Annotated in this window: 36 protein-coding genes and 1 pseudogene; 10 read left to right on the forward strand and 27 right to left on the reverse strand. The window is 52.5% G+C overall.

Annotated features, from left to right (window positions below; genetic code table 11):
* Positions 1-95 precede the first annotated feature (95 nt).
* From mhpE to HEN33_RS16815, 6 genes are read right to left on the reverse strand one after another with little or no spacing between them, the layout of a single operon-like run.
* A complete protein-coding gene (mhpE, locus tag HEN33_RS16790; RefSeq protein ID WP_001013506.1) occupies positions 96-1,115 on the reverse strand; it encodes a 4-hydroxy-2-oxovalerate aldolase in 1,020 nt (339 codons plus the stop codon).
* Positions 1,112-2,062 (reverse strand): acetaldehyde dehydrogenase, encoded by a 951-nt coding sequence (mhpF, locus tag HEN33_RS16795; RefSeq protein ID WP_000044306.1) that lies wholly within the window; start codon positions 2,060-2,062, stop codon positions 1,112-1,114. Before mhpF ends, mhpE begins: the two co-directional genes overlap by 4 nt.
* Entirely contained in the window at positions 2,059-2,868 is an 810-nt protein-coding gene (mhpD, locus tag HEN33_RS16800) for a 2-keto-4-pentenoate hydratase (protein ID WP_176263234.1), read from the reverse strand. Before mhpD ends, mhpF begins: the two co-directional genes overlap by 4 nt.
* 9 nt (positions 2,869-2,877) lie before the next feature.
* Positions 2,878-3,744 carry a 2-hydroxy-6-oxonona-2,4-dienedioate hydrolase gene (gene mhpC / locus HEN33_RS16805; RefSeq protein ID WP_001320577.1) on the reverse strand — a complete coding sequence of 289 codons (867 nt, stop codon included), beginning with the start codon at positions 3,742-3,744 and terminating at the stop codon, positions 2,878-2,880.
* Between the two features lie 17 nt (positions 3,745-3,761).
* Positions 3,762-4,706, reverse strand: a complete 945-nt coding sequence (mhpB, locus tag HEN33_RS16810; protein WP_176263235.1) for a 2,3-dihydroxyphenylpropionate/2,3-dihydroxicinnamic acid 1,2-dioxygenase — start codon at positions 4,704-4,706, stop codon at positions 3,762-3,764.
* A 1-nt stretch (position 4,707) separates the two neighbouring features.
* Positions 4,708-6,372 carry a bifunctional 3-(3-hydroxy-phenyl)propionate/3-hydroxycinnamic acid hydroxylase gene (locus tag HEN33_RS16815; RefSeq protein WP_176263236.1) on the reverse strand — a complete coding sequence of 555 codons (1,665 nt, stop codon included), beginning with the start codon at positions 6,370-6,372 and terminating at the stop codon, positions 4,708-4,710.
* Positions 6,373-6,562: 190 nt separating this feature from the next.
* Here HEN33_RS16815 and HEN33_RS16820 point away from each other — a divergent pair, with 190 nt between their 5' ends.
* From HEN33_RS16820 to lacA, 7 genes are all read left to right on the forward strand, one after another.
* Entirely contained in the window at positions 6,563-7,396 is an 834-nt protein-coding gene (locus HEN33_RS16820) for a DNA-binding transcriptional regulator (RefSeq protein ID WP_032183403.1), read from the forward strand.
* Positions 7,397-7,510: 114 nt separating this feature from the next.
* The gene (locus HEN33_RS16825) at positions 7,511-8,287 is read left to right on the forward strand and encodes an MBL fold metallo-hydrolase (protein WP_039021956.1); all 777 of its coding nucleotides are present in this window, start codon (positions 7,511-7,513) and stop codon (positions 8,285-8,287) included.
* 19 nt (positions 8,288-8,306) lie between these two features.
* On the forward strand, positions 8,307-9,260 hold the full coding sequence (locus tag HEN33_RS16830) for a GlxA family transcriptional regulator (protein WP_088541912.1): 954 nt from the start codon (positions 8,307-8,309) through the stop codon (positions 9,258-9,260).
* 36 nt (positions 9,261-9,296) lie between these two features.
* Positions 9,297-10,379, forward strand: coding sequence for a DNA-binding transcriptional repressor LacI (lacI, locus tag HEN33_RS16835; RefSeq protein ID WP_176263237.1), 1,083 nt, complete (start codon positions 9,297-9,299; stop codon positions 10,377-10,379).
* A gap of 122 nt (positions 10,380-10,501) precedes the next feature.
* Positions 10,502-13,576 (forward strand): beta-galactosidase, encoded by a 3,075-nt coding sequence (gene lacZ, locus HEN33_RS16840; protein ID WP_176263238.1) that lies wholly within the window; start codon positions 10,502-10,504, stop codon positions 13,574-13,576.
* Positions 13,577-13,627: 51 nt separating this feature from the next.
* The gene (lacY, locus tag HEN33_RS16845) at positions 13,628-14,881 is read left to right on the forward strand and encodes a lactose permease (RefSeq protein WP_000291532.1); all 1,254 of its coding nucleotides are present in this window, start codon (positions 13,628-13,630) and stop codon (positions 14,879-14,881) included.
* Between the two features lie 65 nt (positions 14,882-14,946).
* Entirely contained in the window at positions 14,947-15,558 is a 612-nt protein-coding gene (gene lacA / locus HEN33_RS16850; protein WP_176263239.1) for a galactoside O-acetyltransferase, read from the forward strand.
* A 102-nt stretch (positions 15,559-15,660) separates the two neighbouring features.
* Here the strand turns inward: lacA and cynX are convergent, their stop codons facing one another.
* Genes cynX through cynT form a run of 3 tightly spaced genes read right to left on the reverse strand, consistent with a single transcriptional unit; the run spans position 15,661 to position 18,008 of the window.
* Positions 15,661-16,842, reverse strand: a complete 1,182-nt coding sequence (gene cynX / locus HEN33_RS16855) for a cyanate transporter CynX (protein ID WP_176263240.1) — start codon at positions 16,840-16,842, stop codon at positions 15,661-15,663.
* Positions 16,843-16,847: 5 nt separating this feature from the next.
* Positions 16,848-17,318, reverse strand: coding sequence for a cyanase (gene cynS, locus HEN33_RS16860; RefSeq protein ID WP_176263241.1), 471 nt, complete (start codon positions 17,316-17,318; stop codon positions 16,848-16,850).
* A 30-nt stretch (positions 17,319-17,348) separates the two neighbouring features.
* On the reverse strand, positions 17,349-18,008 hold the full coding sequence (gene cynT / locus HEN33_RS16865) for a carbonic anhydrase CynT (protein WP_176263242.1): 660 nt from the start codon (positions 18,006-18,008) through the stop codon (positions 17,349-17,351).
* A gap of 109 nt (positions 18,009-18,117) precedes the next feature.
* Between cynT and cynR the strand changes: the two genes are divergently transcribed.
* Positions 18,118-19,017: a transcriptional regulator CynR gene (gene cynR, locus HEN33_RS16870; protein WP_032183396.1), complete on the forward strand. Its 900-nt coding sequence runs from the start codon at positions 18,118-18,120 to the stop codon at positions 19,015-19,017.
* Positions 19,018-19,137: 120 nt separating this feature from the next.
* Here cynR and codA read toward each other — a convergent pair whose 3' ends face one another.
* The 6 genes from codA to prpB all read right to left on the reverse strand — a co-directional run bounded on the left by codA (position 19,138) and on the right by prpB (position 27,910).
* Positions 19,138-20,421 (reverse strand): cytosine/isoguanine deaminase, encoded by a 1,284-nt coding sequence (gene codA / locus HEN33_RS16875; protein WP_176263243.1) that lies wholly within the window; start codon positions 20,419-20,421, stop codon positions 19,138-19,140.
* Positions 20,411-21,670, reverse strand: a complete 1,260-nt coding sequence (codB, locus tag HEN33_RS16880) for a cytosine permease (protein ID WP_000076243.1) — start codon at positions 21,668-21,670, stop codon at positions 20,411-20,413. Before codB ends, codA begins: the two co-directional genes overlap by 11 nt.
* A gap of 515 nt (positions 21,671-22,185) precedes the next feature.
* On the reverse strand, positions 22,186-24,072 hold the full coding sequence (gene prpE / locus HEN33_RS16885) for a propionate--CoA ligase (RefSeq protein ID WP_176263244.1): 1,887 nt from the start codon (positions 24,070-24,072) through the stop codon (positions 22,186-22,188).
* A gap of 39 nt (positions 24,073-24,111) precedes the next feature.
* Positions 24,112-25,563 carry a 2-methylcitrate dehydratase gene (prpD, locus tag HEN33_RS16890; protein WP_176263245.1) on the reverse strand — a complete coding sequence of 484 codons (1,452 nt, stop codon included), beginning with the start codon at positions 25,561-25,563 and terminating at the stop codon, positions 24,112-24,114.
* A 33-nt stretch (positions 25,564-25,596) separates the two neighbouring features.
* Positions 25,597-26,766 carry a bifunctional 2-methylcitrate synthase/citrate synthase gene (gene prpC, locus HEN33_RS16895; RefSeq protein WP_176263246.1) on the reverse strand — a complete coding sequence of 390 codons (1,170 nt, stop codon included), beginning with the start codon at positions 26,764-26,766 and terminating at the stop codon, positions 25,597-25,599.
* Between the two features lie 253 nt (positions 26,767-27,019).
* A complete protein-coding gene (prpB, locus tag HEN33_RS16900) occupies positions 27,020-27,910 on the reverse strand; it encodes a methylisocitrate lyase (protein WP_000052178.1) in 891 nt (296 codons plus the stop codon).
* 238 nt (positions 27,911-28,148) lie between these two features.
* Here prpB and prpR point away from each other — a divergent pair, with 238 nt between their 5' ends.
* Positions 28,149-29,735: a propionate catabolism operon regulatory protein PrpR gene (gene prpR, locus HEN33_RS16905; RefSeq protein WP_000941086.1), complete on the forward strand. Its 1,587-nt coding sequence runs from the start codon at positions 28,149-28,151 to the stop codon at positions 29,733-29,735.
* A 97-nt stretch (positions 29,736-29,832) separates the two neighbouring features.
* On the opposite strand, the gene yahO is transcribed toward prpR, so the two are convergent.
* Positions 29,833-30,108, reverse strand: a complete 276-nt coding sequence (gene yahO, locus HEN33_RS16910) for a DUF1471 family periplasmic protein YahO (RefSeq protein WP_000691948.1) — start codon at positions 30,106-30,108, stop codon at positions 29,833-29,835.
* Between the two features lie 184 nt (positions 30,109-30,292).
* Between yahO and HEN33_RS16915 the strand changes: the two genes are divergently transcribed.
* Complete coding sequence (locus tag HEN33_RS16915) at positions 30,293-30,925, forward strand: LysE family transporter (protein WP_000371335.1); 633 nt, start codon at positions 30,293-30,295, stop codon at positions 30,923-30,925.
* Positions 30,926-30,941: 16 nt separating this feature from the next.
* Here the strand turns inward: HEN33_RS16915 and HEN33_RS16920 are convergent.
* The 11 genes and pseudogenes from HEN33_RS16920 to HEN33_RS16965 form a co-directional block, all read right to left on the reverse strand.
* Positions 30,942-31,182 (reverse strand): annotated as a pseudogene (locus tag HEN33_RS16920) (hypothetical protein).
* Positions 31,152-31,334 (reverse strand): hypothetical protein, encoded by a 183-nt coding sequence (locus HEN33_RS27115; protein WP_439218385.1) that lies wholly within the window; start codon positions 31,332-31,334, stop codon positions 31,152-31,154. Before HEN33_RS27115 ends, HEN33_RS16920 begins: the two are co-directional and overlap by 31 nt.
* Positions 31,335-31,554: 220 nt before the next feature.
* A complete protein-coding gene (locus HEN33_RS16925) occupies positions 31,555-32,370 on the reverse strand; it encodes a hypothetical protein (protein WP_001353421.1) in 816 nt (271 codons plus the stop codon).
* 242 nt (positions 32,371-32,612) lie between these two features.
* The gene (gene yahK / locus HEN33_RS16930) at positions 32,613-33,662 is read right to left on the reverse strand and encodes an NADPH-dependent aldehyde reductase YahK (protein WP_032183383.1); all 1,050 of its coding nucleotides are present in this window, start codon (positions 33,660-33,662) and stop codon (positions 32,613-32,615) included.
* Positions 33,663-33,748: 86 nt separating this feature from the next.
* Positions 33,749-34,705, reverse strand: a complete 957-nt coding sequence (locus HEN33_RS16935) for an ABC transporter permease (RefSeq protein WP_000750346.1) — start codon at positions 34,703-34,705, stop codon at positions 33,749-33,751.
* On the reverse strand, positions 34,702-35,673 hold the full coding sequence (locus HEN33_RS16940; RefSeq protein WP_000818890.1) for an ABC transporter permease: 972 nt from the start codon (positions 35,671-35,673) through the stop codon (positions 34,702-34,704). The genes HEN33_RS16935 and HEN33_RS16940 overlap by 4 nt, the downstream gene beginning before the upstream one ends.
* Positions 35,666-37,150 carry a sugar ABC transporter ATP-binding protein gene (locus HEN33_RS16945; RefSeq protein ID WP_000447340.1) on the reverse strand — a complete coding sequence of 495 codons (1,485 nt, stop codon included), beginning with the start codon at positions 37,148-37,150 and terminating at the stop codon, positions 35,666-35,668. Before HEN33_RS16945 ends, HEN33_RS16940 begins: the two co-directional genes overlap by 8 nt.
* Before the next feature lie 48 nt (positions 37,151-37,198).
* The gene (locus HEN33_RS16950; protein WP_001042105.1) at positions 37,199-38,182 is read right to left on the reverse strand and encodes an autoinducer 2 ABC transporter substrate-binding protein; all 984 of its coding nucleotides are present in this window, start codon (positions 38,180-38,182) and stop codon (positions 37,199-37,201) included.
* 253 nt (positions 38,183-38,435) lie between these two features.
* On the reverse strand, positions 38,436-38,846 hold the full coding sequence (locus HEN33_RS16955) for an ASCH domain-containing protein (protein ID WP_176263247.1): 411 nt from the start codon (positions 38,844-38,846) through the stop codon (positions 38,436-38,438).
* 295 nt (positions 38,847-39,141) lie between these two features.
* On the reverse strand, positions 39,142-40,524 hold the full coding sequence (locus HEN33_RS16960) for an amidohydrolase family protein (protein WP_176263248.1): 1,383 nt from the start codon (positions 40,522-40,524) through the stop codon (positions 39,142-39,144).
* A gap of 9 nt (positions 40,525-40,533) precedes the next feature.
* Complete coding sequence (locus HEN33_RS16965) at positions 40,534-41,484, reverse strand: carbamate kinase family protein (RefSeq protein ID WP_176263249.1); 951 nt, start codon at positions 41,482-41,484, stop codon at positions 40,534-40,536.
* Between the last annotated feature and the right edge of the window lie 156 nt (positions 41,485-41,640).

Here is a 41,640-nt window from a genome sequence, read left to right on the forward strand (position 1 = left end):
ACGCCGCATCCGGCAGTCGTGCGCCATTGCCTGATGCGACGCTGACGCGTCTTATTATGCCTGGGATGGGTATACAAAATGCACGTTGTCAGCAGTCAACATGATTTGTTGTTGCACAGATCCAGCGCCACGTCGACGATCATATCCTCCTGGCCGCCGACCATCCGGCGTTTACCCAGCTCAACGAGAATATCCACCGCGCTTAAACCATAACGCGCCGCCGCCGTTTCACAGTGACGCAAAAAGCTTGAGTAAACACCAGCGTATCCCAGCGCCAGCGTTTCGCGGTCGACACGTACCGGACGATCCTGCAACGGACGCACCAGGTCGTCAGCGGCATCCATTAACGCATAGAGATCGGTCCCATGCTGCCAGCCCAGTTTATCCGCGGCGGCAATAAACACTTCCAGCGGTGCGTTACCTGCACCCGCGCCCATCCCCGCGAGGCTAGCGTCGATGCGGTCACAGCCCTCTTCCACCGCCGCGATAGAGTTCGCCACACCAAGACTCAGGTTATGGTGAGCATGCATGCCAGTTTGCGTTTCCGGTTTCAGCACCGCTTTCAGGGCGCGGAAACGGTCACGGATATCGCTCATGTTCATCGCACCGCCAGAATCCACCACATAAATACAGGTCGCACCGTAGCCTTCCATCAGCTTTGCCTGTTTTGCGAGATTCTCTGGCGTGGTCATGTGGCTCATCATCAGAAAGCCAACGGTATCCATTCCGAGTTCGCGGGCATACTGAATATGCTGAGCGGAAACATCAGCTTCGGTGCAGTGCGTAGCCACACGAACCACCCGCGCGCCAGCCTGCCAGGCATTTTTCAGATCGTGAATAGTGCCAATTCCTGGCAGCAATAACGTCGCGATTTTGGCGTGCTTCACCACATCCGCCGCAGCTTCAATCCATTCAAGGTCGCTATGCGCACCGAAACCATAGTTAAAGCTGGAACCCTGCAAACCATCGCCATGGGCCACTTCAATCGAATCCACGCGGGCATCATCCAGTGCTTTGGCAATCTGGCGGACATTTTCAAGTGAATACTGATGACGAATGGCGTGCATACCGTCACGCAACGTGACGTCTGAAATATAAAGTTTTTTACCGTTCATGCCGCTTCTCCTGCCTTGCGCGCCAGTGACTGGGCCATTTTTTCTGCTGTCGCCAGCGCACTGGAAGTCATAATGTCGAGGTTGCCTGCGTAGGCAGGCAGATAATGCGCTGCGCCTTCGACCTCCAGCCAGACCGCCGTTTTCAGCCCAGAGAACTGACCAATGCCCGGTAAATTAACCGGTTTATCCTGCGGGATAACTTCAAACTGCACGCGCTGTTTCAGGCGATATCCCGGTACGTAAGCCTGCACCGCCTCAGCCATTTCATTAATTGAGGCTTCGATATCATCTTGTGAAGCTTCATCACTCAATACATACACCGTGTCGCGCATCATCAACGGCGGCTCTGCCGGATTAAGCACAATAATCGCCTTCCCTTTTGCCGCGCCGCCTACGACTTCAATGGCTCGCGAGGTGGTTTCCGTAAATTCATCGATATTGGCACGCGTGCCAGGGCCAGCAGATTTACTGGCGATAGAAGCGATGATTTCGGCGTAATGAACACGCGCCACGCGTGAAACCGCCGCTACCATCGGAATGGTGGCCTGGCCGCCGCAGGTGACCATGTTGACGTTCAATTGATCGACGTTTGCGTCGAGATTAACGACCGGCACGCAGTAAGGGCCGATGGCAGCAGGCGTCAGGTCGATTAAGCGGATATCCGGTTTCGCTTCGCGCAAAGCGGCATCGTTTTTCACATGCGCGCCCGCGCTGGTCGCATCAAACACTATATCGATATCAGCAAATTCAGGCATGTTCATCAGCCCAATCACCCCTTCATGGGTGGTAGCGACGCCCATACGTCTGGCACGCGCCAGACCGTCGGACTGAGGATCAATGCCGACCATCACCGCCATCTCCAGATGCTGACCGTGACGCAAAATTTTAATCATCAGGTCGGTGCCAATGTTGCCAGAACCGATAATGGCGACTTTACGCTTACTCATGACAGACTTCCTTTTAGGGCTGCGTTTGAAAATGTCGCAGCAACTGAACCTATGCCTTCGATATGGGCTTCAAAACGATCGCCCGCATTTACCGCCACCATCGGACCTAATGCCCCGGTAAGAATGATATCTCCGGCGCGCAGCGGTTCACCCAGGCTGGCCATTTTGCGTGCCAGCCAGACGGCGGCATTAAGTGGATGCCCCAGACATTCGCTGCCGCGCCCGCTGGAAACCTCTTCGTTATTACGCGTCATCGTCATAGTGCAGTTTTTCAGATCTAACCCTGCCGGACGTTGCGCCGGACCACCGATGACATATACCCCACAGGAGGCGTTATCTGCCACGGTATCGACAAACTGAATCGACCAGTCGCGAATGCGGCTCCCCACCACTTCCAGCGCCGGAAGTACCCATTCAATGGCGTTATACAATTCGTCGAAGGTGATATCGGTTGCGGGTAGATCGCGGTTCAACACCAGTGCAATCTCCGCTTCAATGCGGGGTTGCAGAACACGGGAAAAAGGAATGGTTTCGTTATCGCCATAACACATGTCGGCAAATAATGTCCCGAAATCCGGTTGATCAACGCCCAGTTGTTGCTGCACTTTCGGATGCGTCAGTCCCACTTTGCGCCCCACCACGCGACGCCCCTGCGCAACGTCATGTTGCACATTGATGTGCTGAATGCTGTAGGCCGCTTCAGCGTTATCAATACCAATCAGATCGCGCAGCGGCGCAATCGCTTCGCCCTGCTCTGCGGCGCGGCGTAAATCCGCCGCCAGTTGCTCAAGAGTATGCTTCGTCATGACCGTTCCTTAAGGACGTGCGAGGAAATTCAGCACCAGTTGATTGAAAGCGTCGGCATGTTCCCACTGCGCCCAGTGACCACAGTCGCGGAAGATATGCAGCTCAGAACCGGCGATGCCAGAAAGCAGACGCAGCCCTGCGTCCATCGGCACAAAACGGTCGTTACGCCCCCAGACAATCAGAGTTTGCGCTTTGATTTCCGCCAGACGTGGACCAAAATCCGGGAACTGTTTCGGATTGGCTTCCAGGCTCTTAACGAAGTTTTCCAGGTGATCGCGGCGCGACAGCATATTATTCAGGCGCGCTTCAAACAGGGCGTCGGTCAAATCGCTGGTATCGAAAACGAAGATATCCATCATCAGCTTCAGATTTTCGATAGTCGGCTGGCGATAAAGCTGATTCAGTCGCTTAATGCCTTCAGTTGGCATCGGCGTAAACAAACTCATGCCACCTGTACCGCCGCCCATCAGCACCAGTTTGCCGACGCGCTCCGGCCAGTTAAGGGTGAACGCCACAGAACTGTGGCCGCCCATCGAGTTGCCCAGCAGGTGGATTTTGGCGATATCCAGTTGATCCACCACGCTTTTCAGGATGCGCGCATTGAGATCCGATCGCGAACCACTGTTAACGATCGAATCGCTCTTACCCCAACCAGGACAATCCAGCAGGATCACCCGATAGCCAGCTTCTACCAGCGGATCGATATTGCGGCTGAAGTTCGCCCAGCCCGTAGCCCCCGGGCCGGAGCCGTGCAGCAGGACAACGGTTTCGTCGCCTTGACCGCAGTCATTAAAATGGATGCGCAGCGTTTTACCCGCTTCTTCTACATTCAGAAAACGGCTGGTGGCGGCTTCGGTTTGTGACTGATAACTCATCATCTTCTCCTGCATATTCAGTTCTCTGTTCTGGCGCTTAACGAGCCAAATCCGGCAATCCACTCCGGGATCGGGCGGTAATAACGCCCTTCGCTACGCCAGTTGCCAAACGCAGAAATAGCGGCAAAAGCAGCGACCCAGGTTTTGATTTCATGTGTCGACTTTCCTGCAATGGCGGAAAGCTCTTCGTTACTGACGGCATCCAGTTCCTGTATGCGTCCCTGCTCCAGCAAAGACATGAACTGGTTATCCCAAATCGGGTTGAGCGGATGCAGAGTTCTCTGATCCTCAACAAACCTCTCAGCGGCGCTAATCACCCGTTGCTGGCGCATTTCGCGCTCATTGGCGGGCAAATCTTTCCCGCTACCCAACAGACGATCGCGCATATGGGCATCCGCTTTCGCCAGTTCTGGCACCGGCGGCTGATGGGAAAGCCCACCGGAACCCAGGAACAGCACGCGCTTATTCAGCGTGCTGGTGAAACGTCCAATGGCTTCACCCAACATGCGGGTACGCTGAAAACCAGGTAGCGGCGTGGCGACACCGTTGATGAATACAGGCAGGACCGGCACCTTATCCAGCCCACCGAGCAAGAACTCCAGCGGCTGGGCGAACCCATGATCCACCTGCATACAGTAAGAAACGGCAAGATCAATCCCGCTCTTCATGACGGCATGCGCACAAGCCTCCGCCAACTCCACAGGCACAGGAAGCTCTCCTGCCGCACTGCCGAAATCGCCAATTGCCGTCGCCCCAACGCCTAAACAGAAGGGTGGCATCACGTCATAGAAAAAACCGTTGTAATGATCTGGCGCAAACAGCACCACCAGTTCAGGGGAGAAGGCCGCAATACGCTCGCGGGCACTGGCAATCACGCCATTGACCTCATCGAGTACCTCTTGCGCCGGGTCGACATACCCTACCAGCGGCGAGTGGGAAAGACAGTGAAGATAAGCGCGCATATCAGGCTACCTTTTCGACAGAAACGTCGACATCAGGGCGGTTGAGTGTCATCACGGACGCCAGTTTATTCAGCGTATTACCCAGAGTTTGCGGAATGGCGATGGCGGCAACAAAGCGATCCGGGCGCATCACCACTAGCGAAGCATTATGTTGTGCGAACCAGCTACGCAGGCGACCTTGCGTATCGCCCACGCGCAGCACGCCGTCGTGGTTATCCTGCGCGGTATGAATTTGCACATCCGGCACCACCTGAATGAAGCGAGTACCCAGCGCGCGCCATTGCTGGATTTGCTCATCGCTCATCCCCCACAGTGGATTGCATCCCCAGCCAATTACCGCGAAGTTCGCGCCGATCGCGTTATCGAGCAACGTCACGTCGCCGTTTTCCAGCGTAACTTTCGGCTGAATAAACATCTTGCCGACCGGAGAGTGTTTCGCTTCGCCTTCACGCACCAGCGCACCGGCGTAATATTGCGGCATCGGCTTGAAGCGCATTTCGAGAAAGTAGCGTTTTACTGGCGGCAGATAATTCAGCAGCCAGGAAACACCGTCACGTAACGTACCCTGCCAACGTTTCGGCGGAGCCAGTACGTTGCCCGCCGTCACCGACAGATCAATCATCGCTTTGGCGTGATCGCGACGTTCTTGTTGATAGGTATCGAGCAGCGCATCGCAAGCTTTCCCCTGGATAACCAACGCCAGTTTCCAGGCGAGGTTAAAGGCGTCGCGCATACCACTGTTATAGCCCTGCCCCTGCCACACCGGCATGATATGTGCGGCATCGCCCGCCAGCAGTACGCGGTCAATACGAAAACGTTGTGCCAGTCGCGCGTTGTGGGTGTAGACACGCTGACGAATCAATTCGACGTTGTCCGGATTAGGCAGCACTTTGCTTAACAGTTTGCGCATATTTTGCGGCTCGCGGAGCTGTTCTTCGGTTTCGCCCGGCATCACCATAAATTCAAAGCGACGTACCGCATGAGGCAGAGCTGCAGAAACATACGGGCGCACCGGATCGCAACACAAATAGATATGCGGCGTACTTAACGGATCGTTGGCGATATCCACCACAATCCACTGATTTGGTGCGGTTTTACCTTCAAACGGCACATTCAGGGTGCGCCGGACAAAACTTGCTCCACCGTCACAGGCTACCAGCCACTGGGCTTTGACCGTTTCCCGCTGCCCTTCTGCCGTTTTCAGATACAAGGTCACTTCGTCATCTTGCTGGCTGAAGGCCTCCAGCTCGCGGGAAAACAGGCAGCGCACATTCGGAAACCGCGACAACCCTTCCAGCATCACCGCATCGACCTGCGGCTGAATAAAGGCGTTACGACGCGGCCAGCCAAATTCATCGGTCATTGGCTGAATATCAGCAAAACAGCGGCCTTTTGGGGTAAGAAAACGCATCGCATGCCACGGCGTAGTGTGCGGCAGAACATTATCGACAAGGCCAACCGACTGCATGGTGCGCAGCGCCTCGTCATCAATTCCAATCGCGCGTGGATAGTCGATCAACTTATCGAGTTTCTCCACCACCAGCACGTCAATGCCCATCTGGCCGAGATAGTTCGCCATCATCAGCCCGACCGGACCGGCACCAGCGATCGCCACCTGAACGCAATGGTTAACAGCAGGCTGGATGTCAGGGTGTTGTATTGCCATTTCAGTACCTCACGACTCGGACAAAATGCCGTTGCGCGCACAGTTCAACGCAACTTATTTTGTTAAAAACATGTAAATGATTTTTTATTGTGCGCTCAGTATAGGAAGGGTGTTTTCGGCTACAATCAAAACATGCCTGAGTGTGCACCAGGTGCACAACGTTGTTTTAACTATAGAAATGTCAATTAATATGCAGAAAGATGAGCAGACGGAATACAAAACCGTGCGCGGCTTAACCCGCGGTCTAATGTTATTAAATATGTTAAATAAACTCGATGGCGGTGCCAGCGTCGGGCTGCTGGCGGAGCTCAGCGGCCTGCATCGCACCACTGTGCGGCGACTGCTGGAAACGCTGCAGGAAGAGGGATATGTCCGGCGCAGTACCTCCGATGACAGTTTTCGTCTGACCATCAAAGTGCGGCAATTAAGCGAAGGATTTCGTGACGAACAATGGATTTCTGCACTGGCAGCCCCGCTGCTGGGCGATCTGTTGCGCGAAGTGGTATGGCCGACAGATGTGTCCACGCTGGATGTTGATGCAATGGTGGTACGCGAAACCACCCACCGTTTCAGCCGTTTATCTTTTCACCGGGCAATGGTCGGACGGCGTTTACCGCTCCTGAAAACCGCCTCGGGACTGACCTGGCTGGCCTTTTGCCCGGAACAAGAACGCAAGGAGTTAATCGAAATGTTAGCCGCCCGCCCCGGTGATGACTATCAACTGGCACGGGAACCGTTAAAGCTGGAAGCCATTCTGGCGCGCGCGCGCAAAGAGGGTTACGGACAGAACTACCGCGGCTGGGATCAGGAAGAGAAGATCGCCTCCATTGCCGTGCCCCTACGCAGTGAACAACGGGTGATTGGCTGTCTGAATCTGGTGTATATGGCAAGCGCAATGACCATCGAACAGGCAGCGGAAAAGCATCTTCCGGCGCTACAACGGGTAGCAAAACAGATCGAAGAAGGGGTTGAATCGCAGGCTATTCTGGTGGCCGGACGGCGAAGCGGCGTGCATTTACGCTAGTTGCGCCAATGTGTAATTTGGCCCATTCTCATCGTTATTCGCCCATTTGCCCACATGCACAGTACGGGCTGCACGCTACGCTAATGCCATCAATACTGTGATGTGGAGCAAATCATGAAAATTACTCAAATTCGTAATGCCACCCAAATTATCCAATACGCTGGCAAAACATTTCTTATTGACCCGTTACTCGCGCCTAAAGGAAGTTATCCGGGTTTTGCCGGAACGGCACGCGCAGAAATCCGCAATCCAACGGTAGAATTACCGTGCGATTTAACAACGTTACTCAACGTTGACGCCCTAATAGTGACCCATTTGCATGAAGATCACTGGGACGAAACAGCCTCCCGCGTCGTCCCCAAAGATAAACGGATTTATGTGCAAAATGAGCAAGATGCTGAATCACTGCATAAACAAGGATTTACGCATCTTACCGTACTTGCCGACGAGACTAAATTTGGCGATATTACTCTGCATAAAACGACAGGGCAGCACGGCTCCGATCACACCTATGCAGACCCGGCTATGGCGAAGCGTTTAGGCGCAGCCTGCGGCGTTGTTTTCCAGCACCCGACAGAGAAAACGCTCTATCTGGCTGGCGATACCCTCTGGCGTGATGACGTCGAGGCTACAATGCTAACTTTCCAACCAGAAGTGGTGGTGTTGAATGCCGGATTTGCGCATGTTCTGGGGCATGGCGCGATAATTATGGGAGCTGAAGATATTCTCAAAACACATTTTACCCTGCCAGAAGCGCAAATTGTCGCGACACATATGGAGGCCGTAAACCACTGTTTGCTGACGCGTGATGCGCTCAAGGAATACGCCAGAGATAATCAAATTATCGAATTTGTGAACGTACCAGAAGATGGTGAAACGTTGACATTCTAATTCGGAGATAAAGAGTGTTATGCGCCCGCTAACTGTTGCCATTATCGCCGTTGCCGGTTTTAGTCCTTTTCACCTTTCCGTACCGTTTATCGTGTTTAGCGAAAAAATGGCGGAGAAAAAACGCTTTCATGTAATTATCTGCGCTGAAAAGCCGGGAAACGTGGACTCTGCCGATGGGTTTTCCGTAACCGCCACCCATGACTATACGGCAGTCATCCAGGCGGATATTGTGATAATTCCTTACTGGGGAACAATTACACAAAAACCGCCACAAAAACTGCTGGAAGCCTTAACGACCGCACGAGATAACGGGGCACAGATTGTCGGGCTTTGCCTGGGCACGTTTGTGCTCGGCTATGCAGGTTTACTGAACAATAAGCGTGCTGCCACGCACTGGGAGTTCGAGCGTGAATTTCAGGCACGTTTTCCACAAACACATCTGGATATTAACGCGTTGTATGTAGACGATGATGGCATTATTACCTCTGCCGGTACTGCCGCGGCGCTGGATTGCTGTTTGTATATTGTTCGGCAACATTTTGGCAGCGACTATGCTAACCATATTGCCCGACGGATGGTCGTACCGCCATATCGCACCGGCGGTCAAGCGCAGTTTATAGAGCAACCGGTGCCGAAAAATACCCATGATGAACGCATTAACCTCCTGCTGGATTACCTGCGGCAAAACATTACGCAACAGCATGATCTCGACTCGCTGGCTCAGCGAGTAATGATGAGTCGCCGCACACTAACCCGTCATTTTATGAAAGCGACCGGTTCGAGTATCGCCGAATGGCTCATCACTGAACGCTTACGCCGTAGCCAGGAACTATTGGGATCCAGTCAGTTGCCCGTTGAGCGGATAGCGGCTGAGGTGGGTTTTCTCTCACCTGTGACCTGGCGTCAGCATTTTAAATCTCACTTCGGCGTCAGCCCCGCAGAATGGCGCAAAACCTTTCGTGGTATGGCATGATAGCGCCCGGAAGAAAGTCAATTCAGGGTGGTGAATGTGAAACCAGTAACGCTATACGATGTCGCGGAGTATGCCGGTGTCTCTTATCAGACCGTTTCCCGCGTGGTGAATCAGGCCAGCCACGTTTCAGCGAAAACGCGGGAAAAAGTGGAAGCGGCGATGGCGGAGCTAAATTACATTCCCAACCGCGTAGCACAACAGTTAGCGGGCAAACAGTCGTTGCTGATTGGCGTTGCCACCTCCAGTCTGGCCCTGCACGCACCGTCGCAAATTGTCGCGGCGATTAAATCTCGCGCCGATCAACTGGGTGCCAGCGTGGTGGTGTCTATGGTAGAAAGAAGCGGTGTCGAAGCCTGTAAAGCGGCAGTACACAATCTTCTCGCGCAACGCGTAAGTGGTCTGATCATCAACTATCCGCTGGATGACCAGGATGCCATTGCTGTGGAGGCAGCCTGCGCTAATGTTCCGGCGCTATTTCTTGATGTCTCTGACCAGACTCCCATCAACAGTATTATTTTTTCCCATGAAGACGGTACGCGGCTGGGCGTAGAGCATTTGGTCGCATTGGGTCACCAGCAAATCGCGCTGTTAGCGGGCCCATTTAGTTCTGTCTCGGCGCGTCTGCGTCTGGCGGGCTGGCATAAATATCTTAAACACAATCAAATTCAACCGATAGCGGAACGGGAAGGCGACTGGAGCGCCATGTCCGGTTTTCATCAAACCATGCAGATGCTGAATGAGGGCATCATTCCTACCGCGATGCTGGTTGCCAACGATCAGATGGCGCTGGGTGCAATGCGCGCCATTACCGAGTTCGGGCTGCGCGTCGGCGCGGATATCTCGGTAGTGGGATACGACGATACCGAAGACAGCTCGTGTTATATCCCGCCATTAACGACCATCAAACAGGATTTTCGCCTGCTTGGGCAAACCAGCGTGGACCGCTTGCTGCAACTCTCTCAGGGCCAGGCAGTGAAGGGCAATCAGCTGTTGCCCGTCTCACTGGTGAAACGAAAAACCACCCTGCCCCCCAATACGCAAACCGCTTCTCCCCAGGCGTTGGCTGATTCCTTAATGCAGCTGGCGCGACAAATTTCCCGACTGGAAAGCGAGCAGTGAGCGCAACGCAATTAATGTGAGTCAGCTCACTCATTAGGCACCCCAGGCTTTACACCTGATGTGTCCGACTCGTATGTTGTATGAAATTGTGAGCGGATAACAATTTCACACAGGATACAGCTATGACCATGATTACGGATTCACTGGCCGTCGTATTACAACGTCGTGACTGGGAAAACCCTGGCGTTACCCAACTCAACCGCCTTGCGGCGCATCCTCCTTTCGCCAGCTGGCGAAATAGTGAAGAGGCCCGCAATAATCGCCCTTCCCGGCAGTTACGCAGCCTGAATGGTGAGTGGCAATTTGCCTGGTTCCCGTCCCCAGAAGCGGTGCCGGAAAGTTGGCTGGAGCGCGATCTTCCTGAGGCCGATACTGTCGTCGTCCCCTCAAACTGGCAGATGCACGGTTACGACGCGCCCATCTACACCAACGTGACCTATCCCATTACGGTCAATCCACCGTTTGTTCCCACGGAGAATCCGACAGGTTGTTACTCGCTCACATTTAATGTTAATGAAAGCTGGTTACAGGAAGGCCAGACGCGAATTATTTTTGATGGCATTAACTCGGCGTTTCATTTGTGGTGCAACGGGCGCTGGGTCGGTTACGGACAGGACAGCCGTTTGCCGTCTGAATTTGACCTCAGCGCATTTTTACGCGCCGGAGATAACCGCCTCGCGGTGATGGTGCTGCGCTGGAGTGACGGTAGCTATCTGGAAGATCAGGATATGTGGCGAATGAGCGGCATTTTCCGTGACGTCTCGTTGCTGCATAAACCGACCACACAAATCAGCGATTTCCATGTTGCCACTCACTTTAATGATGATTTCAGCCGCGCTGTTCTGGAAACAGAAATTCAGATGTGCGGTGAACTGCGCGATGCGCTGAGGGTGACGGTTTCTTTGTGGCTGGGTGAAACGCAGGTCGCCAGCGGTACCGCGCCTTTCGGCGGCGAAATTATCGATGAACGTGGTGGTTATGCCGATCGCGTCACGCTACGCCTGAACGTTGAAAATCCGGCGCTGTGGAGCGCCGAACTCCCGAATCTCTATCGTGCAGTTATTGAACTGCACACCGCCGACGGCACGCTGATTGAAGCGGAAGCCTGTGATGTCGGTTTCCGCCAGGTGCGGATTGAAAATGGTCTGCTGCTGTTGAACGGCAAGCCGTTGCTGATTCGCGGCGTTAACCGTCACGAGCATCATCCTCTGCATGGTCAGGTCATGGATGAGCAAACGATGGTGCAGGATATCCTGCTGATGAAGCAGAACAACTTTAACGCCGTGCGCTGTTCGCATTATCCGAACCACCCGCTGTGGTACACGCTGTGCGACCGCTACGGCCTGTATGTGGTGGATGAAGCCAATATTGAAACCCACGGCATGGTGCCAATGAATCGTCTGACCGATGATCCACGCTGGCTACCGGCCATGAGTGAACGCGTAACGCGGATGGTGCAGCGCGATCGTAATCACCCGAGCGTAATTATCTGGTCGCTGGGTAATGAATCGGGCCACGGTGCCAATCACGACGCACTCTATCGCTGGATTAAATCTGTCGATTCTTCCCGCCCGGTGCAGTATGAAGGCGGCGGAGCAGACACCACAGCCACCGATATTATTTGCCCAATGTACGCGCGCGTGGATGAAGACCAGCCCTTCCCGGCAGTGCCAAAATGGTCCATCAAAAAATGGCTTTCGCTGCCAGGAGAGACGCGCCCGCTGATCCTTTGCGAATACGCCCACGCAATGGGTAACAGTCTTGGTGGCTTCGCGAAATACTGGCAGGCGTTTCGTCAGTACCCCCGTTTACAGGGTGGATTCGTCTGGGACTGGGTGGATCAGTCGCTGATTAAATATGATGAAAACGGCAACCCATGGTCGGCTTACGGTGGTGACTTTGGCGATACGCCGAACGATCGCCAGTTCTGCATGAACGGTCTGGTCTTTGCCGACCGCACGCCGCATCCGGCAATGACAGAAGCAAAACACCAACAGCAGTTTTTCCAGTTCCGTTTATCCGGGCGAACCATCGAAGTGACCAGCGAATACCTGTTTCGTCATAGCGATAACGAGCTCCTGCACTGGTCGGTGGCGCTGGATGGCAAGCCACTGGCAAGCGGTGAAGTGCCTCTGACTGTCGAGCCACAAGGTAAACAGTTGATTGAACTGCCTGAACTGACGCGGCCGGAGAGCGCCGGACAACTCTGGCTTACAGTACACGTAGTGCAACCTAACGCGACCGCCTGGTCAGAAGCCGGACACATCAGCGCCTGGCAACAATGGCGACTGGCGGAAAACCTCAGTGTGGCACTCCCCTCCACGTCCCACGCCATCCCGCAACTGGCCACCAGCGAAACGGATTTTTGTATCGAACTGGGTAATAAGCGTTGGCAATTTAACCGCCAGTCAGGCTTTCTTTCACAGATGTGGATTGGCGATGAAAAACAACTGCTGACGCCGCTGCGCGATCAGTTCACCCGTGCCCCGCTGGATAACGACATTGGCGTCAGTGAAGCGACCCGCATTGACCCGAATGCCTGGGTAGAACGCTGGAAGGCGGCGGGCCATTACCAGGCCGAAGCCGCGTTGTTGCAGTGCACGGCAGATACGCTTGCCGACGCAGTGCTGATTACCACTGTCCACGTCTGGCAGCATCAGGGGAAAACCTTATTTATCAGCCGGAAAACCTACCGTATCGATGGGCACGGTGAGATGGTCGTCAGTGTGGATGTTGAAGTAGCGAGCGACACACCGCATCCGGCGCGGATTGGCCTGACCTGCGAGCTCGCACATGTCGCAGAGCGGGTAAACTGGCTCGGATTAGGGCCGCAAGAAAACTATCCCGACCGTCTGACTGCGGCCTGTTTTGACCGCTGGGACTTGCCATTGTCAGACATGTATACCCCGTACGTCTTCCCGAGCGAAAACGGTCTGCGCTGCGGGACGCGCGAATTGAATTATGGACCACACCAGTGGCGCGGCGACTTCCAGTTCAACATCAGCCGCTACAGCCAACAACAACTGATGGAAACCAGCCATCGCCATCTGCTGCGCGCGGAAGAAGGCACATGGCTAAATATCGACGGTTTCCATATGGGAATTGGTGGCGACGACTCCTGGAGCCCGTCAGTGTCGGCGGAATTCCAGCTGAGCGCCGGTCGCTACCATTACCAGTTGGTCTGGTGTCAAAAATAATAATAACCGGGCAGGCCATGTCTGCCCGTATTTCGCGTAAGGAAATCCATTATGTACTATTTAAAAAACACAAACTTTTGGATGTTCGGTTTTTTCTTTTTCTTTTATTTTTTTATCATGGGAGCCTACTTCCCGTTTTTCCCCATTTGGCTACATGACATCAACCATATCAGCAAAAGTGATACGGGTATTATTTTTGCCGCTATTTCTCTGTTCTCGCTATTATTCCAACCGCTGTTTGGTCTGCTTTCTGACAAACTCGGGCTGCGCAAATACCTGCTGTGGATGATTACCGGCATGTTAGTAATGTTTGCGCCGTTCTTTATTTTTATCTTCGGGCCACTATTACAATACAACATTCTTGTAGGGTCGATTGTTGGTGGTATTTATCTTGGTTTCTGTTTTAACGCCGGTGCGCCAGCAGTAGAGGCATTTATCGAGAAAGTCAGCCGTCGCAGTAATTTCGAATTTGGTCGCGCGCGGATGTTTGGCTGTGTTGGCTGGGCGCTGTGTGCCTCGATTGTCGGCATCATGTTCACCATCAATAATCAGTTTGTTTTCTGGCTGGGCTCTGGCTGTGCACTCATCCTCGCCGTTTTACTCTTTTTCGCCAAAACGGATGCGCCCTCTTCTGCCACGGTTGCCAATGCGGTAGGTGCCAACCATTCGGCATTTAGCCTTAAGCTGGCGCTGGAACTGTTCAGACAGCCAAAACTGTGGTTTTTGTCACTGTATGTTATTGGCGTTTCCTGCACCTACGATGTTTTTGACCAACAGTTTGCTAATTTCTTTACTTCGTTCTTTGCTACCGGTGAACAGGGTACGCGGGTATTTGGCTACGTAACGACAATGGGCGAATTACTTAACGCCTCGATTATGTTCTTTGCGCCACTGATCATTAATCGCATCGGTGGGAAAAACGCCCTGCTGCTGGCTGGCACTATTATGTCTGTACGTATTATTGGCTCATCATTCGCCACCTCAGCGCTGGAAGTGGTTATTCTGAAAACGCTGCATATGTTTGAAGTACCGTTCCTGCTGGTGGGCTGCTTTAAATATATTACCAGCCAGTTTGAAGTGCGTTTTTCAGCGACGATTTATCTGGTCTGTTTCTGCTTCTTTAAGCAACTGGCGATGATTTTTATGTCTGTACTGGCGGGCAATATGTATGAAAGCATCGGTTTCCAGGGCGCTTATCTGGTGCTGGGTCTGGTGGCGTTGGGCTTCACCTTAATTTCCGTATTCACGCTTAGCGGCCCCGGTCCGCTTTCTCTACTGCGTCGTCAGGTGAATGAAGTCGCTTAAGCAATCAATGTCGGATGCGGCGCGAGCGCCTTATCCGACCAACATATCAGGACGGAATGATCGCAATGAACATGCCAATGACAGAAAGAATAAAAGCAGGAAAGCTATTTACCGATATGTGCGAAGGCTTACCTGAAAAAAGACTTCGTGGGAAAACATTAATGTATGAGTTTAATCACTCGCATCCAGCGGAAGTTGAAAAAAGAGAAAGCCTGATAAAAAAAATGTTTGCCACGGTAGGGGAAAACGCCTGGGTAGAACCGCCTGTCTATTTCTCTTACGGCTCCAACATCCATATAGGCCGCAATTTTTATGCAAATTTCAATTTAACCATTGTCGATGACTACACGGTAACGATCGGTGATAACGTACTGATTGCCCCCAACGTTACCATTTCCGTTACGGGACACCCTGTACACCATGAGTTAAGAAAAAACGGAGAGATGTACTCTTTTGCGATAACGATTGGTAATAACGTCTGGATCGGCAGCCATGTGGTCATTAATCCAGGCGTCACCATCGGGGATAATTCTGTTATTGGCGCGGGAAGTGTCGTCACAAAAGACATTCCACCAAACGTCGTAGCTGCTGGCATTCCTTGTCGGGTTATTCGCGAAATAAACGACCGGGATAAGCAATATTATTTCAAAGATTTTAAAGTTGAATCGTCAGTTTAAATAAGCAAAATTGCCTGATGCGCTCCGCTTATCAGGCCTATAAGTTCAGTGATCTACGTAGGCCGCATCCGGCGTAAACAAAGCGCAGGAACGAGCGTCGCATCATGCCTCTTTGACCCACAGCTGCGGAAAACGTGCTGGTGCAAAACGCAGGGTTATGATCATCAGCCCAACGACGCACAGCGCATGAAACGCCCAGTCCATCAGGTAATTGCCACTGATACTACGCAGCACACCAGAAAACCACGGAGCAAGCCCGGCAATGATAAAACCGATCCCCTGCATAAACGCCACCAGTTTGCCAGCAATAGCGGGTTGCGCAGAGTGATCGAGCGCCAGCAGCAAACAGAGCGGAAATGCGCCCCCCAGACCTAACCCACACACCATTGCCCACAATACCGGCAATTGCAGCGGCAGCCAGATAAAGCCGCAGAAACCCACCAGTTGTAACGCCAGTGCCAGCATTAATAGTTTGCGCCGATCCTGATGGCGAGCCATAGCAGGCATCAGCAATGCCCCTGCGGCTTGACCAAGCGTCATCAACGCCAGCAAGGAACCGCTGTACTGCGTGCTGGCACCGATCTCAATATAGAAGGCGGGTAACCAGGCAATCAGACTGGCGTAACCGCCGTTAATCAGACCGAAGTAAGCACCCAGCGTCCAGGCGCGGGGAGTGAAGACTACGCGAACCGGAGTGATTGTTGTCTTGTGGGAAGATACGACCTCGCGGGAGCTTTGCCACCACCAGGCAAAGAGCGCAATAATGGCAGGCAGCGCCCACCAGGCGAGAGTCTGGAACCAAATCTCGCTGTGTTGAACTAACCAGGGCGTCAGGGCGGCACCAAGTCCACCGCCGCCCATCAGAGCCGCAGACCACAGCCCCATCACCAGTGGCGTGCGCTGCTGAAACCGCCGTTTAATCACCGAAGGCATCACCGCCTGAATGATGCCGACCCCCACTCCACCGAGCAGTGCGCTGCTAAGCAGCAGCACACTTTGAGGGTAAAGCTCTCGCATCAATGCGCCGACGGCTATCAGCAACAAACTGATGGCGACGCTGCGACGTTCGCTGACATGCTGATGAAGCCAGCTTCCGACCAGCGCCAGCCCGCCCATGGTGACCACCGGCAGAGCCGTCAACAGGGCAGCCACGCTAAAGCTCATTCCGCTCGCCTGGCGCAATTGCGGTAGCAGTGGCCCGACGGAGGTGAGCAGTGGTCGCATATTAAGACCAATCAGCACCAGAACCAGCAGCATCGTGAACGTCTTTTGATGGTCGCGCATGGCTGTCAGAACGGTTTGGTCGGCAGATATTTACCATCTAAAGTGATGACAGCACGTTCGCCACCTTCCGGGTCCGCCACTTTCTTGACGTTGAGTTTGAAGTTAATCGCACTGATAATGCCATCACCAAACTTCTCATGAACCAACGCTTTCAGGGTCGTACCGTACACCTGCAACATTTCATAGAAACGGTACATCGTTGGGTCGGTTGGAACACGGTCATCAATGCAGCCACGCAGTGGAATCATCTGCAACAGTAAAATGGCGTCTTCGTCGAGCTCCAGCTTCGCCCCGACCAGGCGGGCAGCGTCGGCAGGAAGCGCCTGCTGCCCCAGCAAAGCCGCGGTCACAAAGGCTTCTGCCAGACCGGTGCCGTCGGCAATCTCGGCAAATGAGAGATCTTTTTTAGCTTTGCTGAGCAAAATGGCATCGGCAAGATCAAGACGAATATTGCGGTTAATTTGCGACTGAATCATGGTGAATCTCCTGATGGTTTAAAAATAAGGTTACGCTGCGGCCGGCTGGCGTAGCGGTATGGCACAAACGCAAGGATTAGCGGCCAGTGGCACAAACTGGCGGGTTGCGCCGTCAAAGGCTGCGATACTTCCGCTTTCAATGTCGTAGACCCAGCCGTGCAGAGCGATCCGCCCCTCTTCGAGCGCCAGGCGCACCGATGGATGAGTTTGCAAATTAGCCAACTGAGCAATGACGTTTTCACGTACCATCGCCGCAGCTTTTGACGCTAAATCGGAATGCGGGCGCGCCTCATTAACGACGCGGGCTGAATCGGCATAACGCAGCCAGTGGGAAACAGCAGGCATATGGTCCATGCACTGACAGCTGGCAATGGCAGTCATCGCGCCACAGTTGGAATGACCGCAAATCACAATGTCAGATACCCGAAGCGCAGCGACGGCATACTCCACCGAAGCAGAAACGCCACCAGGTTCCGGTCCGTAAGAAGGGACGATATTGCCCGCGTTGCGAATCACGAACAGATCGCCAGGTTCGCGTTGCGTCACCAGCTCAGGGACCAGACGGCTGTCGGAGCAGGAGATAAAAAGTGTGCGCGGGCTTTGCTGTGTCGCCAGCTGTTTAAACAAGGCTTCCCGCTCAGGAAATGCCTCGCGCTGGAATTTAAGGAATCCATCAATAATCTCTTTCACCGTTAACCTCTGTCTGTCTCTGGAATGAGAGGCAGACTACTCGCCGATTGCCATAAGGTAAAAGACTCATTTATGATGAGTTCTATTGGATTTACTTATAGGTTGGCGAATGCTCTCTCGACATATCAATTACTTTCTTGCCGTGGCTGAACATGGCAGCTTCACCCGTGCCGCCAGTGCGTTGCATATCTCCCAACCTGCGCTTTCCCAGCAGATTCGCCAGTTAGAAGAGAGTTTGGGCGTACCGCTGTTTGACCGTAGCGGGCGAACGATTCGTCTCACCGATGCGGGAGAAGTCTGGCGACAGTACGCCAGCCGTGCGTTACAGGAACTGGGGGCGGGTAAACGGGCGATTCATGATGTTGCCGATTTAACGCGAGGATCGCTGCGCATCGCCGTCACCCCCACCTTCACGAGCTACTTTATCGGCCCTTTAATGGCGGATTTCTATGCGCGTTATCCCGGCATCACGCTCCAGCTACAGGAAATGTCACAGGAGAAAATCGAAGATCTGCTTTGCCGCGACGAGCTGGATGTTGGGATTGCCTTCGCGCCGGTGCATTCGCCGGAACTGGAGGCAATACCTTTACTGACAGAAAGTTTAGCGTTAGTCGTGGCGCAACATCATCCACTGGCAGTCCATGAACAGGTGGCGTTGAGTCGCTTGCATGATGAAAAACTGGTACTGCTCAGCGCGGAATTTGCCACCAGAGAGCAAATTGACCACTACTGCGAGAAAGCGGGGCTACATCCACAGGTGGTGATAGAGGCGAACTCAATTAGCGCAGTTCTGGCGCTGATTCGCCGCACTTCCCTTTCCACATTGTTGCCAGCAGCGATTGCCACACAACATGACGGGCTTAAAGCTATATCCCTTGCCCCACCGTTACTGGAGAGAACGGCGGTTTTGTTGCGGCGGAAAAATAGCGGGCAGACAGCCGCCGCAAAGGCATTTTTGCAAATGGCGTTGGATGAATGCGCGGTTGTTGGCGGGAATGAATCACGGTAGCCGCTGACACAGGTCAGCGGCTGGAATTGCCTGATGCGCGACGCTTATCAGGCCTACGAGTTCAGTGCAAGGCGTTCACGCCGCATCCGGCATAAACTACGCTCGCTGCAACCCAGCCGATTACCGTTTGTAATCGATGGCTTCCGGCTGCTCCAGATACACGGTGGTTTGTGCCGGTTGCGTGGTGGCAATCACCTTACCACCACGTACCGAATAGCGTACCGGAACCTGACGGCGCAGCGCATCAAACCCATTTTCAGCCGGCAGGATAATCAGGTTAGCGCTGTTTCCGGCGACTATGCCGTAATCCTGCAAATTCAACGTCCTGGCGCTATGGTGGGTGATTAAATTCAGGCCGTCGTTAATCTGCCCGTAGCCCATCAACTGACAAACATGCAGCCCCATATGCAGCACTTGCAGCATATTCGCCGTTCCCAGCGGATACCACGGATCGAAGACATCATCGTGACCAAAGCAGACGTTAATGCCGGACTCCAGCATCTCTTTAACGCGCGTGATGCCGCGACGTTTTGGATACGTATCGAAACGTCCTTGCAGATGAATATTGACCAGCGGGTTGGCGACAAAGTTAATACCGGACATTTTCAGCAAGCGGAACAGGCGTGAGGTATACGCCCCGTTATAGGAGTGCATTGCCGTGGTGTGACTGGCGGTGACTCGTGCGCCCATGTCTTCACGGTGCGCCAGGGCAGCAACGGTTTCGACAAAGCGCGACTGCTCGTCATCGATCTCATCACAGTGAACGTCGATGAGACGGTCGTATTTTTGCGCCAGGGCGAAGGTTTTATGCAGCGACTCCACGCCATATTCACGGGTAAATTCAAAATGCGGAATCGCCCCCACTACGTCAGCCCCTAAGCGTAACGCCTCTTCCAGTAACGCTTCACCGTTGGGATACGACAAAATCCCTTCCTGCGGGAAGGCGACGATTTGCAGATCAATCCACGGCGCGACTTCCTGCTTCACTTCCAGCATTGCTTTTAGCGCAGTCAGCGTTGCGTCCGAAACATCGACATGGGTACGCACATGCTGAATGCCGTTGGCAATCTGCCATTTCAGCGTTTGCCAGGCGCGTTGTTTCACATCGTCATGGGTTAATAACGCTTTGCGCTCGGCCCAGCGTTCAATGCCTTCAAACAGCGTGCCGGACTGATTCCAGTTCGGTTGCCCGGCGGTTTGCGTGGTATCCAGGTGAATATGCGGCTCCACAAACGGCGGTAAAACTAAACCTTGCTCGGCATCCAGGCTGTTTTCTGTTACGGGCATCACGCCAGATTGCGCATCAATGGCGCTGATTTTTCCGTCCTGCAGATGAATCTGCCACAGCCCCTCTTTGCCGGGTAACCGGGCGTTAATAATTGTCTGTAAAGCGTTATTCGACACTGTTAGCCTCCACATGCGTCATTGCAGCTGTCGTTTTGCGATTCAAAATCGGGTTAAGGATCAGATAACTCAGCGCGCCACCTAATACCGCGTTGACCGGAACAATGCCCGGTAACCAGTGGCCTGCGGCAATCCCCAGCGCGACCGCCAGAATCGCCACCCAATTGACACTCATCATACGCGTGGTCGCAAAGTGCTCATAGCGGCGACGGTTCATCAAATAGTCGGCGATGATCACGCCCCCCACCGGAGGAATAGCAGCCGAAAGGAAGGTTAGCCAGCCGACAAAATTGTTATAAAGCCATAGTGCGCAGACCGTGCCGATAATACCGTTGATTACTGAAAGAGTTTTGCTCGACATACCGGTAATATTGGCGAAACCTAAACCCGACGCATAGAGCGCGTTATCGTTGGTGGTCCAGATATTCAACCCCAGCACCACAATCGCGGGCAGCAGCAAGCCCTGAGCAATCATCACATCAGAGATATCCGCCATCCCCAGTGCCGCAGCGCCTGCCGCACCGAAAATAAACATCAACGAGTTGCCGAGGAAAAAGGCCACCATCGCCACCAGCACCGCCAGTTTGGCATTGCGACCAAAGCGGACAAAGTCAGCGGTGAGCGTACCCGCACTGATAAATGACCCCACAACCAGCGCCAGCGCGACATTGAAATCTAGCGGTTGTGCGGGAACGACCGCTTTTAATGCCTCCAGGCCGCCCATGCCGTTAACGGCCAGCCATACGGAATAACCGCCAAGGCAGGCAATCGCCGGAACCGCAATCACCGAAAGTACCGTCAGCGCCGAAATGCCAAAGAAGACGGTGACGGTCATCAGTAAACCGGAAACGGCAATCAGCAAATTAATATCCAGCCCGGTTGCCTTGCCCACCGGAATAGCAAACATCGCCACGCCAACACCAAACCAGCCGACCTGAGTGCCGCCCAGCAGCAGTGAAGGCAGCCATGAGCCTTTAACACCAAACGAGAAGCGAGCAAGAAGATGGGTGGTCAGGCCGGTTTTTGCGCCAATGTAACCAAGAAATGAAGTGTAAATACCGAGGAGAAGATTACCGATGAGAACTGCGAGGAAGAAATCATGATAGCTAAGACCGGTTCCGAGAGTGCCGCCGGTCCACATACTGGCGGAAAAGAAGGTTAATCCCAGCATGACGAACGTCAATGCCAATACCCCTTTCCGCGCCGACTGCGGGACTGGCCCCTGGCTAAAGTTGTTATCTTGCGACACGAAATTCCCCCTTTTTGCTGTTTGAAACCCAAAAAATCCGCCGCATTCTATTCATCTGAAGATAAAAAGCAATCGTTTTCGTGGAGGGGAATATTTTTTATATGGATGAATGCGGAAAAGTGAATAAAAACTTATTTGAGAAAAAATGGGTACGCATGATAAGACACGCCTGCGTCGCATCAGGCATTGGTGCATGGTGTCGGATGCGGCGCGTGCGCCTTATCCGACCTACGGTTCAGGCCTGTAGGCATGATAAGACGCGTCAGCGTCGCATCAGGCATCTGCGCACGGTGTCGGATGCGCCGCGTGCGCCTTATCCGACCTACGATTCAGGCCTGTAGGCATGATAAGACGCGTCAGCGTTGCATCAGGCATTGGTGCATGGTGTCGGATGCGGCGCGTGCGCCTTATCCGACCTGCGGTTCAGGCCTGTAGGCATAATAAGACGCGGTAAGCGTCGCATCAGGCATCGGCGCACGGTGTCGGATGCGCCACACGACACATCCGACAACACCTTACTCTTCCATCGCCTGGCGGATCTGATCCAACGACGCAGGATCATCAATGGTCGTCAGATCCCCAGGATCGCGTCCTTCGCAAATCGCCTGGATCGTGCGGCGCAGCATTTTTCCGGATCGCGTTTTTGGCAATTGCGAGACAAACCAGACGTGCGCCGGGCGACCAAAGTTGCCAATCTGGCTGTCCACCAGCGCCATAATCGCCTTCTCTTGCGAATGCGCCACATCACGATCTTCCAGACTGTCGCTCTCTTTCGGAATGACAAACGCCACTGCCACCTGCCCTTTCAGCGCATCTTTCACCCCAACCACCGCCACTTCGGCAACGCCCGGATGACTGGAGATACTCTCTTCAATCTCGCGTGTGCCAAGCCGATGCCCGGCAACGTTAATTACATCGTCAGTGCGCCCGAGAATAAAGTGATAACCGTCAGCATCGCGGATGCCCCAGTCAAAGGTGGCGTACACCGGACGGGAAAACAGCGACCAGTACGTCTTCACAAAGCGGTCGTCATCGCCCCAGATGGTTTGAATACACCCCGGCGGCAGCGGCCCTTCCACCACTACCATCCCTTTCTCGTTGACACCGCACGGTTCGCCGGTGACTTCATTGAGCAACTGCACGTTGTATCCATACATCGGCACGCCGGGGCTTCCCAGACGTGTCGGCCTGTCGTCCAGACCACGAGCAATCGTCATAATCGGCCAGCCGGATTCGGTCTGCCAGTAGTTGTCGATGACCGGCACATCCAGCGTATTGCTCACCCAACTGGCAGTCGGCTCATCCAGCGGTTCTCCCGCCAGATAGAGCACTTCCAGCGACGAGAGATCGTGTTTGCGAATTTCAGCGGTAGGGAATTTTTTCAGCACGCGGATGGCGGTCGGCGCTGAGAACATCCGGCTAACCTGATATTTCTCGACGATTTTCCACCACACACCGCAGTCAGGATAAGTCGGCAATCCTTCGTAAACGATAGTCGCCATCCCCGCCAGCAGCGGCGCGTAGACGATATACGAATGCCCAACTACCCAGCCGATATCCGACGCACAGAAGAACACACCGCCCGCTTTGCCACCAAAAATGGTGTCCATTGAGGTCGCCAGCGCCACCGCATAACCGCCGACGTCACGCTGCACACCTTTTGGTTTGCCGGTCGTGCCGGAGGTGTAGAGAATGCAGGAGGTTTCGTTGGATTCCAGCCACGCCACCGGCACCCGCGCGCCGATGTGCTGATGGCGCAATGACGCGAAATCGACATCCCGCCCGCTGACGCGCGCCATTTTCGCCAGCCCGCGATCCACCAGCAAAACGTGGCGCGGCTGATGCTGCGCCTGACTTATCGCATCGTCGAGCAATTTTTTATAGGGAATGATTTTGCCACCGCGCGCTCCGGCATCTGCCGAGACAATCAGCACCGGTTTAGCGTCATCAATCCGCGCAGCCACGCTGTGCGAGGCAAATCCACCAAACACTACCGAGTGAATAGCGCCAATGCGCGCGCAGGCCAGCAGGGTAATATGCGCTTCGGCAATCATCGGCATATACACCAGCACCCGATCGCCACGCCGTACGCCCAGTGAGCGCAGCATTGACGCCACCGCGTTCACTTCGTCATGCAACTGGCGAAAGGTAAAGGTGCGCTCTTCTTCTGTTTCCGAAGAGACGGCAATTAATGCCAGCGCCTCTGGCTGTTTCTCCAGCCAGCGGTCGATGGCGTTGTGGCACAAATTGGTTCGGCCTTCACAAAACCAACGGGCAAACGGCGGGTTGCTGTGATCGAGCGTTTGCGTAAAGGGCGTCTGCCAGTCAATACGCCGGGCCTGCTCGGCCCAGAATTGCTCCGGTTCGTTAATCGAACGCTGATAAAATTCGCTAAAAGACATAATGCTCTCCTGTTGAACTTACGCCTTACCGCCGTTTACTTAAATGACGTACAGGTCGAGATACTCATTGACCGGCATCTGTTCCAGGCGAGTTCTGTCGAGAGAAACCTCCAGAATGCGCTGCTGTTGGCGAGTCGGGAACTGGCGCGCGAGATTGATTTTGAATTTATCCACCAGCTTCGGAATGCCATCCTGACGGCGGCGAGCATGACCAATTGGGTACTCCACCACCACTTCTTCAAATCGCGTGCCGTCGGTGAACTCAAGGGTTATGGCATTGGCGATGGCGCGTTTTTCCGGGTCGTGGTAGTCAGCGGTAAATGCCGGATCTTCAAAGCAATTGATCTTCTCGCGCAGGGCGTCGATGCGTTTATCTTGCGCGACGTTGTCTTCGTAATCTGCTGCCGTTAAGCGCCCGAACAGCAGTGGGATCGCCACCATATACTGAATGCAGTGGTCGCGGTCAGCCGGGTTATTGAGCGGCCCTTTTTTGTCGATGATGCGAATACAGGCTTCGTGGGTGCGAATGGTCACTTTTTCGATATCTGCCGCCGTTTTGCCTGCTGCCTGCATCTGTTCATAGAGCGTCATCGCCGCTTCAACTGCCGTCTGGGAGTGGAACTCAGCCGGGAAGGAGATTTTGAACAGCACATTTTCCATGACGTAAGAACCGTACGGGCGCTGGAAGCGGAACGATTCACCTTTAAAGGAGACGTCGTAGAAGCCCCATACCGGCGCGGTCAGGGCTGACGGGTAACCCATTTCGCCCGTTTTCGCCATCAGTGCCAGACGTACCGCGCGGGAAGTGGCATCGCCCGCCGCCCAGGATTTACGCGTGCCGGTGTTCGGCGCATGGCGATAGGTGCGCAGCGACTGACCGTCCACCCACGCCAGCGAAACGGCGTTGAGGATTTCCTCGCGGGTCAGGCCGAGCATTTCGGCGACCACGGCGGTGGAAGCCACTTTCACTAACAGAACGTGGTCGAGGCCAACGCGGTTAAAGGAGTTTTCCAGCGCGATGCAGCCCTGAATTTCATGGGCTTTGATCATTCCGGTCAGCACCTGTTTCATGGTCAACGGCGCTTTGCCGCTGGCGACCGCGTTGCGTGAAAGCCAGTCTGCCGTTGCCAGAATGCCGCCGAGGTTGTCGGAAGGATGGCCCCACTCCGCCGCCAGCCAGGTATCGTTGAAATCGAGCCAGCGGATCATCGCGCCAATGTTAAATGCCGCCTGGACGGGGTCGAGCTGGAACTGAGTTCCGGGAACGCGCACGCCGTTAGGTACGACGGTGCTAGGAACAATTGGCCCCAGCAGTTTTTTACAGGCCGGGTATTCGAGAGCTTCAAGACCGCAGCCGAGGGTGTCGAGCAGGCAGTAATGGGCGGTGTCGTAGGCCACTCTGGAGCTGATTTCGTAGTTCATGACGTAATCGACGATATCAACGATTTCACGATCAAATTCCGGACGGATGTTGTTAATTTGAGCTGACATTGGGTACGTTTCCTTCTTGTTATTCGTAGAGGTTTACTGGCGCTTATCCAGCGCGACAAACGGTCGCTCTTCCGGTCCAACGTAATTGGCGGAAGGACGGATAATTTTGTTGTCCTGACGTTGTTCGATAATGTGCGCCGCCCAGCCGGTGACGCGGGCGATAACAAACAGTGGCGTGAACATCTCGGTGGGAACGCCCATCATGTTGTAGGAAACAGCGGAGAACCAGTCGAGATTGGGGAACATCTTTTTGCTCTCCCACATCACCGCTTCCAGACGATCGGCGATGTTGTACATCTTCAGCGAGCCGCCTTCCTGCGAGAGCTGCTTCGCCACACGTTTGATCACCTGATGACGCGGATCGGCGATGGTATAAACCGGATGCCCAAAACCAATCACCACTTCTTTGTTTTCAACCCGCTTGCGGATATCGGCTTCGGCTTCGTCCGGCGTTTCATAGCGTTGCTGGATCTCCAGCGACACTTCATTCGCCCCGCCGTGTTTCGGCCCGCGCAGTGCGCCAATCGCGCCGATAATGGCTGAATACATGTCAGAGCCGGTGCCCGCAATCACCCGGCTGGTAAAGGTGGAGGCGTTAAACTCGTGTTCGGCGTACAGCACCAGCGAAATATGCATCGCCTTTTCCCAGCTTTGCGACGGCTTTTCGCCGTGTAGCAAATGCAGGAAGTGACCGCCTATTGAGTCGTCATCGGTTTCCGGCTGGATGCGTTCGCCGTTGTGGCTGTAGTGATACCAGTAGAGAAGAATCGAGCTCAGCGACGCCAACAGTTTGTCGGCAATATCCCGCGCGCCAGAGACGGTATGCCCCTCTTTTTCTGGCAGCGTGCAGCCGAGCGCGGAAACGCCGGTGCGCATGACATCCATCGGATGCGACGCCGCTGGTAAGGCTTCCAGCACGGTACGCACGTTAGCCGGTAAACCGCGCAGGGCTTTCAGTTTTGTTTTGTAGGCGGCGAGTTCGTCACGGGTCGGCAGTTTGCCGTGGATCAGCAGATGCGCCACTTCTTCAAATTCGCAATGTTCCGCCAGGTCAAGAATATCGTAGCCGCGGTAATGCAGGTCATTGCCACTTTTACCCACGGTGCAGAGCGCCGTATTGCCCGCCGGAACGCCAGAAAGTGCCACAGATTTTTTCGGTTTAATGACATGGGTACTGTTTTGCAGGATCGTTGTGTCGCTCATGTTGTCCTCGTCATTGTTATCATTTGTAGGGTCGAGATTGTTGTCGGATGCGACGCGATGCGTCTTATCCGACCTACAGTTCAGTTCATCCCGTAGGCCTGATAAGCCGCGTCAGCGACGCATCAGGCATCGGTTGTCGGATGCGACGTCATGCGTTTTATCCGACCTACAGTTCAGTGCACCCCGTAGGCCTGATAAGTCGCGTCAGCGGCGCATCAGGCATCGGTTGTCGAATACAACCAAAGGGCGTTTTTTATTTCGCCTGGCTACGGGCAAACAGGTCGTCGAGCTTCTCTTCGTACTGGTAGTAGTTGATGCTTTCATACAGCTCGTTGCGGGTCTGCATGGTGTCGATGACGCTTTTCTGCGTGCCTTCCTGGCGCAGGACGTTGTAAACATGTTCAGCGGCGCGGTTCATTGCGCGGAAAGCAGAAAGGGGATACAGCGCCATTGCGACATGGGCGCTGCGTAATTCGTCGGTGGTAAACAGCGGTGTTGCGCCAAACTCGGTAATGTTGGCAAGGATTGGCACCTGCACCGCATCGGCAAACTGGCGGTACATGGCGAGTTCGGTAATTGCTTCCGGGAACAGCATTTCGGCACCCGCTTCAACATAGGCCTGCGCACGCTCGAGCGCCGCATCCAGCCCCTCTACCGCCAGCGCATCGGTGCGCGCCATGATCACAAAATCAGGATCGGTTTTCGCATCCACCGCCGCGCGGATCCGATCCACCATTTCTTCTTTTGAAACGATCGCTTTGTTCGGGCGATGACCGCAGCGTTTTGCTCCAACCTGATCTTCAATATGTAAGCCCGCCGCACCGGCTTTAATCATCGATTTCACGGTGCGGGCAACGTTAAAGGCCGAAGAGCCAAAACCGATATCCGCATCCACCAGCAGCGGCAGCGAGCAGACGTCGGTGATACGACGAATATCAGTCAGCACATCATCAAGAGTAGAAATACCGAGATCCGGCAACCCCAGCGAACCTGCCGCCACACCACCGCCGGAGAGATAAATCGCCTGATATCCGGCACGCTGCGCCAGCAGCGCATGGTTGGCGTTAATGGTGCCAACAATCTGCAATGGATTTTCTTTAGACAGTGCAGCGCGAAACGCTTTACCTGGAGAGTGTAGAGACATAGCCCATCCTTTGTTATCAACTTGTTATTTGCGTTGATAAACTCAAAGCAAGGGGTGTGCCACAATTACCTGGATGAAATTAAATGTTTTATTTCAATTTGTTAGAGAAAAAGTCATGAAGTAATCCGCAAATATGCGTTTCAGTTAACGTTTCAGGCAATGTTTCACTGCGTTTCATTGCAACAATTATGAAACAAGACTAAACCCAATATTCGGTTTCTTAACTTTGCGGTGCGCTATGGCACATCCACCACGGCTGAATGACGACAAACCGGTTATCTGGACGGTATCTGTAACGCGGCTGTTCGAGCTATTTCGCGATATCAGCCTCGAGTTTGATCACCTGGCAAACATTACTCCTATCCAGCTTGGCTTTGAAAAAGCAGTGACCTACATCCGCAAAAAACTGGCCAGCGAACGCTGCGACGCCATCATTGCCGCTGGCTCTAACGGCGCGTACCTGAAAAGCCGCCTGTCGGTACCGGTAATTCTGATAAAACCGAGTGGCTACGATGTGTTACAGGCGCTGGCAAAAGCCGGAAAACTCACCTCTTCTATCGGCGTTGTCACCTATCAGGAAACCATTCCGGCACTGGTAGCGTTTCAAAAAACCTTTAATTTGCGCCTCGACCAACGTAGCTACATTACCGAAGAAGACGCACGTGGGCAGATTAACGAGCTAAAAGCCAACGGCACCGAAGCGGTGGTCGGCGCAGGGCTGATTACCGATCTGGCAGAAGAGGCCGGGATGACCGGAATTTTTATCTATTCTGCCGCCACCGTGCGCCAGGCATTTAGCGATGCGCTGGATATGACGCGCATGTCGTTACGCCATAACACTCACGATGCCACCCGCAACGCCCTGCGTACTCGTTACGTGCTGGGCGATATGCTCGGTCAATCACCACAGATGGAACAGGTGCGGCAGACTATTTTGCTGTATGCCCGTTCCAGTGCGGCGGTGTTGATTGAAGGGGAAACGGGGACGGGCAAAGAACTGGCGGCCCAGGCGATTCATCGGGAATATTTTGCCCGCCACGATGCGCGACAGGGCAAAAAGTCGCATCCTTTTGTTGCCGTCAACTGCGGGGCGATTGCTGAATCTCTACTGGAAGCGGAGCTGTTTGGCTATGAGGAAGGAGCGTTTACCGGCTCGCGACGCGGAGGCCGCGCCGGGCTGTTCGAAATTGCCCACGGCGGTACGCTGTTTCTGGACGAGATTGGTGAAATGCCGCTGCCGTTGCAGACCCGGCTACTGCGGGTGCTGGAAGAAAAAGAGGTCACCCGCGTCGGCGGGCATCAGCCTGTTCCGGTGGATGTGCGGGTTATTAGCGCCACTCACTGCAATCTCGAAGAGGATATGCAGCAAGGGCGTTTTCGCCGTGATCTGTTTTATCGACTGAGTATTTTGCGTCTGCAATTGCCGCCGCTACGCGAGCGAGTGGCGGATATTCTGCCGCTGGCGGAAAGCTTTTTGAAAGTGTCACTGGCGGCACTTACTGCGCCGTTTTCTTCCGCGTTACGTCAGGGATTACAGGCAAGTGAAACTGTGCTGTTGCGCTACAACTGGCCGGGAAATATTCGTGAACTGCGCAATATGATGGAACGACTGGCGCTATTTTTAAGTGTGGAACCGACGCCGGATTTAACGCCGCAATTTTTGCAGTTGCTACTGCCGGAACTGGCGCGCGAGTCGGCGGAAACTCCCGGTCCATGCTTACTGACGCCACAACAGGCACTGGAGAAATTTAATGGCGATAAAACAGCCGCGGCGAATTATTTAGGTATCAGCCGAACGACATTCTGGCGGCGGCTGAAAAACTGAAATGCCGAATCCAGCGCGAACGCCTTATCCGGCATAAATTTCAATAGATGATCACCGATAAACTTACGCATCGGGCATGTTTACATGGGGTGCAGAATTATTTCTTCTTATAAATATTTGCCGTGCCGTGGATCTTATTGTCAGTTTGACCAGAGGTCAGCACCAACACATCTGCCCCTTTTTCATCCGCTTTTTTGATCAGATCTTCTTTCGCATCTGCAGTCGACATTTCATTACTGGTTGAAATATCACCTATTTTTTCATATTGCGATGCAACTTTTTCAAATTCCGCTTTGGTCATTAATTCTGCGGCATAAACGTTGGTAACGGCAAACGCTAACGCACCGATTAACATTTTAGAGATTATTTTCATATTACGGCTCCAGAGTTGTTATCAAACTATCACCCACCCATATTATTGGGTTGATTAATAATTAGTTCAGTCAAGGCATAAACGCCAGTAACCGGAAATAAGACACTTTGTGATCTCTCTCGCATCCGATTACTTTTTGTAGAAATATGATGAAGTTACTTCACTTATTTATGGATGAAATCACATGGATCCCTTGCACGCCGTTTACCTGACAGTAGGACTGTTCGTGATGACTTTTTTTAATCCGGGAGCCAATCTTTTTGTGGTGGTACAAACCAGCCTGGCTTCCGGTCGACGCGCAGGAGTGCTGACCGGGTTGGGCGTGGCACTGGGCGATGCGTTTTATTCCGGGTTGGGTTTGTATGGTCTTGCGACACTCATTACGCAGTGTGAGGAGATTTTTTCGCTTATCAGAATCGTAGGCGGCGCTTATCTATTATGGTTTGCGTGGTGCAGCATGCGCCGCCAGTCAACACCGCAAATAAGCACACTACAACAACCGATTAGCGCCCCCTGGTATGTCTTTTTTCGCCGTGGATTAATTACAGATCTCTCTAATCCACAGACCGTTTTATTTTTTATCAGTATTTTCTCAGTAACGTTAAATGCTGAAACACCAACTTGGGCACGTTTAATGGCCTGGGCGGGAATTGTGTTCGCATCAATTATCTGGCGAGTCTTTCTTAGTCAGGCGTTTTCTTTGCCCGCTGTGCGTCGTGCTTATGGGCGTATGCAACGCGTTGCCAGTCGGGTTATTGGTGCAATTATTGGTGTATTCGCGCTACGCCTGATTTACGAAGGAGTAACGCAGCGGTGAGCAGATAATTTACTCTCTACGTAATCAACCTGATTTGCCGAATCCCGCTCATCGGCGATGATATCCCCCGTAATGCGTGGTCCTTATTTCCGATAAGTTTACTTGAGTCTTTAGCTTCCCATTTCAGCCCACTCTCCCCTGTGTGGGCTTTTTTCATTTGTCTGCTTCAGTGAGTAGCTGGCAATGCTCCATCCACTCTGCAAGGATGATAATAAGAGGATCTGATTCAGAAGAGTTTTGAAAAATTGGACCGCCATCGAGGCCTCGAACCCCGTACCATACAACAATCCTGGTTGTCGTCTGCTCTTCCTGATGAGCTAATGGCGGTTTGTGATATGAGCCTTACAGCATATTGTCTGTCAGGCTTGAGTGCGATGCGTAAGATACAGAAAAGACCCCACACAAACATGATGGAATTATGATTTTTTTCATATGAATGTCAACCAACACATTCATAAAACACTCGCACAAGTTCACTTTTTAAGCAACATGACGCCGATCACAACAAAATATCGGCGAAAAAGGAGGGTAAATGCCATTTGACGTAGAGATAAGCAGATGAAATGATTACCCGTTTTGCGATTCACTCTCTGATGGAATAACAAATTGGAGATGGAAAAGTTTCTAAACTAAAGAGTGTAGCGTATTTTAACGTGCTTATTTACAGGATAATATTTGTCACCTAATTCCTGCACTCTATTAGATACCCATTGATTTAATCGTGCATCATCTCTGTATGTTTTCACGTTCAGAACGGAGAGCAATAACATCACTAGCGATTCAGGAAAAACAGGGTAAATATTTTTTAAGTGCAATAATAATTCATACGCAAGCGCCTGCTTAATAGGTGCGTCTGCATCCGGAATGCGCGACATTTCGCGAAGCCATTTTTCTACATGCTCACATTCTTTCCCTTCACGGAAAAGTCTCAACAAAGGCATATGGTGCTCAAGAAGAATGCATTTGCAATCTGTTCGTACTGAATCGATAAACTGCACTAATTTCTTAAGTCCGGTGAAGCGTCCGGCATGGATATTCTCTTTAATATCAAGAAACACGTCATCCTGATCATATACCCAAACGGTCCCTTTTTGATTTTCAAGTATCCGAAAAACAAACTTAATCGGGTAATCAGGGTAATCCACCCAGTCATAAACTCCAGGGAAATCATTAAACTGCACATTTATGGTAAGCGCATTGTCGGCTGCCCACTCGCAATCTCGTACGGCAGCCATGAGATAAATGAGTTTATCATCATCGACTAAATCATCACGACAATCATAAGGATAATCATAGTATTGTTTAATCAAAACCTTGAATATATCGACACAAGAAACCAGTGTACTTCTGATATCTTCAGGTAACTGATTGTTTTTAAACGTATTGTGTACGCTTTGTTTCGTATATAGCAACAAATTATTGTGCGGCGCTTTTAATGGTATCATTGCGATCTCTCTTAAATAAAAATAAACATCGCAGATAATAAAGCCCTGATTAAACCAGGCACTATCAGAAATCGCTCATAACTAATATATGCAGCATTGTGTACTGGAAGGAATTAATTTAACAATTTGAATTTACGTTATAGATTTTACTGCTACTTTGATAGTATTTCGCCCTTCTTAACTAAAAAGTTAAGTGGAGGGCGAAATTAATATGTTAAATCATAGAGCATTTATTAATTTTTTCAGTCTGTTAGTGTGCGATTATCGATAACAAAACGATATTTCACATCTCCTCGCAGCATTCGCTCATAGGCTTCATTAATTTGATCGGCCCGAATCATCTCTATATCAGCCACGATGCCATGTTCGGCGCAAAAATCGAGCATCTCCTGAGTTTCTGGAATTCCGCCAATCATAGAACCGGCTATCGCACGGCGTTTCATGATCAGGTTGAAAACTTCCGGCGATTTATGCGGTGTCGCAGGAGCGCCAACCAGGGTCATGGTGCCATCGCGCTTCAGCAAGGTGGTAAAATCGTCGAGATTATGTGGCGCAGCTACGGTATTCAAAATGAAATCGAAACTCTTCACATGAGCCGCCATCTCATCGGCATTGCGCGAGTTAACAACTTCATCGGCCCCCAGGGCTTTTGCCGCTTCGCGTTTTGACTCAGACGTGGTAAATGCCACCACATGTGCCCCCATCGCGTGGGCCAGCTTAATCCCCATATGTCCCAGACCGCCGATGCCAACCACGCCCACTTTTTTACCCGGCCCGGCCTGCCAGTGACGTAGCGGCGAGTATGTGGTGATCCCTGCACACAACAAAGGAGCCACCGCCGCCAGCTGCTCTTGCGGGTGACGAATACGCAGAACATATCGCTCATGAACGACGATCTGTTGTGAGTAGCCGCCCAGCGTATGGCCCGGTTCATCCGGCGTCGGCGAGTTATAGGTGCCGGTCATGTGATCACAGTAGTTTTCCAGCCCATCTTCACACTCTTCGCAATGTTTACAGCTGTCGACAATGCAGCCGACACCGACCAAATCGCCCGGTGCATGTTTTTTTACCTGATCACCAACGGCTACCACGCGCCCCACAATTTCATGACCCGGCACGCAGGGGTAAACCGTCCCCGCCCACTCGGAACGCACCTGGTGAATATCGGAATGGCACACGCCACAGTAAGCGATTTCAATTTTGACATCATGCGGTCCCGGTTCACGCCGGGTAATATCCATCGGTTCCAGCGGTTGTTTAGCGGAATATGCACCAACAGCTTTGATCTTCATTGTGTTTACTCCTGATTAGCTATGTGTATTTGGCGATGCCTGATATGTCATCGCGGCAAAACGCGTCCATTGAATATAGCCAATATTTAAACCACCCGATCCAGCCCCAACATGCCGCGAGCCTGAATGAAACAGAGCAGCAACGTTCCCCATAAGGCCATCGTCAGGTAGGGGCTTATCCCGAGAATATTGAAGCCGCTTTCAATAATTTGCAGAAGAAACAGCGCCAGCACCATACCAATTATCCGCCCGCTGCCGCCGTCCGGATTAACCCCGCCGAGTACTGCCGCGAGGATTGACACCAGCAAGTACGATTCGCCATAAGAGGCCTTAGCCGAGTTGAGTTTCGACATCATCAAAAATGCCGCTACCGCACAAAGCAAGGCGGAAATGACATACACCCATATCAGCACCCGACGAGTGTTAATACCGGAGTAAAGTGTTGCTCGTTCGTTAGAACCAATCAGATAAATGGATTTACCGAGCGGCGTTTTCTCCAGCAATATCCACAGCCCCAGCGCCACTGCGGTAAACAACCACATCGGTAGCGGAATACCGAACCACTGTGCATGATTCAACCACAGCACCCATGAGGGATAATTGGCAATGGCGCTACCGCCTGTCACCAGAATATTTACCCCCTTGAGCAACGTCATCATCCCAAGCGTTGCAAGAATTGGCGACACTCGAATACCAGCAATCAATACGCCGTTACATAAACCGATTATCACCGCCGCGCCAGCGCCCGCCAGCAGCGTAGCGACAACCGTAGCAATACCCGGTGGATACTGAGTCGCCACCCACGCCATCACCAGTGAACAGGCGTTAGCAGTGGCAATAATTGACAAGTTAATGCCACCGCAAAGCATGGTCACCGCCATAGCCAACGCCAGAATGCCCAGCACGGGCATTTGCGAAGCGACGGACTGGAAATTACTTATCGACCAGAAAATCTCCGGCATAGTAATGCTGAAGGCGGCAACAGTTAGCACCAGCAGGCCGATCAAGTAAAACTCAACGTTATTACGCCACGATTTTTTCATAGCAGACTCCGGTTCTGATGCTGACTCCACGCCGTGGCGCTAATGCTGGCAACGATGATGATGCCTGTTATCAATGTTTGCCAGTAAGACGAGACTCCCAATAAATTTAGCCCGTTTTGCATCACTGCCAACAACACCACGCCGAGCAAAGTACCGGTTAACGTGCCGCGCCCGCCGAGCAAACTAGTGCCGCCAAGCACCACCGCAGCCAGTACTGTCAGCTCATAACCCAGAAGAGAATCGGGGGCGACAGTCATCACCGTCCACGACTGCACTACACCCGCAGCACCAGACATCAATCCCATATAGCCGTAAACGAAAAGTTGCAGTTTCAGCACGCTAAAGCCGATGCGACTGGCTGATTCACGGTTCCCACCAAGGGCATAGATTTTGCGCCCCACACTGGTGAAATTCATGATAAATGCTGTTAGCAGCACCACCGTAATCATGGCGATCAGCGGCAGACCAAGGCCATAGTCATAGCCGTCAGCATCGGTGTACTTGAACAACATTACCCCCTGCTCAAACCACGGCGGAAAGTCGTACAGCCACACACCTTTACTCAACCATAACAGCAGGCCATAGAAAATATTCAGCGTCGAAATGGTGATGATGATAGAAGGCACCCGTAGGCGATTAACCAGTAAGGCGTTTATTAAGCCAAGTAAAATGCCGATGCCGCCCGCCAGGGCAAACGCGACAGCAAAGTTGCCACCCATTTTTTGTAGCAACAGCACCATGCCGTATTGCGCAATGATGGTCATTGCTGGAAACGAAATATCAATTCCACCGGAAATTAACACCACAAACAAACCACAGGCGAGAATAGTCAACATGGCATAGTTATTGGCGAGATCGTACAAATTACCGAATGTCAGAAACTCGTCGCTGCGCCAGGCAAGGCCGACAAACAGCCCCACAATCAGTAATGCCAGCCAGAATTCATGACGTTTTTTCAGTTCAGCCATTTACCACCTCCGCAATCCTGGCCTGAGAACTGCTGTCAGGCAGGAAGCTATGGGTGATCTGACCTTTTTGCATTACCAAAATCCGGTGGCTTTGATACCACGCTTCTTCAATTTCATCGCAGATCATCAATACCGCAATGCCATGAGCCGCCAGATCGCTGATAATGCCGTATATTCCTGCTTTGTTGGCGATATCAACACCGACAGTCGGGCTATCGAGAATCAACAGTCGTGGCCCAATCGCCAGCCATTTGGCGATCGATACTCGCTGCGCGTTACCCCCGGAAAGCGTATTCACCGGGAGATGTGGGTCAGAGACTTTGATGGTCAATGCCTTAATTAGCCTGTCCACCAGGTCACGCACTTTAGCTTCACTCAGAAAGCCGAAGCGATCTTTTACCTTGTGAAAAACAGTGCTAATGATGTTGTCTTCAATAGATTGCGCCATCACCAAACCGCGCGACATGCGATCTTCCGAAACATAACCAATACCGTGGCGGATGGCGTCCTGGTTACTATGCAGTGTAACCGGCTGACCGTTGATGAGGATCTCACCAGCATCCGGTCGGGTCATACCAAACAGACTCAGACATAATTCCGTGCGCCCCGCACCAAGCAGGCCAACAATCGACACCACTTCGCCCGCTTCCACCCGCAAGTTAATATTTTGATATTCCCCATGACGACTTAAATTACGCACCTCCAGCACCGGGGTGCTGGATTTTCCCTGCCACAACTCTCGCACCTGATATTCAAACTCCTGGCCGGTCATCAGGAAACCGAGTTGTTTTGTGGTCATCTCTGCAGCTGGAAAGGTCCCGACCAGCTCACCATCTTTCAACACTGAAATACGGTCGGAAACTTCCATCACCTCTTCCAGACGATGACTGACGAAGACCACGCAAATCCCGCGTTCCCGCAATTGATGCACCACCTGTAATAACCCTTGCACTTCCTGATGGGTCAGCGAAGCGGTTGGTTCATCCATCACGATCAACCGTGCGTCCTGCGCCAGTGCACGGCAAATTGCCACCAGCTGACAGCGGGCAATTGAAAGCTCAGAAACGAGCGTATCCAGTGGCAATGTGACGTTAATACTGGTCATTGCCGCCTGCGCCACCTCACGCAGACGACGTCGGTTAACAAACAGACCGTGGTGATAGTGATTCACGGCGATATTCTCCCAGACACTCAGGTTAGGAAATAAAGAGAGGTCCTGATAAATCACCTGAATCCCCTGCGCCACCGAAGCGGCGGGTGTCAGCTTTGACCAGTTTTTCCCACCAAGCGTAATTTCCGCCCCCTCATCCGGGCGATAAACACCGGACATAATTTTAATCAACGTCGATTTACCACAGCCGTTTTGCCCGGCAAGGCAGTGCACCTCACCCGACATAAAGTCGAGAGAAACATCGCGCAGCGCTCGCGTGGCATGAAACGTTTTGTTGATATGACGAAGGGAAAGGAAGGTTTCCATAGCATCCCCTGGCAATAAGAATCGGGGCTTTCGCCCCGAAGAAATGGATTAATAAAGTGAGTCAATATTGTCTTTGTTGACCAGTAATACCTTATGGAAACGGATAATTCGCTTATCCATATCTACGTCGGCCTTACCGAGATTCTCCATTTCTAATCCAGGTTTGATCTCTTCACCCTTCAGCAACGTGCTGGCAACTGCCGCGAGTGCGTAACCTGCAGAGGCCGGATCGTAAGTAATCCCTTCGGTGATATCACCACTTTTAATCAGTGATGCCGCCTGTGAAGGGATCATCATGCCATAGACTGCGACTTTATTTTTCGCCCGTTTCTCTTTCACCGCACGTCCCGCGCCAATCGGACCGTTTGAACCAAAGGAGACAACCGCTTTCAAGTCAGGATAGGTTTTCATCAGGTCCAGTGTGGTACGACGTGAGTCATCCACACTCTCGGCAACCGGCATGCGGCGGGTAACTTCATGCATATCCGGGTAATGCTCTTTCTGGTATTTCACCAGCAAGTCAGCCCATAAGTTATGCTGCGGCACGGTCAAACTACCCACGTAAATCACATAGCCGCCCTTGCCACCCATGCGTTTCGCCATATGTTCAACATATTCAGCGGCAAATTTTTCGTTATCAATGATTTCGATATCCCAGTTAGCACTTGGCTGACCGGGGGATTCGTTGGTCAGAACCACAATTCCGGCATCTCGCGCTTTTTTGAATACCGGTTCCAGCACGTTGGCATCGTTTGGCACGATAGTAATTGCGTTAACCTTACGGGCGATTAAATCCTCAATGATTTTAACCTGTTGCGGAGCATCAGTACTTGAAGGCCCCACCTGTGACGCATTAACACCAAAGGCTTTACCCGCCTCGACCACACCTTCGCCCATGCGATTAAACCACGGCATACCATCGACTTTAGAGATATTCACCACGACTTTTTCCGCGGCCTGGAGCGGCGCAGAAATTAGCGCAGCGCCTAATAACAGCGAAGACACCATATTGATAACAAAACGTTTATTCATCATTTCAGCCTCATTGCAGGGTAGTCAGGAAGTGTTCGCCCAAATTAGCGCGCTGGAGAGAATAAGAATTTTCGAATATTTTTATGCAGAATAAACAGCCCTATTTCAGGCAGCTATTAAAAATTTGGTTATAAATATGGACAAAACGGGCAGTAACAATAAGTGTGACAATCATCACGTAAAAAATAGCAAAATAAACAAAATTAGCGATACTTTATGTTTGTGAGCTTATTTCGCGTAGAAAAATAGTTATCTACACAATGTCAATAAGGGCATATTCTTCAAAGATAACATCCATTTCGGGTGAATAGCATCCTTCTGCCTGGAAAAAACGACGGTGTTCATTGCGCCAATATTCAAGACTGAGGTCACCTTCACCTTCCTTACGGGCAAGCTCCGCGGTGACATCAGAAAAGCGCAGTAAATGCAGGCCAATAACTCTGATAACACATACAGGCTCACCACGGCTATTTTCTACAATCTTATACTCACCAATCATCGGAAATGCGTTGTCTTCAATACATCCCGCCAGCGAACCACAGGAAGCTGTTTTAACACCAGTCGCAATCAACGTTGCGAGGTAATCGGCCAACGCTGCTGAATCGCCAAAACTACAAAAGGAAGCATGGGGATATTTTTGTGAGATTTTTTCTTTTATGGTCATGAGAATATTTTCGCGATTACGGAAAAAAATCACATCTTAATTACTGTTGATAACCATCAGCAAGAGGATCATTGGTTTTTCTATGTTTAATCTTTTTATCCGAAGCAGGTCACATTTATGGCTTGATAAATACCTTTGTTAAAACTCACTTTTGTGTATTTCTCTCAAATAATCCCCTGGAAATTATGCCGGGAGATTATAAAGTTCAGGATCATTCATTAACAAACCATTCCCGCCCCACTCCCTGGGGCTTAAATCTCTTACTATTCACCGTTGCAGGCGTTTCAAATTCGTATCAACCTGCCACACTCCCCCACACCAGTTGCCCTTTATGGAACGTTGCGGTTCTCGGCGAGATACGCGCCACCGCCTCGGCGGAACAGGAGGCGTCCACCAGCACAAAGCTGGCGTCATCCTGCGCTTTGGGCCAGACGCGCTCGCCTTTTTCGTTGAGCGGCAATACATCGCCAGTGGCTAAAAACAGCGAACGGGAGAGGTTCTGTTCGTTAGGGCGAATATAGAGCTGCGCGTACAGATTGGCTTTTTCCAGCATGTCGCCCAGGCCGTAAGGCGACCAGTGGTCAATAACGCTGTCAGTGCCAGTCATGACTTTTACGCCTTTGTCGTGCAGTTGTCTAAGCGGCATATGCAGCGTGCCAATCGGTACCGTCGAGGCAATAGAAATTTGCTGCGCCGCCATCCGGTGCGCCAGTTCATCTACCTGTTGCTCATTGAGCGTTGCCAGCGCAAAGGCGTGGCTGATGGTCAGTTTGCCCTTCAGTTGCGGCGTTTTCTCCACCGTTTCAACCATATAATTGATGGCCGCCACGCCTGCCGGAGTGGTTTCATGCAGATGAATATCGACGCCTTTGTCGTAGTCCAGCGCAATCTGGAACATGGTGTCGAGGGATTTTTCCATCGCGCCATCGACACTGGTTGGGTCCAGCCCGCCAACGTAATGCGCGCCTGCCTGCATTGCTTCACGCATCAAGGGTTCCGATTTCGACAGCAGCAAACCGTGCTGCGGGAAGGCGACAATTTCACACTCGAAGCCCGCCTGACGTCGCGCCAGCACCGCCTGCAAATTTTGCAGATTTTTCAGGCCGGAAACCGGTTCGATATTGCAGTGACTGCGGGCAATGGTGGTGCCTTTCGACTGCAATAGTTCGATCAGTTTTTCCGCCCGCTCCTGCGTGTACGGTTGTAACTCCGGCAGCATTTTCTGCTCGAGTTTGATCATGTCCTGGATGGTGGTGCCTGCCGGGCGATTGAGCGAGCGCCAAGGCCCGCCGTAAAAGGTTTTGTCGAGATGAATATGCATGTCGCGGGTGGTGGGCAGCATCAGCTTACCGCCAGCGTCATAGTGCGGCAGCGTGGCGTCCGGATGCTGCTTGTTCTCATGTAGCGCAACAATTTTACCGTCCTGAATCTCCACGGTCTGGCGCGCCGTGCGGGTCTGCACCGCCATGCCATTTTCATAGTCAAAACCGGTTTCCAGCAGCACGTTATCGAGATAGTAATGCGGGTCAGTGATTTTCATGGTGTTATTCGCGTCGCAGTGGGTGGTGCCAGAGACTGCCGCATGGGCGAGCGGCACAGAAGTACCAAACAGCGCGGCGGCGGTGACCATCTTACCGCTCTGGCTCAAAAACTCACGACGGCTATTGTTTTCTTTCATCTTACGTCCTTACGTTTTAATAATATGGGTGCCCGTTTCACCGCGCAGCGCCGCTGGCAGGCATTCCGGCGTGGTGATAATCACTTCTTTGCCGCCCTGTTCCAGGAACATCAGGCTGGCGATGATTTTTGGCAACATGCTGCCAGGCGGGAAATGCCCTTCCTGCATATAGCGGGTCATGGTGGCAATATCTACGCGATCCAGCGCCTGCTGCTGCGGTTTGCCAAAATGAATACAGACTTTTTCGACACCAGTGGTGATCACCAGAATGTCGGCGTGAATTTCGCGGGCCAGCAGCGCGGTGGAGAGATCTTTGTCGATAACCGCGTCCACGCTTTGGTAATCTCCCGCGTCACTGCGCACCACCGGAATTCCGCCACCGCCCGCGCCAATTACCACAAAGCCTTGTTGGATCAGCGCCTTAATGGCAGGTGCTTCGACAATACGTTTCGGTTCCGGCGAGGCGACCACGCGGCGATAGCCGCGTCCGGCATCTTCAACAAAACGCCAGTCAGGGTTTGCCTTTTGTAATTCGTTACGCTGGCTTTCACTGAAGAATGCGCCAATGGGCTTGGTGGGGTGAGCAAATCCCGGATCGTTTTTATCCACTTCCACCTGAGTCACCACGGTGACGGCTTTTTTCTCGCCGTGGCGCGCCAGCCGATTGTTCAGCGCCTGTTGGATCAAGTAGCCAATGCCGCCTTGCGTATCTGCCACACAGTTCGCCAGCGGCGTTAAGGGCAGCCCTTCGCGCTCGTGGGCAATCTCCGCACGGCGTAGATCCAGCCCAACCTGCGGCCCGTTGCCGTGGGTCAGCACAATGTCGTAATCGGAAGCCAGCATTTCCAGCACCGTATCGGCCACGGCTTTCACCGCCTCCGCCTGATGCTCAATCGACTGGCTGGCGTTATCTTTGATAATGCTGTTGCCACCAATGGCAACGACCACAAGTTCTTTCATGTTGTTATGTCCGCTACAGAGGGTGATGGGGTTATGACCAACGCCAAATTGCCTGATGCGCTACGCTTATCAGGCCTACAGATTCTTGAGCCATTCGTAGACCGGATAAGGCGTTCACGCCGCAACCGGCAATGGTGACAAATGCCTGATGCGCTA

Origin of the sequence: Escherichia sp. 94.0001 (genome assembly GCF_013369155.2) — a bacterium.
Classification (GTDB): domain Bacteria; phylum Pseudomonadota; class Gammaproteobacteria; order Enterobacterales; family Enterobacteriaceae; genus Escherichia; species Escherichia coli_F.

Excerpts from the sequence above, each read along its gene's own strand:
- mhpE (WP_001013506.1), bottom strand. The coding sequence starts at position 1,115 with ATGAACGGTAAAAAACTTTATATTTCAGACGTCACGTTGCGTGACGGT.
- mhpF (WP_000044306.1), bottom strand. The coding sequence starts at position 2,062 with ATGAGTAAGCGTAAAGTCGCCATTATCGGTTCTGGCAACATTGGCACC.
- mhpD (WP_176263234.1), bottom strand. The coding sequence starts at position 2,868 with ATGACGAAGCATACTCTTGAGCAACTGGCGGCGGATTTACGCCGCGCC.
- mhpC (WP_001320577.1), bottom strand. The coding sequence starts at position 3,744 with ATGAGTTATCAGTCACAAACCGAAGCCGCCACCAGCCGTTTTCTGAAT.
- mhpB (WP_176263235.1), bottom strand. The coding sequence starts at position 4,706 with ATGCGCGCTTATCTTCACTGTCTTTCCCACTCGCCGCTGGTAGGGTAT.
- HEN33_RS16815 (WP_176263236.1), bottom strand. The coding sequence starts at position 6,372 with ATGGCAATACAACACCCTGACATCCAGCCTGCTGTTAACCATTGCGTT.
- HEN33_RS16820 (WP_032183403.1), top strand. The coding sequence starts at position 6,563 with ATGCAGAAAGATGAGCAGACGGAATACAAAACCGTGCGCGGCTTAACC.
- HEN33_RS16825 (WP_039021956.1), top strand. The coding sequence starts at position 7,511 with ATGAAAATTACTCAAATTCGTAATGCCACCCAAATTATCCAATACGCT.
- HEN33_RS16830 (WP_088541912.1), top strand. The coding sequence starts at position 8,307 with ATGCGCCCGCTAACTGTTGCCATTATCGCCGTTGCCGGTTTTAGTCCT.
- lacZ (WP_176263238.1), top strand. The coding sequence starts at position 10,502 with ATGACCATGATTACGGATTCACTGGCCGTCGTATTACAACGTCGTGAC.
- lacY (WP_000291532.1), top strand. The coding sequence starts at position 13,628 with ATGTACTATTTAAAAAACACAAACTTTTGGATGTTCGGTTTTTTCTTT.
- lacA (WP_176263239.1), top strand. The coding sequence starts at position 14,947 with ATGAACATGCCAATGACAGAAAGAATAAAAGCAGGAAAGCTATTTACC.
- cynX (WP_176263240.1), bottom strand. The coding sequence starts at position 16,842 with ATGCGCGACCATCAAAAGACGTTCACGATGCTGCTGGTTCTGGTGCTG.
- cynS (WP_176263241.1), bottom strand. The coding sequence starts at position 17,318 with ATGATTCAGTCGCAAATTAACCGCAATATTCGTCTTGATCTTGCCGAT.
- cynR (WP_032183396.1), top strand. The coding sequence starts at position 18,118 with ATGCTCTCTCGACATATCAATTACTTTCTTGCCGTGGCTGAACATGGC.
- prpE (WP_176263244.1), bottom strand. The coding sequence starts at position 24,072 with ATGTCTTTTAGCGAATTTTATCAGCGTTCGATTAACGAACCGGAGCAA.
- prpD (WP_176263245.1), bottom strand. The coding sequence starts at position 25,563 with ATGTCAGCTCAAATTAACAACATCCGTCCGGAATTTGATCGTGAAATC.
- prpC (WP_176263246.1), bottom strand. The coding sequence starts at position 26,766 with ATGAGCGACACAACGATCCTGCAAAACAGTACCCATGTCATTAAACCG.
- prpB (WP_000052178.1), bottom strand. The coding sequence starts at position 27,910 with ATGTCTCTACACTCTCCAGGTAAAGCGTTTCGCGCTGCACTGTCTAAA.
- prpR (WP_000941086.1), top strand. The coding sequence starts at position 28,149 with ATGGCACATCCACCACGGCTGAATGACGACAAACCGGTTATCTGGACG.
- yahO (WP_000691948.1), bottom strand. The coding sequence starts at position 30,108 with ATGAAAATAATCTCTAAAATGTTAATCGGTGCGTTAGCGTTTGCCGTT.
- HEN33_RS16915 (WP_000371335.1), top strand. The coding sequence starts at position 30,293 with ATGGATCCCTTGCACGCCGTTTACCTGACAGTAGGACTGTTCGTGATG.
- HEN33_RS27115 (WP_439218385.1), bottom strand. The coding sequence starts at position 31,334 with ATGTTTGTGTGGGGTCTTTTCTGTATCTTACGCATCGCACTCAAGCCT.
- HEN33_RS16925 (WP_001353421.1), bottom strand. The coding sequence starts at position 32,370 with ATGATACCATTAAAAGCGCCGCACAATAATTTGTTGCTATATACGAAA.
- yahK (WP_032183383.1), bottom strand. The coding sequence starts at position 33,662 with ATGAAGATCAAAGCTGTTGGTGCATATTCCGCTAAACAACCGCTGGAA.
- HEN33_RS16935 (WP_000750346.1), bottom strand. The coding sequence starts at position 34,705 with ATGAAAAAATCGTGGCGTAATAACGTTGAGTTTTACTTGATCGGCCTG.
- HEN33_RS16940 (WP_000818890.1), bottom strand. The coding sequence starts at position 35,673 with ATGGCTGAACTGAAAAAACGTCATGAATTCTGGCTGGCATTACTGATT.
- HEN33_RS16945 (WP_000447340.1), bottom strand. The coding sequence starts at position 37,150 with ATGGAAACCTTCCTTTCCCTTCGTCATATCAACAAAACGTTTCATGCC.
- HEN33_RS16950 (WP_001042105.1), bottom strand. The coding sequence starts at position 38,182 with ATGAATAAACGTTTTGTTATCAATATGGTGTCTTCGCTGTTATTAGGC.
- HEN33_RS16955 (WP_176263247.1), bottom strand. The coding sequence starts at position 38,846 with ATGACCATAAAAGAAAAAATCTCACAAAAATATCCCCATGCTTCCTTT.
- HEN33_RS16960 (WP_176263248.1), bottom strand. The coding sequence starts at position 40,524 with ATGAAAGAAAACAATAGCCGTCGTGAGTTTTTGAGCCAGAGCGGTAAG.
- HEN33_RS16965 (WP_176263249.1), bottom strand. The coding sequence starts at position 41,484 with ATGAAAGAACTTGTGGTCGTTGCCATTGGTGGCAACAGCATTATCAAA.